At 60.8% G+C, this 48,807-nt stretch carries 42 protein-coding genes and 1 tRNA gene; 23 read left to right on the plus strand and 20 right to left on the minus strand.

Features of this window, described 5'->3' with window-relative positions:
• The first annotated feature begins 141 nt into the window (after positions 1–141).
• The 3 genes from YA0848_RS26950 to YA0848_RS26960 all read left to right on the plus strand — a co-directional run bounded on the left by YA0848_RS26950 (position 142) and on the right by YA0848_RS26960 (position 4,723).
• Positions 142–1,908, plus strand: coding sequence for a sensor histidine kinase (locus tag YA0848_RS26950; protein ID WP_034100241.1), 1,767 nt, complete (start codon positions 142–144; stop codon positions 1,906–1,908).
• On the plus strand, positions 1,902–3,236 hold the full coding sequence (locus tag YA0848_RS26955; protein WP_169903337.1) for a sigma-54-dependent transcriptional regulator: 1,335 nt from the start codon (positions 1,902–1,904) through the stop codon (positions 3,234–3,236). The genes YA0848_RS26950 and YA0848_RS26955 overlap by 7 nt, the downstream gene beginning before the upstream one ends.
• Before the next feature lie 167 nt (positions 3,237–3,403).
• Positions 3,404–4,723 (plus strand): MFS transporter, encoded by a 1,320-nt coding sequence (locus YA0848_RS26960; protein ID WP_034100245.1) that lies wholly within the window; start codon positions 3,404–3,406, stop codon positions 4,721–4,723.
• 96 nt (positions 4,724–4,819) lie between these two features.
• Here YA0848_RS26960 and YA0848_RS26965 read toward each other — a convergent pair whose 3' ends face one another.
• Entirely contained in the window at positions 4,820–5,575 is a 756-nt protein-coding gene (locus tag YA0848_RS26965) for a COG4705 family protein (RefSeq protein WP_047881973.1), read from the minus strand.
• Between the two features lie 176 nt (positions 5,576–5,751).
• Here YA0848_RS26965 and YA0848_RS26970 point away from each other — a divergent pair, with 176 nt between their 5' ends.
• Positions 5,752–6,384 (plus strand): flavin reductase family protein, encoded by a 633-nt coding sequence (locus tag YA0848_RS26970; RefSeq protein WP_034114995.1) that lies wholly within the window; start codon positions 5,752–5,754, stop codon positions 6,382–6,384.
• Positions 6,385–6,414: 30 nt separating this feature from the next.
• Here the strand turns inward: YA0848_RS26970 and YA0848_RS26975 are convergent, their stop codons facing one another.
• On the minus strand, positions 6,415–6,660 hold the full coding sequence (locus YA0848_RS26975; RefSeq protein ID WP_034100250.1) for a hypothetical protein: 246 nt from the start codon (positions 6,658–6,660) through the stop codon (positions 6,415–6,417).
• Positions 6,661–6,704: 44 nt separating this feature from the next.
• Positions 6,705–7,046, minus strand: a complete 342-nt coding sequence (locus YA0848_RS26980; RefSeq protein ID WP_034100252.1) for an antibiotic biosynthesis monooxygenase family protein — start codon at positions 7,044–7,046, stop codon at positions 6,705–6,707.
• A gap of 330 nt (positions 7,047–7,376) precedes the next feature.
• Between YA0848_RS26980 and YA0848_RS26985 the strand changes: the two genes are divergently transcribed.
• Positions 7,377–8,306 (plus strand): AraC family transcriptional regulator, encoded by a 930-nt coding sequence (locus tag YA0848_RS26985; RefSeq protein ID WP_169868208.1) that lies wholly within the window; start codon positions 7,377–7,379, stop codon positions 8,304–8,306.
• 137 nt (positions 8,307–8,443) lie between these two features.
• Here the strand turns inward: YA0848_RS26985 and YA0848_RS26990 are convergent, their stop codons facing one another.
• From YA0848_RS26990 to edd, 4 genes are all read right to left on the minus strand, one after another.
• On the minus strand, positions 8,444–9,913 hold the full coding sequence (locus tag YA0848_RS26990) for an ATP-binding protein (protein ID WP_034100255.1): 1,470 nt from the start codon (positions 9,911–9,913) through the stop codon (positions 8,444–8,446).
• Entirely contained in the window at positions 9,903–10,637 is a 735-nt protein-coding gene (locus YA0848_RS26995; protein ID WP_034100258.1) for a response regulator, read from the minus strand. Before YA0848_RS26995 ends, YA0848_RS26990 begins: the two co-directional genes overlap by 11 nt.
• Before the next feature lie 88 nt (positions 10,638–10,725).
• Positions 10,726–11,682, minus strand: coding sequence for a glucokinase (locus tag YA0848_RS27000; RefSeq protein WP_198712257.1), 957 nt, complete (start codon positions 11,680–11,682; stop codon positions 10,726–10,728).
• Positions 11,679–13,505 carry a phosphogluconate dehydratase gene (gene edd / locus YA0848_RS27005; protein WP_034100262.1) on the minus strand — a complete coding sequence of 609 codons (1,827 nt, stop codon included), beginning with the start codon at positions 13,503–13,505 and terminating at the stop codon, positions 11,679–11,681. Before edd ends, YA0848_RS27000 begins: the two co-directional genes overlap by 4 nt.
• 221 nt (positions 13,506–13,726) lie before the next feature.
• Here edd and gap point away from each other — a divergent pair, with 221 nt between their 5' ends.
• The 7 genes from gap (at position 13,727) to YA0848_RS27040 (ending at position 22,668) form a co-directional block, all read left to right on the plus strand.
• Entirely contained in the window at positions 13,727–14,728 is a 1,002-nt protein-coding gene (gap, locus tag YA0848_RS27010) for a type I glyceraldehyde-3-phosphate dehydrogenase (protein ID WP_034114997.1), read from the plus strand.
• 129 nt (positions 14,729–14,857) lie between these two features.
• The gene (locus YA0848_RS27015) at positions 14,858–15,376 is read left to right on the plus strand and encodes an RNA polymerase sigma factor (RefSeq protein WP_034114998.1); all 519 of its coding nucleotides are present in this window, start codon (positions 14,858–14,860) and stop codon (positions 15,374–15,376) included.
• 75 nt (positions 15,377–15,451) lie between these two features.
• The gene (locus YA0848_RS27020; protein ID WP_169903335.1) at positions 15,452–16,420 is read left to right on the plus strand and encodes a FecR family protein; all 969 of its coding nucleotides are present in this window, start codon (positions 15,452–15,454) and stop codon (positions 16,418–16,420) included.
• A 115-nt stretch (positions 16,421–16,535) separates the two neighbouring features.
• Positions 16,536–19,100, plus strand: a complete 2,565-nt coding sequence (locus YA0848_RS27025) for a TonB-dependent receptor (RefSeq protein ID WP_034115000.1) — start codon at positions 16,536–16,538, stop codon at positions 19,098–19,100.
• Between the two features lie 135 nt (positions 19,101–19,235).
• The gene (locus YA0848_RS27030) at positions 19,236–19,844 is read left to right on the plus strand and encodes a biliverdin-producing heme oxygenase (RefSeq protein WP_034100272.1); all 609 of its coding nucleotides are present in this window, start codon (positions 19,236–19,238) and stop codon (positions 19,842–19,844) included.
• Between the two features lie 147 nt (positions 19,845–19,991).
• Entirely contained in the window at positions 19,992–20,393 is a 402-nt protein-coding gene (locus YA0848_RS27035) for a YbaN family protein (RefSeq protein ID WP_034100274.1), read from the plus strand.
• Positions 20,394–20,529: 136 nt separating this feature from the next.
• A complete protein-coding gene (locus tag YA0848_RS27040; protein WP_198731452.1) occupies positions 20,530–22,668 on the plus strand; it encodes a methyl-accepting chemotaxis protein in 2,139 nt (712 codons plus the stop codon).
• A 110-nt stretch (positions 22,669–22,778) separates the two neighbouring features.
• On the opposite strand, the gene YA0848_RS27045 is transcribed toward YA0848_RS27040, so the two are convergent.
• On the minus strand, positions 22,779–23,342 hold the full coding sequence (locus tag YA0848_RS27045) for a nitroreductase family protein (protein WP_094065463.1): 564 nt from the start codon (positions 23,340–23,342) through the stop codon (positions 22,779–22,781).
• Between the two features lie 140 nt (positions 23,343–23,482).
• On the opposite strand from YA0848_RS27045, the gene YA0848_RS27050 reads away from it, so the two are divergent.
• Genes YA0848_RS27050 through YA0848_RS27060 form a run of 3 tightly spaced genes read left to right on the plus strand, consistent with a single transcriptional unit; the run spans position 23,483 to position 27,106 of the window.
• Positions 23,483–24,910 carry a di-heme oxidoreductase family protein gene (locus tag YA0848_RS27050; RefSeq protein ID WP_169903333.1) on the plus strand — a complete coding sequence of 476 codons (1,428 nt, stop codon included), beginning with the start codon at positions 23,483–23,485 and terminating at the stop codon, positions 24,908–24,910.
• A gap of 31 nt (positions 24,911–24,941) precedes the next feature.
• Positions 24,942–26,006 (plus strand): imelysin family protein, encoded by a 1,065-nt coding sequence (locus YA0848_RS27055; protein ID WP_034100282.1) that lies wholly within the window; start codon positions 24,942–24,944, stop codon positions 26,004–26,006.
• Positions 26,007–26,008: 2 nt separating this feature from the next.
• On the plus strand, positions 26,009–27,106 hold the full coding sequence (locus YA0848_RS27060) for a DUF1513 domain-containing protein (protein ID WP_034100615.1): 1,098 nt from the start codon (positions 26,009–26,011) through the stop codon (positions 27,104–27,106).
• A gap of 78 nt (positions 27,107–27,184) precedes the next feature.
• Here YA0848_RS27060 and YA0848_RS27065 read toward each other — a convergent pair whose 3' ends face one another.
• The 5 genes from YA0848_RS27065 to colR all read right to left on the minus strand — a co-directional run bounded on the left by YA0848_RS27065 (position 27,185) and on the right by colR (position 30,954).
• The gene (locus YA0848_RS27065) at positions 27,185–27,412 is read right to left on the minus strand and encodes a hypothetical protein (protein WP_034100283.1); all 228 of its coding nucleotides are present in this window, start codon (positions 27,410–27,412) and stop codon (positions 27,185–27,187) included.
• Complete coding sequence (locus YA0848_RS27070) at positions 27,409–28,128, minus strand: lipopolysaccharide kinase InaA family protein (protein WP_034100285.1); 720 nt, start codon at positions 28,126–28,128, stop codon at positions 27,409–27,411. Before YA0848_RS27070 ends, YA0848_RS27065 begins: the two co-directional genes overlap by 4 nt.
• Positions 28,129–28,132: 4 nt before the next feature.
• On the minus strand, positions 28,133–28,813 hold the full coding sequence (locus YA0848_RS27075; protein WP_034100287.1) for a class I SAM-dependent methyltransferase: 681 nt from the start codon (positions 28,811–28,813) through the stop codon (positions 28,133–28,135).
• A gap of 187 nt (positions 28,814–29,000) precedes the next feature.
• On the minus strand, positions 29,001–30,281 hold the full coding sequence (locus YA0848_RS27080; protein ID WP_034100289.1) for a sensor histidine kinase: 1,281 nt from the start codon (positions 30,279–30,281) through the stop codon (positions 29,001–29,003).
• The gene (gene colR, locus YA0848_RS27085; protein WP_047881963.1) at positions 30,271–30,954 is read right to left on the minus strand and encodes a two-component system response regulator ColR; all 684 of its coding nucleotides are present in this window, start codon (positions 30,952–30,954) and stop codon (positions 30,271–30,273) included. The genes YA0848_RS27080 and colR overlap by 11 nt, the downstream gene beginning before the upstream one ends.
• Positions 30,955–31,155: 201 nt before the next feature.
• Between colR and YA0848_RS27090 the strand changes: the two genes are divergently transcribed.
• Positions 31,156–33,105, plus strand: a complete 1,950-nt coding sequence (locus YA0848_RS27090; RefSeq protein ID WP_169903332.1) for an LTA synthase family protein — start codon at positions 31,156–31,158, stop codon at positions 33,103–33,105.
• A gap of 83 nt (positions 33,106–33,188) precedes the next feature.
• On the opposite strand, the gene groL is transcribed toward YA0848_RS27090, so the two are convergent.
• From groL to YA0848_RS27115, 5 genes are all read right to left on the minus strand, one after another.
• Positions 33,189–34,835 (minus strand): chaperonin GroEL, encoded by a 1,647-nt coding sequence (gene groL, locus YA0848_RS27095; protein ID WP_034100295.1) that lies wholly within the window; start codon positions 34,833–34,835, stop codon positions 33,189–33,191.
• 49 nt (positions 34,836–34,884) lie between these two features.
• Positions 34,885–35,181, minus strand: a complete 297-nt coding sequence (locus YA0848_RS27100) for a co-chaperone GroES (protein WP_017846112.1) — start codon at positions 35,179–35,181, stop codon at positions 34,885–34,887.
• A 247-nt stretch (positions 35,182–35,428) separates the two neighbouring features.
• Positions 35,429–35,905: an FxsA family protein gene (locus tag YA0848_RS27105; protein ID WP_169903331.1), complete on the minus strand. Its 477-nt coding sequence runs from the start codon at positions 35,903–35,905 to the stop codon at positions 35,429–35,431.
• Between the two features lie 66 nt (positions 35,906–35,971).
• Positions 35,972–36,703, minus strand: a complete 732-nt coding sequence (locus tag YA0848_RS27110; protein ID WP_034100300.1) for a HugZ family pyridoxamine 5'-phosphate oxidase — start codon at positions 36,701–36,703, stop codon at positions 35,972–35,974.
• A 94-nt stretch (positions 36,704–36,797) separates the two neighbouring features.
• Complete coding sequence (locus tag YA0848_RS27115) at positions 36,798–37,805, minus strand: DUF481 domain-containing protein (protein ID WP_169903330.1); 1,008 nt, start codon at positions 37,803–37,805, stop codon at positions 36,798–36,800.
• A gap of 133 nt (positions 37,806–37,938) precedes the next feature.
• Here YA0848_RS27115 and YA0848_RS27120 point away from each other — a divergent pair, with 133 nt between their 5' ends.
• From YA0848_RS27120 to YA0848_RS27135, 4 genes are all read left to right on the plus strand, one after another.
• Positions 37,939–38,322 carry an MGMT family protein gene (locus YA0848_RS27120; RefSeq protein WP_052198998.1) on the plus strand — a complete coding sequence of 128 codons (384 nt, stop codon included), beginning with the start codon at positions 37,939–37,941 and terminating at the stop codon, positions 38,320–38,322.
• A 43-nt stretch (positions 38,323–38,365) separates the two neighbouring features.
• Positions 38,366–39,898 (plus strand): AmpG family muropeptide MFS transporter, encoded by a 1,533-nt coding sequence (locus YA0848_RS27125; RefSeq protein WP_034115007.1) that lies wholly within the window; start codon positions 38,366–38,368, stop codon positions 39,896–39,898.
• A gap of 192 nt (positions 39,899–40,090) precedes the next feature.
• Complete coding sequence (locus YA0848_RS27130; protein WP_034100308.1) at positions 40,091–41,806, plus strand: proline--tRNA ligase; 1,716 nt, start codon at positions 40,091–40,093, stop codon at positions 41,804–41,806.
• A 20-nt stretch (positions 41,807–41,826) separates the two neighbouring features.
• On the plus strand, positions 41,827–42,780 hold the full coding sequence (locus YA0848_RS27135) for a hypothetical protein (RefSeq protein ID WP_034115008.1): 954 nt from the start codon (positions 41,827–41,829) through the stop codon (positions 42,778–42,780).
• Positions 42,781–42,843: 63 nt separating this feature from the next.
• On the opposite strand, the gene dinB is transcribed toward YA0848_RS27135, so the two are convergent.
• Positions 42,844–43,902, minus strand: coding sequence for a DNA polymerase IV (gene dinB / locus YA0848_RS27140; RefSeq protein WP_034100312.1), 1,059 nt, complete (start codon positions 43,900–43,902; stop codon positions 42,844–42,846).
• Positions 43,903–44,181: 279 nt separating this feature from the next.
• Here dinB and YA0848_RS27145 point away from each other — a divergent pair.
• The 3 genes from YA0848_RS27145 to YA0848_RS27155 all read left to right on the plus strand — a co-directional run bounded on the left by YA0848_RS27145 (position 44,182) and on the right by YA0848_RS27155 (position 48,447).
• Positions 44,182–44,258 (plus strand) — tRNA-Met (locus YA0848_RS27145).
• Between the two features lie 266 nt (positions 44,259–44,524).
• Positions 44,525–47,167, plus strand: coding sequence for a bifunctional lysylphosphatidylglycerol flippase/synthetase MprF (mprF, locus tag YA0848_RS27150; protein WP_034100314.1), 2,643 nt, complete (start codon positions 44,525–44,527; stop codon positions 47,165–47,167).
• A complete protein-coding gene (locus YA0848_RS27155; protein ID WP_169903328.1) occupies positions 47,167–48,447 on the plus strand; it encodes a virulence factor family protein in 1,281 nt (426 codons plus the stop codon). Before mprF ends, YA0848_RS27155 begins: the two co-directional genes overlap by 1 nt.
• A gap of 74 nt (positions 48,448–48,521) precedes the next feature.
• Here the strand turns inward: YA0848_RS27155 and YA0848_RS27160 are convergent.
• On the minus strand, positions 48,522–48,807 hold a 286-nt coding region (locus YA0848_RS27160; RefSeq protein WP_198731453.1), incomplete at its 5' end, for an integrase core domain-containing protein.

Genomic DNA, 48,807 nt, shown 5'->3' on the forward strand with positions numbered 1-48,807 from the left:
TTTTATTGCCTGCCGATTTCTCAATGACGGGCTTGCCGCAAAACCTGCGCAACCTGCCCATTTACAATGACCTGGCGCACCCCAAGACCGCTGCTGCTCATGCTATGGTGCACTCCCCTTACCGTGCCTGTTCATCACCGTATGATCGTGATCCCTCGCCCCCTGCGTTTGACCTTCTACTCCCTGCTGATCATCGCCGGTGCGGTACTGGCCGCCGCCCTGGCCACGCGGCATGCCGAACGCCAAGCCCTGGTGGACGATGCCGCCCGTGCCAATCAGCAATTGGCGCTGTATGCCAACTCCCTGCACACCCTGATCGAACGCTACCGCGCCCTGCCTGCGGTGCTGGCGCTGGATTCGGAAATGATCAACGCCTTGAAAGGTCCGCTGGACGGCGCCACCCAGGACTTGCTCAACCGCAAGCTGGAACGCATCAACGGCGCCGCGCAGTCGTCCACCCTGGAATTGATGGATCGCACCGGTCTGGCCGTCGCGGCCAGTAACTGGAACTTGCCGAGCAGTTATGTTGGCCACAACTACGCATTCCGGCCTTATTTTAGCCAGACCCGCAGCCAGGGCACCGGGCGTTTTTATGCGGTGGGGGTGACCACGGGCATTCCCGGCTATTTCCTGTCCAGCGCGGTACTGGACGAGCACGAGCAGTTCCTCGGCGCCATGGTGGTCAAGTTGGAGTTTCCCGAGCTTGAGCGCGAATGGGCCCAGGGCAATGATCTGCTGCTGGTCAGCGATGCGCGTGGCATCGTATTTATCGCCAACCAGCCGGGCTGGCGCTACCGCAACCTGCGACCGCTGTCGGACAGCGACCTCGCCGAACTCAAGGCCACCCGCCAATACGATAAGAAACAGCTGCAGCCGCTGGACACTCAGCCCCTGCAACGCTTCGACGAAAACAGTCACCTGATGCGCGTCAACGGCCCAGACGGCAGTGCCAATTACATCTGGGAATCCCTGCCGCTGAAGGCCGAAGGGTGGACCTTGCACCTGTTGCGCAAACCCCAGTTCGCTTTCGAAGACCAACGCAATGCCGGTCTGGCTGCTGCCGGTTCGTGGCTGGCGCTGGTGTTTCTGGTGCTGTTCCTGACCCAGCGTTGGCGCCTGGCACGCCTGCGCCAGCGCAGTCGCGAAGAGCTGGAGCGCCTGGTGGAAGAGCGCACCCAAGCCCTGCGCACTGCTCAGGATGGCCTGGTGCAGTCCGCCAAGCTGGCGGCCCTGGGGCAGATGTCGGCGGCCCTGGCCCATGAAATCAACCAGCCGCTGACAGCCCAGCGCATGCAACTGGCCACCCTGCGCCTGCTGCTCGACCATGGCCGCGTGGACGACGCCTACAAGGCTCTTGCGCCGCTGGACGATATGCTCACGCGCATGGCCGCGCTCACTGGCCATCTCAAGACCTTTGCGCGTAAAAGCCCCAGCGGCCTGCGCGAACGCCTGGACCTGGCCACCGTGGTCGACCAATCCCTGCACTTGCTCGACGCGCGCCTGCGCGACGAGAACATCGGCACTGTGCTGGACCTGACCCGCCCTGCCTGGGTACGCGGCGACGCGATCCGCCTGGAACAGGTGCTGATCAACCTGCTGCGCAACGCTCTGGATGCCATGGCCGACAAACCGCGCAAGCGCCTGGAAATCCGCCTGCACGCCGACCAGCAGCTGTGGCAGTTGACCGTCAGCGACAGCGGCGGCGGCATTGCCGAAGAACACTTGAACAGTGTGTTCGACCCGTTTTTCACCACCAAACCGGTGGGCGACGGGCTCGGCCTGGGGCTGGCGGTGTCTTACGCCATCGTGCACGAACTCGGCGGACGCCTGATCGCCGCTAACCGAGGCGACGGCGCGGTGTTCACCCTGACCCTGCCCATCGCGCTGGAGACGCCGGACCTATGCTGAACGCTGTGATGGTGGTCGATGACGAAGCCAGTATCCGCACGGCCGTCGAACAATGGTTGAGCCTGTCCGGTTTTGAGGTGCAACTGTTCAGTCGCGCCGAGGAATGCCTGGCACAACTGCCCAGGGACTTTGCCGGAGTCATCCTCAGTGACGTGCGCATGCCCGGGCTCAGCGGCTTGGAACTGCTGGCCGAAGTGCAGCGGCGCGATGCGGACCTGCCGGTGATTCTGCTCACCGGCCATGGCGATGTGCCGATGGCCGTGGAAGCCATGCGCGACGGCGCCTACGACTTCCTGGAAAAACCCTTCAGCCCCGACGCCTTGCTCAACAGCCTGCGCCGCGCCCTGGACAAGCGCGGGCTGGTCCTGGAAAACCGCCGCCTGCACCAGCAGGCCGGGCAGCGCGCGCAGTTGGAATCGAGCTTGCTCGGCATGTCCCGCGCGCTGCAGAACCTGCGCCGCCAAGTGCTGGATCTGGCGGCGCTGCCGGTCAATGTGCTGATCCGTGGCGAGACCGGCAGCGGCAAGGAACTGGTCGCGCGCTGCCTGCATGATTTCGGTCCACGGGCGAAAAAGCCGTTCGTGGCGCTCAACTGCGCGGCGATCCCCGAGCAGCTGTTTGAGGCCGAGCTCTTCGGACACGAAAGCGGCGCCTTTACCGGGGCCCAGGGCAAACGCATCGGCAAACTGGAATACGCCCACGGCGGTACGCTGTTTCTCGACGAAATCGAAAGCATGCCCCTGGCCCAACAAGTCAAACTGCTGCGGGTACTGCAAGAGCAGAAGCTGGAGCGCCTGGGTTCCAACCAGAGCATCCCTGTGGACCTGCGCATCATCGCCGCGACCAAACCCGATTTGCTGGAAGAGGCCCGCGCCGGACGCTTTCGCGAAGACCTGGCGTATCGCCTGAACGTCGCACAGTTGCGCCTGCCGCCGCTGCGCGAGCGGCGCGAAGACATTCCCCTGCTCTACGAGCACTTCGCCCAGAGCGCCGCCGAGCGCCTTGGGCGCCATGTTGAGCCCTTGAGCGGCGCGCAGTTGGGGCGTCTGCTCAGCCATGACTGGCCGGGTAATGTGCGAGAGTTGGCCAACGTTGCCGAACGCCAGGTGCTGGGCCTGGGCGAGCCGGAACCGGACACTGTCGAAACCGGGCAATCCCTGGCGGCGCAGCAGGAAGCCTTTGAAGCGCAGTGCCTGAAAGCTGCGTTGACCCGACACAAGGGCGATATCAAAGCGGTGCTCGCGGAACTGCAACTGCCGCGGCGCACCTTCAATGAAAAAATGCAGCGCCACGGCCTGACCCGAGAAATGTTTCTGCCGGACGAATGAGCGGATTTCCGCTCATCACCACCAAAATCATCAGCGACTTTTCGCTCAAAATTCTCCTCAAACCCTTCTAAACCGGGCCTTCATCCCCTTGGCACAGCTCCTGCTACAGCCCCAGCCAGGCAACGCTCGCGCTGCTCCATAAAAACAACTAGATGAAGGATCCTTCGATGGATAACTCCAACACCCTGCCTGCGGGGTCGGCGGCTTCGCCGGCCAAAGAACGCACCACCACCAGCCGGATCAAATCGATCTTCAGCGGCTCGGTGGGCAACATGGTCGAGTGGTATGACTGGTACGTCTATGCCGCCTTCTCGCTGTATTTCGCCAAAGCCTTCTTCCCCAAAGGCGACACCACCGCCCAATTGCTCAACACCGCCGCGATCTTCGCCGTGGGCTTCCTGATGCGCCCGATCGGCGGCTGGCTGATGGGCTTGTATGCGGACTACAAAGGGCGCAAGGCCGCGCTGATGGCCTCGGTGCTGCTGATGTGCTTCGGCTCGCTGATCATCGCCCTCAGCCCCGGCTATGAAACCATCGGCGTCGGCGCGCCGATCCTGCTGGTGTTTGCCCGCTTGCTGCAAGGTTTGTCGGTGGGTGGCGAATACGGCACCTCGGCCACCTACCTCAGCGAGATGGCAACCAAGGAACGCCGTGGTTTCTTCTCAAGCTTCCAATACGTAACCCTGATCTCCGGCCAGCTCATCGCGCTGGCGGTGTTGATCGTGCTGCAACAAGTGCTGACCACCGAACAACTTTACGCCTGGGGCTGGCGTATTCCGTTCGCCATCGGCGCCCTGTGTGCCGTGGTTGCGTTGTACCTGCGTCGTGGCATGGAAGAAACCGAGTCGTTTACCAAGAAGGAAAAAGCCAAGGAAAGCGCCATGCGCACCTTGCTGCGTCACCCCAAGGAATTGATGACCGTGGTCGGCCTGACCATGGGCGGCACCCTGGCCTTCTACACCTACACCACTTACATGCAGAAGTACCTGGTGAATACCGTCGGCATGAGCATTTCCGACTCCACCACCATCTCGGCGGCAACGCTGTTTCTGTTCATGTGCCTGCAACCTATCATCGGCGGGCTGTCGGACAAGATCGGTCGCCGCCCCATCCTGATCGCCTTCGGCATCCTCGGTACGCTGTTCACCGTGCCGATCCTCACCACCTTGCACACCATCCAGACCTGGTGGGGAGCGTTCTTCCTGATCATGGCGGCGCTGATCATCGTCAGCGGCTACACCTCGATCAACGCGGTGGTCAAAGCCGAACTGTTCCCCACCGAAATCCGCGCCCTGGGCGTGGGCCTGCCGTATGCACTGACCGTATCGATCTTCGGCGGGACTGCGGAATACATCGCGCTGTGGTTCAAGAGCATCGGCATGGAAACCGGTTACTACTGGTACGTGACTGCCTGCATCGCGGTGTCGCTGATGGTCTACGTGACCATGAAAGACACTCGCAAACATTCGCGGATTACTACGAACTAACGGTTGCGTGCAGTAACAAATGTGGGAGCGGGCTTGTCCCCTCCCACATCTAGGGTTCCCGCCTTTTCTGCAAGGTGACCATCTCATTATTTTGAGTCAGGACACCTCTGCTATTGGGCTCCGGCCATACCGCCGCTGTGCATACGACGCCCCAGCAATCATCACCACCAGCACCGCAGCCAATACCGCCGAGGACCCAATGGTGCCGAAATCCAAGCCGCCTTTTTCATAGGGCTTGGTCAAGAAGTCGCCCAAGGTCGCACCAAACGGCCGGGTCAACACAAATGCCACCCAGAACAACAGCACCGACGAGATTTGGGTGAAGTACTTGAGCGCTACCACCGCTGCGATGGTCGAGCCAATCAGCAATGCTCCGCCAGCGAAGCCCAACCCCGAATCATCCGCCAGGAAGTCGCCCAGGGCCGTGCCCAGGGTGTTGGAAAACAGGATGGCCATCCAATAGAACAACTCGCCTCGGAACGTCTGCACCTTGTTCACGTTCAGTGAGTCGCCACTGAGGTGCCACAGGGCGAAGATGATCATCAGTATCACGATCAGAATCATCGAACCGGTGGCGTACCCCAGGCCCAGGGTGCGATCCATGAAGTCGGACATGGTAGTGCCTGCAGTGCTGGTGGATAAAATCACGATCCAATACAGCACCGGGTTGTAGGTTTTCGACCAAAGTTGTGTCACCAGAGTGACCAGGAACACGCTGATCAAAATCATCGAGCTAAGGGCGTAACCGACGTTGAGGGTCATCGATAGCAAGTCACCGGCGGTTTCGCCCAGGGTGGTTGCGCAGATTTTCATGACCCAGAACGCCAGGGTGATCTGAGGAAGTTTATTCATGCGGTAGAAGGCTCCGAGGCTCAGTCTTATAAGGGGTGTCGACCTTGGCGCAGACTGAACGGGCCGCTGTGAAAAAGAGGTGGACGCTGAATGAAAATTCTATGGGCGGATGGAAATTCGTCGCTATGGATTGCACTATGGCTGCCTTCCAGAACCCCCGCAGCAGGAACCCGGCCATGCCTGACGATATCCACTTCTACGAACCCGCCAACGGCCACGGCCTGCCTCATGATCCGTTCAATGCCATCGTCGGTCCCCGGCCGATTGGCTGGATTTCGTCCCACGACCAAGCAGGCCGCCTGAACCTGGCGCCCTACAGTTTCTTCAATGCGTTCAATTACGTTCCGCCGATCATTGGGTTCTCCAGCGTTGGGCGCAAAGACAGCCTGAACAATATCGAACAGACCGGCGAGTTCGTCTGGAACCTGGCGACTCGCCCGCTGGCCGAGCAGATGAATCAGAGCTGCGCGGCGGTGGCGCCCGAGGTGGATGAATTTGCGTTATCCGGCCTGACACCGGTGGCGTCGAAGATCGTCAGCGTGCCACGGGTGGGTGAAAGCCCGGTGTCGTTCGAATGCAAAGTCACCCAGATCATCCAGCTGCAACGCGCCGATCAAACCCTGGTACCGAGCTGGTTGGTGCTGGGCGAAGTGGTTGCGGTGCACATCGCCAAATGGCTGCTCAAGGACGGCATCTATGACACCGCCGCGGCCGAGCCGATTCTGCGCGGCGGAGGCCCGGCGGACTACTTCCAGCTAGGGCCGGAGGCGCTGTTCAAGATGTACCGCCCAGGCGCCAGCAAACCCTGACTGAAATAACCGAAGGCCCCTGCCGCAGTTTCAGCTGGCGGCATTCGCCCAGGTCAGTTGACCCTCTTCATCGACATCGACCAACTGCTCAAGCTGCACGACGGCCGCATCATCGGCATCCGAAGCCGTCTTGAACGTCTGCCCGTCGAGGATCTTGTGAAACCGTGGGGCGCCCATGCCGTCCAGCGCCTTCACGGCGACGGCGGCGCTGTAGCCCCCTTCCCCCGGTACAACAGCGGAAACGGCTTCGTGATGGGCAAATTGTTTACGTGCCATATTGCAGGTCCTGGCCAATGAAAAGTCGGCCATTCTAAACCGCTTCAACCGGCGAGTTGCAGGTACTCGCCATAGGCGTGGGCGGCGGACGCATCGGTGAAGGTCTGGAAGTCCATGCTGCGCACGACCATGTCGTTCAACAGCTCGGTAAAGATCATCAGGGCCGGCGAGTTGAAGTAAGCGCTCATCGCCTGCTCACTGCTCCAAAAACCTGAGACCAGCCACACATCGGGGTCGACCTGGGAATGCTGCAAGGAGAATTGCAGACAACCCTGCGCCTGACGGCCCGGTTCAATCAAACTGCTCAAGCGTGCACCCAGTTCGGTGCTGCACCCGCTGCGGGCGCGGATAAAGGCCATATGGCTTGCGGGAATGGGGGTGGACATATTCGACTCTCCCGTTGAGAAGTGATGCTCGGCAAGCACAGTGAGGGGCGTGTTGCCACAGGATCAACAATAGCGGCGCGGGCGCGCAGTCGGTTAGTCGATTCCTGCCGGCTTATTGCACAATCCTGCGAGAAGCCTGAAACCGCTGTGCAGACCCGCGGTTTCAGGCAAAGCAAGAACGCCGTATTACAGGCCCGTGACCGGTAACGGGCTTGCCTGATTCACGACGGGCCGCAGGATCAGGCAAGGATTGTGCAGAATCGACCTAACACTTTTTCAATAGCCGCCACTAAGCTGAGCTCCATCCAAGCACCGCCCAGAGGACATCCCATGCCGTCGCTCGACCACCTCTCCCCGCCCCTCGATGCCGAGATGGAAAAACAGCGTGCCGAACTCGCCAGCATCGTGCATCGGCATACCTGGGAAGACGGCTCTTACGGCACGGCAATTACTTCGCTGTTCATGAACCGCCACAACACGCCGCGGGATTTCGCGCCGGTGCTGGTGGAGCCCGCGCTGTGCATCCTCGCCAGTGGCAGCAAGGAAGTGCGCCTGGCCGACGAGGTCTTCGCCTACGACCCCCTCAATTACCTGGTGTTCTCGGTGGCGATGCCGGTGGCCGGGCGGATCATCGACGCCACACCCGAGGACCCGAACCTGTCGGTGCGTATCAATATCGACCCGGCCCTGTTGACCGCCCTGATCGCCGAAGCCGGCCCCATGGGCGTGCCCACGCGCCCGACCTCCCGCGGGATGTACGTGGACCGCATCGACACCCAGCTGCTCGACGCCGTGCTGCGCCTGGCGCGTTTGCTGGACACGCCCAAAGATATCGCCATGCTCGCGCCGTTGATCAATCGGGAGATCCTCTACCGCTTGCTGCGTGGGCCGCAGGGCTATCGGCTGTATGAAATTGCCGTGGCCAACAGCCAGAGCCATCGAGTCAGCCAGGCGATCAAATGGCTCAACGGCAACTATGAGCAACCCCTGCGCATCGATGACCTGGCCAAGGAAGTGAACCTGAGCGTGTCGACCTTGCACCATCGCTTCAAGGCGATCACGGCAATGAGCCCGCTGCAGTACCAGAAGCAGCTGCGTTTACAGGAAGCGCGACGCCTGATGATCGCCGAAGGGTTGGAAGCGTCGGCGGCAGGCTATCGGGTGGGGTATGAAAGCCCATCGCAGTTCAGCCGCGAGTACAGCCGCTTGTTCGGCGCACCACCGCTGCGGGATCTGGCGCGGCTGCGCCAAAGCATCTGATACACCAGAGAAAACCATTGCAGCCGAGGGTGTGCTCGATAGCAGTGCGTCGGCGGCAAATGGGCTGACTGAGCCACTGCTATCGGGGGCCAGTCGAATCGTCGCACCGCCCCTCCCATATTTGTCCGATAGTCTTATCAGTCCAGGGTTCGGGGCAGTTGCAGGGTGACGCGCAAGCCGCCCTCGCGCAGGTTCTGCAAACTCACTTCGCCGCCATGGCTGTGGGCGATGTTGCGTGCGATACCCAACCCCAGGCCGTAGCCCTGTTGTTGGCCGGCGAGCCGAAAGTGCGGTTCGAAGACTTGCTCCAGACGCTGCTCCGGCACCCCGGGGCCTTCGTCGTCCACATGCAGGATGAACTGCACGCCATCGTCCTCGATATGCAGATGAGCGTTTTGCCCGTACTTCAACGCGTTGTCGATCAGGTTGCCGATGCAGCGCTTGAGGGCCAGCGGCTTGCCCGGGTACGTCGCCAGCGCCATGCCGTCCAGGGTTACGCGGCCGTTGCCGCTGGGCGCCACGTAGGGCTCCACCAGGCATTCGAGCACATGGTTGAGGTCCACCGGCTGGATGTTCTCGTGGATATCGGTGTCTTTCACGCATTGCAGCGCACCCTTGACCAGCAGTTCCAGCTCATCCAGGTCGCGACCGAACTTGGCTTGCAGGTTCTCATCTTCAAGCAGCTCCACGCGCAGGCGCAGACGTGTGATCGGCGTGCGCAGGTCGTGGGAAATTGCACTGAACAACTGGCTGCGCTCGGTCAGGTAGCGGCTGATGCGTTCGCGCATGGCATTGAATGCACGCCCCACTTCTACCACCTCGCTGCCGCCGCCTTCGGCTACCGGTTCGACGTCGGCGCCCAGGGACATGTCCCGCGCCGCCCGCGCCAAGCGTTTGAGGGGCCGGCTCTGCCAGTGCACCAACAAACCGATAAACAGCAGTAGAAGGCCGCTGGTCAACACGATGAACCACACCTGCTGAGACGGCAGGCCCTGTTCTTCGAGGCTGGTGTAGGGTTCGGGCAGCAGCGAAGCGATATACAGCCATTCGCCAGGCGCCAGTTGGATCTGGGTCACCAGCACTGGCGGGTTCACCGGCTCCAGGGTCAGCGCGTAATGGGCCCAGGACCGTGGCAATTCATCGAGCTTGAGGCCCGCGTTGAAAATCCGCAGGTCTTCGGCGCTGACGAATTCCACTGAGATGTGCACATCAGCGCCCAGGGTCTGGCGCAACACTTCATCCACCGCTACCAGCACCGCTTGTTTGCGCGGAGTTTCAGGCAGCACTTGCATGTCGAGGGGGCGATCGTTGAGGGTCACCACAAAGCGAGTGCCGCCCATGCTGCGCAGTTGGTCGAGCACCAATGGGCGATAGGCCACCGGCAGGGAACGGAAGTAACTCACGCTGGCGGTCATCGAATGCGCCAGGCTGCGCGCGCTGGTGACCAGACCTTCGAGCTGGGTGGCGCGCAATTGCGAGACCCAGATCACGCTGGACAGCGCCTGGGCGAACAGCACCACCAGCAGCGTGAGCAACAACATGCGCCCCAATAGCGAGCGTGGCACCGGAAAGCGGCGGCGACGTTCGGCTACTGGTTCAGTGGGCATTGCCGGCAACCACGTTGGCTGCCAGTTGATAGCCGCTGCCGCGCACGGTGCGGATCAGCCGTGGAGGCTTTTCGGTATCGCGCAGGCGTTGGCGCAGACGGCTGACCGCCATGTCGACGATACGGTCCAGCGGCATCAGGTCGCGGCCACGGGTGGCGTTGCCGATGGTGTCGCGGTCGAGAATTTCCTGGGGATGATCGAGAAACAATTTGAGCAGGGCAAAGTCGGCGCCGGACAAAATCACTTCTTCGCCATCGACGTGAAACAGGCGGTGGCTGATCATGTCCAGGCGCCACTCGTCGAACACCACCACGTCGCCACCGGTGTTGCGCTCCTGGCCGAACTGACAACGGCGCAACAGCGCTTTGATCCGCGCTTGCAGCTCACGTGGGCTGAACGGCTTACCGATGTAGTCATCGGCGCCCAGCTCCAGGCCGATCACGCGGTCGGCTTCGTCGGAGCTGGCGGTGAGCATGATGATCGGCACCTGCGCCTGGCGCGGGTGCTGGCGAACCCAGCGACACAGGCTGAAACCGTCTTCGTCCGGCAACATCACATCAAGGATCACCAGATCGCACGGCGCGTCGTTCATCGCCTGACGGAACCCCGCGCCATCGGCCACGCCCCGCACCTGGAAGCCGGCGCGACTGAGGTAGGTTTGCAGCAATTCGCGGATTTCCTGGTCGTCGTCGACCAGGAGAATGGATTTACTGATAACGCTCACGAGAGGCCTCCTTGTTGTTATGGGGTGTTGTTGCTGGCCCCATCGGGGGCAAGCTCCCTCCCACACGGCTGTGGGTGGCTATCACTGCCTAAGCAAATGCCTGTTCTAACGCCACCCCCGCCCCGGTCAAGCCGGAATACGGCGCCGTCACCAGCCACACCGGAATACCGTTGAAGTACTCGCTCATGCAGCCTTTGTCACGAAAGCTCTTGGCAAAGCCGCTGTGGATAAAGAAGTCGGCAAATCTCGGAATCACCCCGCCCACGATATACACGCCACCGCGCGCGCCGGTGGTGAGCACGTTGTTACCGGCCACACGACCCAGCCAGATGCTGAACTGATCCAATACTTCCATGGCGATCGGATCGCCGGCCAGGCCCGCCGCCGTGATGGCTTCGGGCGTGTCCAGCACCGGAACATGGCCGTCCACCGCACAAATCGCCCGATACAGACGCGGCAAGCCGCCGCCGCTCAAGGCAGTTTCGGCGCTGACATGGCCGATCTCGGTGTAGATGTGCTGCCACAGCTGGGTTTCCCGCGGGCTGCTCAGGGGCAGGTCGACATGGCCGCCCTCCCCTGGCAACGCCGCGAACCGGCCGGCGCCAAGGTCCAGCAAGGTGCCGACCCCCAGCCCGGTGCCTGGGCCGATCACCACCGCTGGGCGCAACGGCTCGGGCGTGCCTTCGCAAACCACGCGGAATTCGTCGGGTTGCAGGCGCGTCATGCCCAGAGCCATGGCCGAGAAATCGTTGACCAGCAGCAGTTCATCCACCTGCAACGTTTTGCAGAATGCGGTCTTGCTCAAGCGCCAGTGATTGTTGGTGAACTTGAACTCATCGCCACTCACCGGCCCCGCCACCGACAGGCACACCGCGCCGATGTCGCCGACGCTCAGGCCCTCTTTCTTGAGGTAGACCTGGATGGCCGCCTCAGGGCTGTCGTGATCCGCCGTGGCGTGCACGCGGATCGAATGCAGGGCTTGATCCCGCCACAACGCGAAACGGGCGTTGGTACCACCGATGTCACCGACCAGCGCTAACTTCACTTAAGCGTCTCCAGGGCAGAGGTAAAGGCGCTGGCGCCCTGCTCTGCGGAGCTTGCGGCCAAGCGCATAAATGCAAACAGCTCGCGACCGGCCCCCACGTTATTACCCAACAGGCCCGTGGCAGGCGCTCGCGCTGCAAATTCTTCGGCGTCCACCTTAAGCTCCAGGGTGCCTTTGACGCCATCCACGCGAATGATATCGCCATCGCGCACGCGCGCCAGCGGCCCGCCGCTTTGGGCTTCGGGGTTCACATGGATCGCGGCGGGAATCTTACCCGACGCGCCGGACATACGCCCGTCTGTTACCAAGGCCACTTTGAAACCACGGTCCTGCAACACGCCAAGGAACGGCGTCATTTTGTGCAGTTCCGGCATGCCATTGGAGCGCGGGCCCTGGAAGCGCATCACCGCCACGAAATCTTTTTCCAACTCGCCGGCCTTGAACGCGTCGGCCAGGTCCTGCTGGTCCTGGAACACCACCGCCGGCGCTTCGACGATCTGGTGCTCAAGGGCCACGGCGGAGACTTTCATCACACCACGACCGAGGTTGCCTTCCATCACCCGCAGCCCGCCTTCGGGCGAGAACGCACGGGCCACCGGGCGCAGGATGGCTTCGTCGAGGCTTTCGATGGGGCCGTCGCGCCAGATCAGCTCGCCGTCGACCAGGAACGGTTCCTGGGTGTAGCGGCTCAGGCCTTTGCCAGCCACGGTGTTGACGTCTTCATGCAACAGCCCGGCTTCCAGCAGTTCACGGATCAGGAACGACATACCGCCCGCTGCCTGGAAGTGGTTGATATCGGCTTTGCCGTTTGGATAAACGTGGGACAGGGTCGGCACCACCTCGGAGAGGTCGGCCATGTCCTGCCAGGTCAGGATGATGCCCGCCGACATGGCGATGGCCGGCATGTGCAGGGTGTGGTTGGTGGAGCCGCCGGTGGCATTCAGGGCCACGATGGAGTTGACGATGGATTTTTCGTCGACGATCTCGCCGATCGGTGTGAAGTTGCCGTTGGCCTTGGTCAGACGCGTGACCTGGTGCGCGGCTTCGCGGGTCAACGCATCGCGCAGCGGTGTATACGGGTTGACGAACGACGCGCCCGGCAGGTGCAGCCCCATCACTTCCATCAGCAGTTGGTTGGTGTTGGCGGTGCCGTAGAAGGTGCAGGTGCCGGGGCTGTGGTAGGACTGCATCTCCGATTCCAGCAGCTCCTCGCGGCTGGCCTTGCCTTCGGCGTAGCGCTGGCGCACATCGGCTTTCTGTTTGTTGGAGATGCCCGACGGCATCGGCCCGCCCGGCACGAAGATCATCGGCAAATGCCCGTAGCGCAGCGCGCCCATCATCAGGCCGGGCACGATCTTGTCGCAGATGCCCAGCATCAGCGCCGCATCGAACATGTTGTGGGACAGCGCCACCGCCGTGGACATGGCGATGACTTCACGACTGAGCAGGCTCAGCTCCATGCCCGGTTCGCCCTGGGTCACACCATCGCACATCGCCGGAGTGCCGCCAGCGAATTGGCCGACCGAGCCCACTTCGCGTAGGGCTTTCTTTATTTGTTCAGGGAAATGTTCGTAGGGCTGATGCGCCGAGAGCATGTCGTTATATGAAGAAACAATTGCCACGTTGGCGGCATTCATCATGCGCAGGCTCTGTTTGTCTTCGGTGCCGCAACCGGCCACGCCATGGGCGAAGTTGGCGCATTGCAGCTTACCGCGCATCGGACCGTCGCTGGCTGCGCCGCGGATGAGCGCAAGGTAAGCCTCGCGGGTGGCGCGGCTGCGGGCGATAAGCCGTTCGGTGACCTCAAGGACGCGGGGATGCATGTGTAGAACTCCAGGCTAACGGATGTGGCGACCTGAGTGTCTATGCTGATCAAACGCCCACAGCGCATGGGATGGCAGGGTGTCGTTTGGATCATCGGACCAGTTGATTCAGGTCACTCGTTGTAGATTGAACAAAATATTGCCACTAAAAAGGCTTGTTTTCTATTTTTATGCGAATAATCTTGTAATTCTTACAACAAATCGACGACAGGCACTTTCCAATGACTCTTCGTATCGCAATCAATGGTTTTGGCCGTATCGGCCGCAATGTCCTGCGCGCACTGTATACCCAAGGCTACCGCCAGGATTTGCAGATCGTCGCCATCAATGATCTGGGCGACAGTTCGATCAATGCCCACTTGCTCAAATTCGATACCGTACACGGTACTTTCGATGCAGAGGTCGCCCACGATCAGGAAAGCCTGACCGTCAACGGTGACCGGATCGCCGTCAGTGCCATTCGCAACCCGGCCGAGCTGCCGTGGGCCGCGCTGAATATCGACGTGGTGTTCGAATGCACCGGTCTGTTCACCGACCGCGCCAAAGCCGCCGCCCATATCAGCGCCGGCGCGCGCAAGGTGATCATCTCCGCCCCGGCCAAGGGCGCGGACGCCACCGTGGTCTACGGCGTGAACCATGACATTCTGCGCCAATCCCACCAGATCATCTCCAACGCTTCGTGCACCACCAACTGCCTGGCGCCGGTGGCCCAGGTGCTGCACCGTGAGCTGGGCATCGAAAGCGGCCTGATGACCACGATCCACGCCTACACCAACGACCAGAACCTGACCGACGTTTACCACACCGACCCATACCGCGCGCGTTCGGCCACCCAGAACATGATCCCAAGCAAGACCGGCGCTGCCGAAGCGGTCGGCCTGGTGCTGCCGGAACTGGCGGGCAAACTGACCGGCATGGCCGTGCGCGTGCCGGTGATCAACGTGTCCCTGGTGGACCTCACCGTGCAACTGAAGCAAGAAGCCACGGCAGAGCAAGTCAACGCGCTGCTCAAGGACGCCAGCCAGCACTCCAAGATCCTCGGCTACAACACCCTGCCGCTGGTTTCCAGTGACTTCAACCACAACCCGCTGTCGTCGATCTTTGACGCCAATCACACCAAGGTCAGCGGTAAATTGCTGAAAGTGCTCGCCTGGTATGACAACGAGTGGGGCTTCTCCAACCGTATGCTGGATAACTGCCTGGCACTCTGCAACGCCGAGTAATGGGGGTTGTGCGGGAGGGGGCAAGCCTCCTCCCGCATTGGCTTTGTATTGAGCAACAGAGGAATAGCCACTTGCCATTTGCGTTGATGATAAGCATTATCATTAACTGCCTATCGGTCTGGTGTCACTGTGAGCCAATCTCGCTTCAACCACGTCTTCCTCACTCAACGGGCGATTCTGCTGCGCACCCTGCAACGCATGGTGCATAACCACAGCACCGCCGAAGACTTGCTGCAGGAAACCTACCTGCGCGTGACCCGGGCCCTGAACGAGCGGCCGATCGATCACCTCGAACCTTTCGTCTATCAAACAGCGCGCAATCTGGCGCTGGATCATCTACGCGCGCGCAAAATCCAGGCCCGCACCCTACAAGAAGACGTACCGCTGCAGATTCTGCAAAGCGTCGTCGCCCCCACCACCACCCCCGAGGACGCGACCCAGGCCGAGCAACTGCTGGAGCACCTGAGCGTCAGCCTGGGCCAATTGAGCGCGCGTCAGCAGCAGATTTTCATCCTCAGTCGCCTGCACGGTTGCAGCTATCAGGAGATTGCCGACCAGTTGGGTGTGTCCTTGAGCACGGTGCAGAAGGAACTGAAATTGATCATGGCCATCTGCGTAGGTGTGGCCGAACGGCTGGATCAGTCTTAAGCTGCATCCCACAGAAGTGTCGACGCAGGCCGTAGGAAAATTGAATAAAAACGTGGCGAAGACCCGAGGAACCCCGTGACCGACCCGAATAACCCGCGCCCCGAAGCGCTGGCGCATGAGGTGCTGCAAGACCCGGCGATGGACCAGGCCCTCGATTGGCTGATCGCCCTGCAGTGCCCGCAGCACGGCCAGCAGGCTGAGTTCCAAGCCTGGCTGGCCCGCGATCCGGCCCATGCTCACGCCTTCGATAAAGCCCAAGCCGCCTGGGGCGGCGCGCCGGTACACAGCGCCGCCGTGGCCCTGGCCGCGCCGCGCAAACCGAGCGCCTGGCGCCGTATCCAACCGCACTGGAAACCCCTGGCTACCGCCGCCGTGCTGGTGATCGGGCTGTTCAGCTTCAGCAGTCTGCCGATGCGCCTGCAAGCCGACCACCTCACCGTGGTCGGTGAACGGCAGCGCCTGCAACTGGACGAAGGCGCCAACGTGTTGCTCAACACCAACTCGGCGTTTTCCAGCCGCGTTCAGAACCACCAGCGCATCGCCCGCCTCTATCAGGGCGAAGCGTTTTTCGACGTGGCGGCCACCCATGGCCTGCCCCTGGAAATCGATGCCGGCCCGGTGCGCGCCAGCGTAAGTGACACCGCGTTCGCCGTGCGCTACCTCAATGGCGAGGCACAAGTGCAGGTGCAACGCGGCGATGTGGACCTGAGCAACACCTTCGACGACGCCCGGGTGCGCCTGAGCGCCGGGGAAAGTATCCGCATCGGCCCCAAGGGCTTCGGCCAGCCGGCCAAGCTGGATGCCAACAAAGACCTGGCCTGGGTGCGGGGCCGGCTGATTTTCGAAAACTGCCCATTGAGCGAGGTGCTTGCTGAACTAAGTCGCTACTACCCCGGCTGGATCGTCAACACCAACGAGCAACTCGCCAGTGTGGCCGTCACCGGTAATTACCGCCTCGACCAACCTCTGGATGTAGTGCGCTCACTGGCCCACATCACTTCAGCCACGCTCTCGGAATACCCCGCCTTGGTGATATTGAACTAAATGAGAATTATTTTTACTCGATAGCCGGCGGTGGTACGTCTCGTCTTAGCCAATGCAACTAATTCCTATTTGGAAAGGTTCGCAACTATAAGATTCGTACCCCGGAGCGCTCTCGATGTCCTCTCGTTTCAACCGCCGGTCTTCTTCGCCCGTTCTGTCCTTGCTCACCGCCGCCATCCTGTTGGCCGGCATACCCGCCGTCAGCGCCACGGCCGCCGAACCGGCGCCGCGCAGCCACGGCAATTATCAATTCAGCATCGAACAACAGCCGCTGGTCTCGGCCCTCAATGCCTTTACCGCGGTGACTGGCTGGCAAGTGGGCCTGCCGGCGGAACTCGGCCAGGGCGTGTCCTCACCTGGCGTACGCGGCCCTTTGCCGCCGGAAAAAGCCTTGGATCGGCTGTTGGTGGGGACCAACCTGAGCTATCGCAAACTGGGCAATAACAACATTGTTCTAGAGAGACGCGCCGCCGGCAGCACCCTCAACCTGCAACAGGTGACCATCAGCGCCACCCGCAACGCCCAGGACGTCGACAGCGTACCGAGCACCGTCAGCGTGCACGAGCGCGAGGAACTCGACCGCCAGAACGTCAACACCATTCGCGACCTGGCCCGCTATGAACCAGGGGTTTCGGTGGGCGGCGCCGGCACCCGTTCGGGCAATGCCGGTTTCAACATCCGCGGCATCGACGGCGACCGCATCCTCACCCAGGTGGACGGCGTGGAAGTGCCGGACAACTTCTTCAACGGCCCCTACGCCAAGACGCGCCGCAACTACGTCGATCCGGAAATCGTCAAGCGCGTGGAAATCCTGCGCGGCCCGGCCTCCGCCCTGTACGGCAGCAGCGCCATCGGCGGTGCCGTGAGTTACTTCACCCTCGACCCGGACGACATCATCAAGCCCGGCCAGGATGTCGGTGCGCGCCTGAAGACCGGCTACAGCTCCGCCGACGAGAGCTGGCTGACCTCCGGCACCTTCGCCGGCCGCGTGGGCGACGTCGACGGTTTGCTGCACCTGAGCCAGCGCAACGGCCATGAAACCGAATCCTACAACGGCAACAACGCCACCGGCCTGGCCCGCACCGGCGCCAACCCGGAAGACGCACGCACCACCAACGTACTGGCCAAGCTCGGTTGGAACTACGGCGAGGATAACCGCCTGGGCCTGACCTACGAAAAGTACAAGGATGACCGCGACGTCAACTTGAAGAACGCCGTGGGTGGTCCGTTTATCGGTGGCCGAGGGTTCAACCTCTACCGTGATCGTCGAGGCAACGACACCATCACCCGCGAGCGTTTCGGCCTGGAAAACAGCTTCGCGCTTGAGTCGCCGATTGCCGATCGCATCAAGACCAGCCTCAATTACCAGATCGCCAAGACCGACCAGACCACCGCCGAGATCTATCAGTCAGGCCGTCGCGTCCTGCGCACGCGCGACACCCTGTACCAGGAAAAACAGTGGGTTTTCGATGCGCAGTTGGACAAAGCATTCAGCCTGGGTGCCACCGATCACCAAGTGACCTACGGCACCACCCTCAAGCAGCAGAAGGTCACCGGCTCGCGGGAGGGCAGCGCGACGTGCCTGGCCGTCGGCAGCGGTTGCACCGCCATCGGCGCGCCCAGTCCGATGGCCAGTGACAGCGTGAAGAAGTCCAGCGACTTTCCCGACCCGACCATCAACACCTACTCGCTGTTCGCCCAGGACCAGATCGCCTGGGACAAATGGACCTTCCTGCCGGCCGTGCGCTACGACTACACCCGGCTCAAGCCCAAGTTGACCCAAGAGTTCCTCAACACCGTCAACCCGACCGGCGCGGACCCGGTGAGTGACAAGGAAAAAACCTGGCACCGTATAACGCCCAAGTTTGGCCTGACGTACGCACTGACCGATCAATACACCTGGTTCGGCCAATACGCCGAAGGTTTCCGTACACCGTCAGCCAAGGCCCTGTACGGGCGCTTTGAAAACCTCAACCTGGGCTACACGGTCGAACCGAACCCCGACCTCAAGCCAGAAACCAGCAAAGGCGTCGAAACCGGGATTCGTGGCAAGTTCAACGAGGGCTCTTTTGAAATCGCGTTGTTTTACAACAAATACCGCGACTTTATCGACGAAGACAATGCCGTCGTCGGGGGCACGGTTGAACAGTTCCAGGCGGTCAATATCAAGCGCGCCACCATCAAGGGTGCGGAAGCCAAAGGTCGCCTGAACCTGGATGCCTTCGGCGCCCCGCAAGGCCTCTATACCCAGGGTGCGGTTTCCTATGCCTACGGCCGCAACGACGATAACGGCGAGCCGCTGAACAGCGTCAACCCGCTTAAGGGCGTATTGGGCCTGGGCTATGACCAGGACAACTACGGTGGCCTGTTGAGCTGGACCCTGGTGAAAAAACAGAACCGCGTTGACAGCAGTACCTTCCACGCGCCGGACGGCGATACCAGCGGCCCGTTCAAAACCCCAGGATTCGGCGTGGTCGACCTGACGGCCTTCTACAAAGTGACTGACGACGTGACCATCAACGGCGGCGTCTACAACCTCACCGACAAGAAATACTGGAACTGGGATGACGTGCGCAGCTACGACAGCGTCGGCGAAGCGGCTGTAACCGGTCCGGCCAACCTCGACCGTCTGACCCAGCCCGGCCGCAACTTTGCCGTCAATGTGATCTGGGATATCTGACCGCATCGACCTCACTTCGCCGAAATGTCAGCGGCGAGGTGAGGATTTTTTACTGTGCTGCGTCTTCTTGTTCGTCTAGTTGATAACCACTCTCTTTAAGAACAACCCGGCGCCCCCCCTTTCAAGGACTTTCTCATGACCGCTTCCCCTACCGCAGAACGCCCAAGCCTGCGCTCCCAGCGTCTGAACCAGATCACCCACGCCCCGCACGCCAAGCTCGACGCGCTGGTCAAGGCCCATGCCCCATTCGAGACCCAGGCCAACTTCGCGCGGTTCGTGGTGGCGCAGTACCTGTTCCAATCGGAACTGGTGGCGCTGTACACCGATCCCGAGCTGATCAAGCTGGTGCCGGACCTGGCCGAACGCTGCCGCGCCGAAGCCGCCAGGCTGGACCTGGCCGACCTGGAGACCGACGTGCCAGCCCCGGTCCCGGGCGCACTGAAAAACCCAAGCAAGGCCGAAGCCCTGGGCTGGTTGTTTGTGTCCGAAGGTTCCAAGCTGGGCGCCGCGTTCCTGATCAAGCGCGCCGTGGGCCTGGGCCTGAGCGACACCTTTGGCGCACGCCATTTGGGTGAGCCGGCCGGCGGACGCGCCGAAGGCTGGAAAAGCTTCACCCGCACTCTGGATGCACTGCAATTGAGCGCCGAAGAAGAAGCGGCAGCGGAAAAAGGCGCGATTGACGCGTTTGTACGCTTCACCGTTTTGCTGGAACAGGCGTACGCTAGCGCCCCAGAACTGGCCTGATCCCCCTTTTGAAATGCAATCGACTGTGGGAGGGGGCTTGCCCCCGATGACGGCGGGTCAGTTTCCTATTTGTTGGCTGATGCACTGCAATCGGGGCCAAGCCCCCTCCCACCTTTGTCTTTGTTTTTTCCCGAATCTGCATATCCCATGACCCGCCAGACCCAATCCACCTCGAAAATCGCCCAGCTCCTCTTCGGCCTGCTGGCTTATGTGAGCCTGGGCATCGGCTTGATTGCGATTGTGGTGCCGGGGTTGCCCACCACCGAATTCATCCTGCTGGCCGCCTGGGCCGCGACCAAAAGCTCACCGCGCCTGAGCGCGTGGCTGGAGAACCACCGCCTGTTCGGACCTATCCTGTTCAACTGGCGCAACGGCAAGATCATCGCCCGTCGCGCCAAAATCAGCGCCACCGTGAGCATGTTGCTGTGCGCGATCCTGATGCTGGTGATGCTCGACCATGGCTGGCCGGTGTACCTGGCAATCGTCGGCATGAGCCTGGGCAACCTGTGGATCTGGTCGCGCCCCGAAAGGCTGCCAGCCCCCGCGTAACAAAGGCTGTAGTTGTTTTCCTACCGCTTATCGCCTTCTGCTCATGAATCGATCCGTTGCGCCGATGTTGCAGACATAGCGCTGAATGGACTTGGCCGTGCCTTGCCCACCACTACGTCCATTCGTGAGTGAACCTATGTTCGACACCCTCTCTATCCGCTTGAAAATCGTGCTGCTGTCCGGGCTTTGCCTGTTAGGGGTGATTGCGCTGGTGGTCAGCATCAACATTTACAACACCAACCAGAATGATCAACTGGTCAGTGACTCAAGCTCACGCATGCTCACTGACGGCGTGGAACAATTACTGCAGGCCAAGGCGGCCGAACAGGCGGTGCAGTTGCAGGAAACTTTCGGCGACAGCCTGCTGGCACTGACCGCACTGGCCGACCAGATCAAGGACCTGCGCATCATGGCCAACAAACGTGGCCTGGAAGCCGGTGCGCTGCGCGAAGACCTCAATCAGAGCATGAAAACCACGTTCGATCGCAACAGCAAAGTATTGGGTTTCTGGCTGTCGTTCGAACCCAACGCTCTGGACGGCAAGGACAGCGAATTCCTTGATGACAAGGCCCGCGCTTCCAATGAGAAAGGGCGCTTCTCCAGTTATTGGAGCCGTGCCGGCGGCGAAAGCTTGAACACCATCATGGTTGAAGAGGACCTGAACAAGACCACTCTGACCCTCAACGGTACGCCCTACAACATCTGGTACACGTGCCCACGCGACACCCGCAATACCTGCCTGCTGGAACCCTATGAAGATACGGTAGGTGGCAAAAAGGTACTGATGACCACCATCGCATCGCCGTTGATTGTTGAGGGCAAGCTTATCGGCGTCGTCGGCGTGGACATTGCGCTGACCGCCTTGCAGGAAACCACCGACGTCGCACAAAAAGACCTGTTCAACGGGGCTGCGCACCTGGAGATTCTCTCCAGCAGCGGTCTGATTGCGGCCTACAGCGGCGAACCGGCCAGGGTCGGCAAGAATTTGATCGACACCCTGGGTGAAGAAGGCAAGGAGATCGTGCAGTTGCTGGCAAGTGACAGCCGCATGATCCGTGAACAGGGCGACACCATCCGCGCGGTGTACCCGGTCAAACCACTCGCCGATGCCAAGCCTTGGGGCGTGGTGATCAAACTGCCCAAAAGCGTGATGCTGGCCGATAACGTCAAGCTCCAAGCGGTACTCGACGAAGCCCAGGCCAGCGGCACAGTCAAGGCGCTGCTGGTAGGGGCTGCTGCCGGCCTGCTGGGCCTGCTGCTGATCTGGCTCACCGCCACCGGCGTGACCCGTCCGATCAACAGCGTGGCGGCCATGCTCAAGAACATCGCCAGCGGTGAAGGCGACCTTACGCAGCGTCTGGCCTACGCCAAGAAGGACGAACTAGGCGAGTTGGTGAACTGGTTCAACCGCTTCCTCGACAAGCTGCAGCCGACCATTGCACAGATCAAGCAAAGCATCACCGAAGCCCGGGGCACAGCGGATCAATCGTCGGCCATTGCTCGCCAGACCAGTGAAGGCATGCAGGTGCAGTTCCGCGAAATCGACCAGGTGGCCACCGCCTCCAACGAGATGAGTGCCACGGCCCACGACGTCGCCAACAGCGCCTCCAACGCCGCCAGTGCGGCGCGCGGCGCCGACCAGTCGGCCCGTGAAGGCATGCAGATTATCGAGAAGAGCACCCGCGACATCACCACCTTGGCCGACGAAGTCAGCAAGGCGGTGGGTGAAGTCGAAGCGCTGGCGGTCAACAGCGAGCAGATCGGCTCAGTGCTGGAGGTGATCCGAGGCATCGCCGAGCAGACCAACCTGCTGGCGCTCAACGCGGCGATCGAAGCAGCACGCGCCGGGGAAAGCGGACGCGGATTCGCGGTGGTGGCCGACGAAGTGCGCAACCTGGCCAAGCGCACCCAGGATTCGGTGGAGGAAATCCGCCAGGTAATCGAACGCATCCAGAGCGGCACCCGTGGCGTGGTGGCGACCATGCATTCCAGCCAAAGCCAGGCCCAGAGCAATGCCGGACAGATTCATCAGGCCGTGCAGGCCCTGGGCAAGATCAGCGACGCAGTTACGGTGATCAGCGATATGAACCTGCAAATCGCCAGCGCCGCCGAGCAGCAGAGCGCCGTGGCCGAAGAGGTCAACCGCAATGTCTCGGCGATCCGCACCGTGACCGAAACCCTTACCGGCCAGGCCACCGAATCGGCGGCCATCAGCAGCCAGCTCAATGCGTTGGCCAGCCAGCAGATGAAGCTCATGGATCAGTTCAAGGTTTAACAAACACCACGGGACCAATGTGGAAGGGGGCAAGCCCCCGATTGCAGTGTGTCAGTCAACTCATCTGTAGCTGACACATCGCTGTCGGGGGCAAGCCCCCTCCCACCTTGTCAAAGACCGGGCCAAGCCTGCACAAACGCCGCCACATCTTCCTTCGGTGCCGTACGCGGCGGGTTCTGCGGTGTGCCCAAATAGAGGAAGCCAATCACTTCCTCATTCGCCGCCAGCCCCAAGCCCCTGGCGACGTGGGCCGAGTAGGACAATTCGCCAGTGCGCCACACCGCACCGATTCCCTGGGCATAAGCCGCCAGCAGAATGCCGTGGGCGGCGCAGGCGGCTGCCAGCAGTTGTTCGGATTTTGGCACCTTGAAATGCTCCTGCAGACGCGCGATCACCACCACCACCAGCGGCGCCCGCAACGGACCATTCTGGGCCTTGTCGATGGCGGCCTGCGGGGCTTGGGGGTCTTGCAGGCGCGCGGCTTCGGCCAGCAGCGTGCCCATTTGCTCACGCGCCGCGCCTTCAACGGTGAGGAAGCGCCACGGACGCAGTTGACCGTGGTCCGGCGCGCGCATGGCGGCGGCGAAGAGCACCTCGCGCTGCGCCGGGGTCGGTGCCGGCTCCAGCAAACGCGGCACGGAAACACGGTTGAGCAAAGCGTCGAGAGCCTGCATTGGCCACCTCCAGAAAAAAATGTGCCGTCATTCTAGCGGGAATGAACCGTGAGTCCATCAAACGATAATTGCTCTTATTCAATCCGCCCCGCCCTGTTAGACTTTGCGCCCACCTTTTTCGCATTCGTTCAGGAAACTCGATGTTCCGTTCGCTTTTTCGTCTGTCTGTCGCATGTATGGCCCTGGGCCTGACTGCGTGCGACAACGCCCCGCGCTTTACCCAGGCCGAGCCCGGTGAAGCGCGCGCCGGCGGTGCGACGACTGTAAACAAAGGCGACCAGAACGCGTTTTCCCTGCCCTCGGCCAACCTGTCACCCACGCGCCGCCTGGACTTCAGCGTCGGCAACAGTTTTTTCCGCAGCCCCTGGGTGATTGCACCGTCCACCACCACCGCCCGTGATGGCCTGGGCCCGCTGTTCAACACCAATGCCTGCCAGAACTGCCATATCAAGGACGGTCGCGGGCACCCGCCGCTGGCCGATGCGCCCAACGCAGTGTCCATGCTGGTGCGCCTGTCGATACCGGATGCACAGCCCTACGCCAAGCTGATCGAACAACTCGGCGTGGTGCCGGAGCCGGTGTACGGCGGGCAATTGCAGGACATGGCCGTACCGGGCGTGGTGCCGGAAGGCAAGGTGCGGGTCGACTACACCCCGGTCAAGGTGACATTCAAAGACGGCACCGTGGTCGAGCTGCGTAAGCCGGACCTGCAAATCACCCAACTGGGCTACGGCCCGATGCACCCCGACACGCGTTTCTCCGCCCGCATTGCGCCACCGATGATCGGCCTGGGCCTGCTCGAAGCCATCAGCGACGCGGATATCCTGCGCAACACCGACCCGAAAACCGCCGACAAAGACGCCATTGTCGGTCGGCCGAATTGGGTCTGGGACGACGCCCAGCAGAAAACCGTGCTGGGCCGGTTTGGCTGGAAAGCCGGGCAACCCACGCTCAATCAACAAAATGTTCACGCGTTCTCTGGTGATATGGGCCTCACCACCACCCTGAGACCTTTCGATGACTGCACCGACGCCCAAGTCGCCTGCAAACAGGCGCCCAACGGGAATGGCCCCGACGGCGAGCCGGAAGTCAGCGATAACATTCTGCGCCTGGTGCTGTTCTACACTCGCAACCTGGCCGTGCCGGTGCGCCGCGATGTCGACGCACCGCAGGTGCTGGCCGGGAAAAACCTGTTCTATCAGGCCGGTTGCCAGGGTTGTCACAAGCCGACGTTCACCACCGCCGCCGACGCCGCCGAGCCTGAATTGGCCAATCAAACCATCCGTCCATACAGCGATTTGTTGTTGCACGACATGGGCGAAGGCCTTGCCGACAACCGCAGCGAATTCAAGGCCGGTGGCCGTGACTGGCGCACGCCGCCGTTGTGGGGCATCGGTTTGACGCAAACCGTGAGTGGTCATACCCAGTTTCTGCATGACGGCCGCGCCCGCAACCTGCTCGAAGCCGTGCTCTGGCATGGCGGCGAGGCCCAGGCGGCGCAGCAGCATGTGCTGTCTTTCAATGCCGAGCAGCGCGCTGCGTTGCTGGCGTTTCTGAACTCTTTATAAGCTTCGCCCCAATTACAGAAGGGAGCTCGACATGTTCCGTCCCAAGTTGTTGTTCACCAGCCTGGCCGCCCTCGCCCTTGGCGCCTGTTCGCCCCAGGACCCGCAAGCCGTGACCTCGGCGGCCATCGCCAAGCAAGTGATCCTGCCTACCTACAGCCGCTGGGTCGACGCCGATCGCCAATTGGCGGTCAGCGCGCTGGCCTACTGCCAAGGCAAGGAAAGCCTGGACACCGCCCGCGCCGATTTCCTGCACGCACAAAAAGCCTGGGCCGAGCTGCAACCGCTGCTGATCGGCCCGTTGGCCGAAGGCAACCGCGCGTGGCAAGTGCAGTTCTGGCCGGACAAAAAGAACTTGGTGGGTCGCCAGGTCGAGCAACTGGTGGAAGCCCAGCCGCAGATCGACGGCGCCGCCCTGGCCAAGGCCAGCGTGGTTGTGCAAGGCCTGTCGGCCTACGAATACATCCTCTACGACGCCAAGACCGACCTCGCCGACAGCGCCCAGAAAGCCCGCTATTGCCCGCTGCTAATGGCCATCGGTGAGCGCCAGAAAGCCCTGGCTGAAGAGATCCTGGCCAGTTGGAACAGCACCGACGGTATGCTCGCGCAGATGAGCAAATTTCCGAACCAGCGTTATGCCGATTCCCACGAAGCGATCGCCGATCTGCTGCGTGTGCAAGTGACCGCGCTGGACACCCTGAAGAAAAAACTCGGCACGCCCATGGGCCGCCAGACCAAAGGCATCCCGCAACCGTTCCAGGCCGATGCCTGGCGTAGCCAGTCGTCGCTGCAAAGCCTGGAGGCCAGCCTCGCCGCCGCCCAGACCGTGTGGGTCGGCGTCGACAATAAAGGCTTGCGTGGCTTGCTGCCGTCGGATCAGAAAGCCTTGGCCGACAAGATCGACGCCGCCTATGCAGCGTCCCTGAAACTGTTCGCCAGCAACCAGCGCAGCCTCAACGAACTGTTGAACGACGACGCCGGGCGTCAGCAACTCAACGACCTCTACGACAGCCTCAACGTGGTGCATCGCCTGCATGAAGGTGAGCTGGCCAAGGCGCTGGGGATCCAACTGGGCTTTAACGCCAACGACGGTGACTGATGATGCTCAGGCGACAGGCTTTGGCGATTGGCAGCGTGCTGCTCAGCGCGCTCACTCTGGGCGGCTGGACGCTGTTCAAGCACAAGGACAACGGACCGTTGCTGCTGTCGGCGCGGGATGATGGGGACGGCAAGCACTACGCCGTGGGCTATCGCCTGGACGGCACGCGGGTGTTCGCCACCCAGGTCGGCCAGCGCTGCCACGACATCATCAACCACCCGACGCTGCCGATTGCGCTGTTTGTGGCCCGTCGTCCGGGCACCGAGAGCTACCTGATCGACCTGCGCGATGGCGCGCTGCTGCAAACCATCTCCTCAAACGCCAATCGCCACTTCTATGGCCACGCGGTCATCCACAAGAGTGGCGAGTGGCTATACGCCACCGAAAACGATACCTCCGACCCCGGCCGCGGCCTGCTCGGTGTGTACAAGTTCGAGGGTGAGCGCCTGGTGCATAGCGGCGAGCTGTCCACCCATGGCATCGGCCCGCACCAAGTGTCGTGGATGCCCGACGGCGAAACCCTGGTGGTGGCCAATGGCGGCATCCGCACCGAAGCGGAAAGCCGCGTGGAGATGAACCTCAACGCCATGGAGCCGAGCCTGGTGCTGATGCGTCGCGACGGCGCGCTGATCAGCAAGGAAACCCTGAGCCAGCAGATGAACAGCGTACGTCACATGGGTATTGCCAGCGATGGCACGATCCTTACCGGCCAACAGTTTATGGGCCCTTCCCAGGAGCGCTCCGAACTGTTGGCCATCAAGCGTCCCGGCCAACCGTTCGTGGCATTTCCGGTGGCCGATGCGCAGTTGCAAGCCATGGGGCATTACACCGCCAGCGTAGCCGTGCACAGCGAACTGCGCTTGGTCGCCTTGACGGCCCCGCGCGGCAATCGCTTCTTTATCTGGGACATGGACAGCGGTGAGCTGCGCCTGGACGGCCCACTGCCCGACTGCGCGGGCGTGGGAGCGGTGGCGGATGGGTTTGTGGTCACCTCGGGCCAGGGCCGTTGCCGCTTCTACGATTGCCGACAGAAACAGTTGGTCGCTAAACCGTTGGAATTGCCGGCCGGGCTTTGGGATAACCATCTGCATCTGGCATAAACGCCCGCTGACAGACTGAAAAATCCGCAAAAAAAAGGGCCTCGCATCGCAAGGCCCTGTTCGGGAGGTTTAAAGATTTCAACTTTGCGGCCTCATCCCTTGAGACATTCCGAACATGAACAGCAAAAGTTCATGATCGGGCTTGGCCGCGGTGCTCGCCTTGGCGACACGCGGCAACAGGCATTGCGCGCCGCCCTGCGACGCGCTGAGTACCTGGGTACGAGGCTGCTCCCAGGCGGCCAGCGCTAAGGCTGCTACGCCTAACGCTCCCACCAAAAAAAAACCTCGTGCTATTTCTAGCTTCATCTGGTTAAACCCTTGATAGCGCTGCCAAACGCCGTCTCGTAAAAGTAGCTGAGTTTTTCCCAGTCAGCGCTGCTCCACGACGAATGGCGCCGCAGTTGCAGCATGTCGTGGGAAGCCGCCCGATAAGCGGTCAGGCGCTGCCGACATTTTTCAAAATCCAGCAACGCCACTTCGACGGTGGCCGAGTCACCCTCGCCCGTCACGCGCGCAAAAATATGCTTGATGTACAGACAGCCGTGCTGCCAGCGCCCCTTGTGCATACGTGCCAGGGTGGTCGCCACTTCCTTGAGCAGACGCTCATGCACCTGTTCACCGTACTGCTCACGGCCGCCGGCGGCGTACCATTTTTCGATCTCGTCGAAACCATCCAAAGAAGCCGTCACCAATATGGCTTTCCACTGGTGTTCAGGATCACGACGCGCTTCGCAGAACACCATTTCCGGCACTCGCACATCCAGCAGGCGAAGCCCCTTGAGCGCATCACGCTCGCGCAGCACCGTAGGACGCCCGAACGGGTGCAGCCAACTGCGGTAAATATGCCCGGTCTGCCGCTTGCAATAGAGCAAACGCCCGCTGGCGCTCATGACCCGCTGTACACCGCTTTCGCCGCCGCGCCGACGATTGGGCTCTTCCACCCATTCGCCCTGCTGACGCCAGAAATAGTCGAATCGTTCTTCTGGAGCTACGTGACTGCCTGCTACGCACTCAACTGCCATCCTGTTACCTCTTGCGTAATACATATACTCGCCACATGGCGTAGAGCGGTATGAAGTCCAGAGCGTCCTGAACACGAAAACCCGCCTGCTCGAATTCTGCTTCTACAGTAGCAGCCGGTAACACAAACCTGTTTTGGTAACCGTCCTGCTCACCTTTCCTACGACGTCGATCTTCGGTGCGCTTGCGCTTCCACGCTTTGAAATTGCCATCGACCCACAGAGAAATAATCACACTGTCACGGGTAACTCGCTGAAACTCGCGCAATATCGCCAGACGATGGGCCGGATCACCAATATGGTGCAGCAGGCGCATACAGAAAATGCTGTCGACCGCGTTATCTGGCAAATCAATATCAAAGGCAGAGGTGTGCAAAGGACGTACCCGTTTCACCACCTCTGCCGGCTGCGCCTGGGTGGCCACCTTCAGCATCGACGCGGAATTATCGGCACCGATAATCACGCGGTTGGGCTTTTCCGCCAGCAGCGGCCAGAAACGACCGGCACCACACGGCAGGTCCAACACCAGCCCAGGCTCACCGGCCATGGCCAGCGCGCCACGGGCCAATTGCTCGTCGCGTTTGTGGGACAACCGGCGAGCCAGATTGTCCTGATGCTTGAGCAAATATTTCTCTGCGTGCTGATCGTCGTACTTTTCGGAAAATTCGAGCTTGATCGGGGTAGGCATCAACAGGTCTCCAATGACTGATGCCTACAAACTATTCAGCGCCGCGTGATCAATAGGTCAACTCGTTGTGAAAAACTTGTCCTGTCCAATCTCATACATTTCAAGACTTTACAAAGACAAATAGTATCAACGGGCCATATTCGCCGAATTACGGCGACCATTGGCAGGATAACGGCAGGGGGTGGAGTCAGGGTTTGACCTGACTCAACTCGACATGAAAGCGGCAACCATTAGGCTCCATGGTGCTGAGGCTAACGCTCCAGCCCTGGTTCTCGCAGATGCGCTGTACCAGCGACAGGCCCAGCCCCAGGCCCTCGCCGCGTTTCTCACTACCGCGTACGAACGGCTCGAACATGGCTTCGCGTTTTTCTTCGGGAATGCCGACGCCGCTGTCTTCCACGACAAAACCGGTCGGTTCCAGAGTCAGGCGAATAAAGCCCTGCTCGGTGTAGTGCAACGCATTGCGCAGCAGGTTGCCCATTACCGCGTGCAGGAAGGTGGTGTTATAGCGCGTGTCCAGAGGGTTGCCCTGTTGATAGATCAGTTGCAGGCCCTTCTGCTCGATAGGCTCACGCCAGATTCCCAACAGGTCCTCCGCCACTTGAGTGAGGCTGACCTGGGGCGACATCACCGCATCGTTGTGCTGGGCCCGCGCCAGCATCAGGAAGGTTTGCACCAGCTCGCGCATTTCTTCGCAAGCCCTGGCAATACGTAGCACCTGGTTACGCCCGCGCTGGTCGATGGCCGGGTTTTCCAGCAGCAGTTCGCAAGAACTGGCCAGCACCATCAACGGCGTGCGCAGTTCGTGACTCACATCGCTGGTAAACAATTGCTCGCGGGACAATGCCTGGCGCAGACGGCCCAATGTGGCATCGAACGCCACCGCCAATTCGCCCACTTCATCGGCCGCGTAGTCCGGCGCCAAAGGCGGCGCCAGGCCCAGCAACTGGTCACGATGGCGCACCTGGCGGGCCAGACGCACCACTGGGGCCATCACTTTGCGCGCCAGCACCCAACCGAGGAACACGGCCAGGGCCAGACTGAGCACGAAGCCCACCAGCACCACGGCGAACAGCACGCGCTCACGCTCTTCGAAGTCACTCTGATCCTGCAGCAGCACGTAGCGCCGCCCGTCTATGACCTCGACCATGGCGTGGTATGACAGCGACTCACGGAATACCTCGTGAAAGCCAGGCTCCAGGTGACGCAGATCCTTGGGTAATTCGAAATCGCCACGGCCGCCGCTGAAATAGAACAGCTGATCCGGCTCGGGTCGATGGCTCCAGTCTTCGACGCTGTCCATCAGCAGCAAGCGTTGCAAATCGCCGCCGAGGCCCGCTGAAATCAGCTTCTCTTCCACCAGATGCACCGTTGCCACGATGCCCATGGCGAAAGCCCCCGCCACCAGCGCGCTCATCAAGGCAAAGGCAATGATGATCCGCTGGGCAAGGCTCTGCTTAAATTCCATCTCGGCCCTCGGCCAGGCGATACCCCACACCGTGCACCGTGTGCAGCAGCGGTTTGGCAAAAGGTTTGTCGATCACTTGGCGCAATTGGTGGACATGGCTGCGCAGGCTGTCGCTGTCCGGGCAGTCATCGCCCCACAATGCCTCTTCGAGAATTTCCCGGCGCAGCACATGGGGGCTTTTTTGCATCAGCACCGCCAGCAGCTTCAGGCCGACCGGGTTGAGTTTGAGCAGGCGCCCTTCACGGGTCACTTCCAACGTGTCGAGGTCGTAGCTCAGATCGCCCACTTGCAACGCCCGGCGCCCGCCGCCCTGGGCACGACGCAGCACCGCTTCGATGCGCGCGGCGAGTTCCGACAGGGCGAAGGGTTTGAGCAGGTAATCATCGGCGCCGGACTTGAAGCCTTGCAGCCGATCGTCCAACTGGTCGCGCGCGGTGAGCATGATCACCGGCGTATCGCGCCGCGCATCTTCGCGCAGGCGTTTGCACAGGGTGTAGCCATCTATGCCAGGCAGCATGATGTCGAGCACGATCAGATCGTAGTGTTCGGTTGCGGCCAGATGCAGGCCCGACAGACCGTCCTGCGCACAGTCGACGGTGTAGCCCTTCAGCCCCAAGTAATCGGCCAGGTTGGCCAGAATATCGCGGTTGTCTTCAACCAATAGAATTCGCATGGGCAGTGTCTCCGTACGCGGTAACGGCCGTGTTGGCTCGCGCAGCTTAAGGCCAAGTGGGGCTCAGGGATAGACCTGAAAGGCCCGTGGATCAAGGTTTTCAATCAAATAGCCAGGGCAACGAGTTTTTCACTATAGCTTCACAAACTGACTACAGTGTCAGGACGAATATCGCCCCCCATTTATATAAGGAACATAGACATGGGTTTCGTCAAAACAGCGCCAATGCGCTATCTGCTGTTGATAACCGGTGCCTGGTTATTGATATTCCTGCTGACGCGCGCCGTGCTGCTGCTCACCCACCTAGACGAAGTCGGCGGCAATCTGCTGCCGGTGTTCGGGGTGGGCCTGGTTTACGACCTGGGTTTCCTGGCCTACGCAGCGTTACCGCTGGGCCTGTATGTGCTGCTTTGCCCGCCCGGTCTGTGGCGGCGTCGCGGCCATCGCTGGTTTTTGCAGGCGGTACTCACCGTCAGCATCTTCGCGATGCTGTTTACCTCGGTGGCCGAATGGCTGTTCTGGGACGAGTTCGGTGTGCGCTTCAACTTTATCGCCGTCGACTATCTGGTGTACTCCGATGAAGTGTTGAACAACCTGCTGGAGTCTTACCCGATCGGCAAACTGCTCAGTTTGCTGGCGATGCTGGCCGTTGTGTTGAGCCTGGTGTTGCGCAAATCGTTCAACGCCGCCATGGACGCCCCGTTGCCGCCGTTGCGTGGCCGTTTGCTCAATGCACTGGTGCTGGTGCTGGCCGTCGGCCTCAGCCTGCAGTTGATTAGTCAGGACAGCCCCCGCACCCAAGGCGGTAACGCCTACAAAAACGAACTGGCCAGCAACGGCCCTTATCAGTTTTTCGCAGCCTTCCGTAACAACGAGTTGGATTACGCACAATTCTATAAAAGCCTGCCGACCGAAGTTGTCGCCAGGCAACTGCGCGCCGAACTCAGCGAGCCCAACGCGCGCTTCATCGGCCAGGACCCACTGGATATCCGTCGCGCCATCAGCCACCCGGGCCCGCTGCGCACGCCCAATATCGTGCTGGTGACCATCGAAAGCTTCAGCGCCAAATACATGGGCAGCAACGGCGACGGGCGTAACCTCACACCCAATCTGGACGCGCTGCGCCAACAAAGCCTGTACTTCAATAACTTTTACGCCACCGGTACCCGAACCGACCGCGGCCTGGAAGCGATCACCCTGGCGATTCCCCCTACACCCGGGCGCTCAATCGTCAAACGCATCGGTCGTGAAAGCGGTTTTGCCAGCCTCGGGCAACAGCTTTCCGCGGTCGGCTATGAGAGCGTGTTCGTGTACGGTGGACGCGGTTACTTCGATAACATGAACGCGTTTTTCAGCGGCAACGGCTATCGCGTGGTCGATCAGAGCAGCGTGCCCGAGACCGAAATCTCGTTTAAAAACGCCTGGGGCATGGCCGACGAGGATCTATACAAACAAACTCTGAAACTGGCCGATGCCGATTACGCTAAGCAGCAGCCATTCCTGCTACAACTGATGACCACCTCCAACCATCGCCCTTATACCTACCCGGATGGGCGTATCGATATCAAATCCGGCAATGGCCGCGACGGTGCGGTGAAATACACCGACCATGCCATCGGCGAATTCCTCGACGCGGCACGCCAGAAGCCTTGGTTCGATAACACGATCTTTGTGTTCGTCGCCGACCACACGGCCGGCAGCGCGGGGAAAGAGGACCTGCCCATCACCAACTACCAGATTCCATTGTTCATTTATGCCCCCAAGCTGATCGCCCCTCGGGAATCCGCGCAACTGGCGAGTCAGATCGACCTGGCGCCGACCCTGCTGGGCCTGATCAACCTGAGCTACGAATCGACGTTCTTCGGCCGCGACCTGCTTCAGGACAATCCGCTACCGCCGCGCGTGGTAGTCGGCAACTACCAGCACCTGGGGCTGTTCGACGGCAAGGACTTGGCCATTCTCAGTCCGCGCCTGGGCTTGCGTCGCCACGATCAGGCGTTGGCGGAGAGTCAGGAATCGCGAGTGGGCGGCGATGATCCGTTGATTCAGCGGGCGATCACCTACTACCAGGCCGCCAGCTATGATTTCAAACAGCAGTTATTGAGTTGGAAAGCGCCCAAGGAGGCAAGCCCACGGCTGACCGAGCGCTAGGTACGTTCTTTATCGAACGCGCAATAAAAAGCCCCGCCTGCATCACTGCAGGCGGGGCTTTTCAGTACGGGGGTAAGGCTGGCTTACATCATGCCGCCCATGCCACCCATGCCGCCCATGTCTGGCATACCGCCGCCAGCCGCGCCTTCAGCCTTCGGCTTGTCAGCAATGGCCGCTTCGGTGGTCAGGATCAGACCGCCGATGGAGGATGCTGCCTGCAGAGCGGAACGGGTAACCTTGGTTGGATCCAGGATGCCCATTTCGATCATGTCGCCGTAGACGCCAGTGGCGGCGTTGTAACCGTAGTTACCTTTGCCGTTCTTGACTTCGTTGACCACAACGCTTGGCTCGTCGCCGGAGTTGGCAGCGATCTGGCGCAGTGGTGCTTCTACAGCGCGACGCAGTACAGCAATACCGACGTTCTGGTCGGCGTTGTCGCCAGTCAGGCCAGTCAGGGCTTCCAGAGCACGGATCAGCGCAACGCCACCGCCAGGTACCACGCCTTCTTCAACGGCTGCACGGGTTGCGTGCAGGGCGTCTTCAACGCGGGCTTTCTTCTCTTTCATTTCAACTTCGGAACCGGCGCCAACCTTGATCACTGCAACGCCGCCGGACAGCTTGGCCAGACGCTCTTGCAGTTTTTCACGGTCGTAGTCCGAGGAAGTCTCGGCAACCTGGGCGCGGATCTGAGCGATGCGCGACTCGATGTCACCTTCAACGCCAGCACCGTCAACGATGATGGTGTTTTCCTTGGACAGGGTCACGCGCTTGGCGCTACCCAGGTTTTCCAGAGTGGCGCTTTCCAGGCTCAGACCGATCTCTTCGGAGATAACGGTACCGCCAGTCAGAACGGCGATGTCCTGCAGCATGGCCTTGCGACGGTCACCAAAGCCTGGCGCCTTGACGGCAGCGACTTTGACGATGCCACGCATGTTGTTCACAACCAGAGTCGCCAGGGCTTCGCCTTCGACGTCTTCGGCCACGATCAGCAGTGGGCGACCGGCTTTGGCAACCGCTTCCAGCACCGGCAGCATTTCGCGGATGTTGGAGATTTTCTTGTCGACCAGCAGGATCAGCGGGCTGTCCAGCTCGGCAACCATGGTGTCTGGCTTGTTGACGAAGTACGGGGACAGGTAGCCACGGTCAAACTGCATGCCTTCAACAACCGACAGTTCGTTTTCCAGGCCCGAGCCTTCTTCAACGGTGATCACGCCTTCTTTACCGACTTTTTCCATGGCTTCGGCAATGATGTCGCCGATGGAGTTGTCGGAGTTGGCCGAGATGGTACCCACCTGAGCGATGGCCTTGGTGTCGGCACATGGCTTGGACAGGTTCTTCAGCTCTTTAACGATGGCGATGGTCGCCTTGTCGATACCGCGCTTGAGGTCCATCGGGTTCATGCCGGCAGCGACGGCCTTGAGGCCTTCGTTGACGATCGACTGAGCCAGAACGGTGGCGGTGGTGGTGCCGTCGCCTGCGTCATCGTTGGCACGGGAGGCAACGTCTTTGACCAGCTGCGCGCCCATGTTTTCGAAACGGTCTTCCAGTTCGATTTCTTTGGCTACGGAAACGCCGTCCTTGGTGATGGTCGGAGCGCCGAAGCTCTTCTCGATGATCACGTTACGGCCTTTCGGGCCCAGGGTCGCTTTTACTGCATCAGCCAGGATGTTGACACCGGTGAGCATTTTCTTGCGGGCGGAATCGCCGAATTTAACTTCTTTAGCAGCCATGATCGATATTCCTTAAATACTTTGAAGTAACGGGAAAATGAGCGGGAAATCAGCCTTCCAGTACAGCGAGAATTTCGTTCTCAGCCATTACCAGCAGGTCTTCGCCGTCGACTTTCACAGTGTTGCTACCGGAGTAAGGGCCGAAAACAACCTTGTCACCCACTTTCACGGCCAGCGCGCGTACTTCACCGTTTTCCAGGGTTTTGCCTGGGCCAGCAGCGACGATCACACCGTGGTTGGCTTTTTCAGCAGCCGAACCTGGCAGCACGATGCCGCCGGCGGTTTTCTTTTCTTCTTCGCTGCGACGGATGACGACGCGGTCGTGCAGAGGACGAAGCTTGCTCATTGTCGATCTCTCCTAATTGTGTTTTTCATCGGCCGGTATCAATTCCGGCGGGTTAAATTCCGGCGGTGCCGGTCGCGGTTCGCTGAGCGAAACGCGGAAGTCTGTCTAGTGTCACCACCAGAAACCTTGCGGTGACCGTTACATAAGGGCGTCTGGGCTTATTACAAGGGGCGGCAAATGAAATTTTTTATGTCCGGGAGCGGGTAAACGCAGCACGGCACCCGAAGGTGCCGTGCCAATGGAGCGGTTATTTGCTGTCGCGGTGCTCGAACTCGCCTTCGATCACATCGCCTTCACGGCCCAGGGGCTGGCGCGGAGCCGGGCCGCCACGGGGTTGCAGGTCTTCGGCAAACGCGCGCTGACGAATAGCTGCCTCCTCGGCACGCTGGCGCATCTTACCGGCCAGCAGCCTGCGGGTGACCGGCAGCAGCATCACCAGGCCCACCACGTCGCTGATGAAACCAGGCACAATCAACAGGCCACCGGCCAGGGCCATCATCAGACCTTCGAGCATGGTCTGAGCGGGCAATTCGCCGCGATTCAGGCTTTCACGGGCACGCAGCGCCGTGGCCAGGCCCGCGACGCGCAGCACCAGAACGCCGAGCATCGAGCCCAGAATAATCAACAGCAATGCTGGGAAGAACCCGATCGCACCGCTGACTTGAACGAAGACGAACAGCTCCAACACCGGGAACAGCAGAAAGAGCAATAAAAAAGGGCGCATCAAATGTTTCCTCAACGCAAGAATGCCTTGCCAGTCCACCTTAGATGACGTCGCCGTTTCGTGAATTCAAGCGTCAGCCGCCGCTTTTTTCGGCCAGGCTGCGGCGTGAGCCAGTGAAACCAAGGCTTCGCGCACTTGTGTCGGCGTGTTGCAAGGCGCGGCAAATGGCAACCAATGTAGCGACTGGCCAATCCGCAGGTGCATGCCTTCACTGTCGATGCCGGCCAATTGCGCAGGCTCGTTGACGGGTAAACCGGCCAGGTCGACGTAATGGGCAATCGCCTTGGCATGGTCGCTGTTCATGTGTTCGACCATGCTGCGCTCTGCCGCGCCGGCGAAGGGGTTGGCCAGGGTCATTTGATCGAGCCAGTGGATCGCGCCGAATCCGCCTATGTAGCGGTGGCGAACCGGCTTGAGCACCCAGAAATCGAAATCGTGGGCCTTGTGGTAATTGGCCGATTCGGGGAAGTAGCGGTAATAGCGCTCGGCTGCGGCCTCGATGGCGGCATCGTCATGCAATTGCTCGGCTTCGGCCAGGTAGGTGAGACGCCCTACCGCCTGCACATCGTCCGCCCCACGCTCACCGACCAGCAGCGAGCATTTGGGCTCTTTTTGCAGGTTATGGGTGTGCTGGGCGATGCGGCTGATCAGGATCAGCGGGCGGCCCTGCTCGTCCAGGCAGTACGGCACCACCGATCCAAATGGAAAGCCAGGCATGGCTTTGGACAATGTGGAGAGAGCCCCACGGTACTCCTTGAGCAACAGCTCTCGGGCGTTCTTGGCAACCTGTGCGCTCAACGTATGACTCCTCGGGTATTCAGCCGCCCATAACGTATGGGAATGGATCTCAACACAAGGTAATCAATATAAGCAGCGGTTGCCAGGGACGCGACTACCAAGCCACCCCGAAACCGGCGGTATAACGGGTCTTGCTCAGGCTGCTCTCCGAATCGCCGCTGATCACGTCACGCTCGGCCTTGAGGTTGAGCGATGCCCACTCGGTGACTTTGTAGCGCAGACCCATTTCCGCATCCAGGGAGTACTCGGCTGGCGCATCGATAGGCTTGCCGAGTTCGCCATTGGTGAAGAACTCAACGGTCTTGCCCACCAGATAGCGGTTGTAGTTCCACTTCATGGCCAGGGAATAGAAGTTGTCCTTGCCGCCGTCGGCATATTCATAGTCGGTGCGGTTGACCAGCGAGCCGAGGGAGAAAGCGCCCAGCTCGTCATCCCAGAACTGGTAGCCAGGGCCAGTACCCACGGTGCGCTGACGCGCCAGGTCTTCGACTTTGTCGCGCTTGTAGGTCAGGCGCCCCTGCCAGAACCAGTGCTCGGTAATAAAGCGGTCCAGGTCGTACTCCAGGGCCCAGTTGTCGGTGGTGGTCACGTCATCCTGGAATTCGCGGTTGTATTCGCCCTGCCCGGTATGGCGCCATTGGCCATGGCGGGCGGTGGTCTTGAAGTCGATGTCGTAGTCGTTGGTGTCTTTTTCGGCGCGCTTGTAGTCCAGTGCCAGATCGACATTGCCCTTCCACACCAGGTCCTCGATCACCGGTTTAGGCTTGATTATCTGTTGGATGCTTGCCAGTTCAACGGTCTTGGGCGCTTCGCCATTGGCCAGCACCACTTTGCCGTCTTCTGCCGCTTGGAGGGACTTGGCTTTCTCGCCACTGTAGGCATCCTGCTTAACCAGCAGCTCCTGGTCGCTTTCCAGGGTTTTGACTTGCTTCCAGTCCACTGGAATCGCACCGGCATACGCGGTCTGGATCAGCAATTTGCCGCCGTCGAAGACCTTGATTTTGCCGGTCAGGCGGTCACCGTTCTTCAACCAGACGGTGTCCGCAAGCAAGGGTGTGGAAGCGCTTAAAACAGCAAGGCACAGCAAGGTTCTGGACAACATAAGCGGATTCGAGGCTCGGGCTTGGCGAAAAAGAGGGCATTATCGTGTTAGATAACGTCTTAGCAAGGACTGACTCAGGGATCGCAGATGAGTTCAATTCTCACCGCCATGTTTACAGCCGTTTCTTGCAAAAATGCCGACATATTCAACGGATAGTCCCACAGTGAAATTGCCTGTCGATACACCACAAACCGCTGCCGATATGCGCCGCACCGCGCTGTACCTGACCTTGGCGCAAGTGCCCGAGGGCTGCGTGGTGAGCTACGGCGAGCTGGCGCACTTGGCCGGTCTCGGGCGGGCGGCGCGCTGGGTGGGGCGGACCTTGAGCCAGCTCCCAGAGGACACGCGGCTGCCCTGGCATCGCGTGCTGGGTGCCGGCGGTCGGATAAGTCTGCCGGCGGGCAGTGCATCGGGTGACGAACAACGTGCGCGTTTGCGCGGCGAAGGTGTCAGTATCCTGAACAATCGCGTTGATATTCAGCGTCATGGCTGGCGCCCGGTAGAGCACAGCGGTTAGAGTGCGCGCTTTGTTTCCGTGAATCTGAGGCAGACTCCAGCCCATGCCCCGTAAAACCTGGCGCGCCGCGCTCGCTGCCTATGCCAGCCCCTCGACGTTAGTGCTGTTGTTGCTCGGCTTCGCCGCCGGCATGCCTTACATGTTGGTGTTCTCGACGCTTTCGGTGTGGTTGCGCGAAGCCGGTGTGGCCCGCGAAACCATCGGCTATGCCAGCCTGATCGGGCTGGCCTACGCCTTCAAGTGGGTCTGGTCGCCGCTGCTCGACCAATGGCGCCTGCCGCTGCTGGGCAGGCTCGGGCGCCGCCGTTCATGGCTGGTGCTCGCGCAGTCGCTGGTCATCCTGGGCTTGATCGGCATGGGGTTCTGCGATCCGCAGAAGCATTTGTCCTGGCTGATCGCCATTGCTGTGATCGTTGCCTTTGCCTCCGCCACCCAGGACATCGCGGTCGACGCCTATCGCCTGGAAATCGCCGACGACAGCCGCCAGGCGGCCTTGGCCGCCAGCTATATGTCCGGCTACCGGATCGCCGCGCTGCTGGCCACCGCAGGCGCGCTGTTCTTTGCCGAAGGTTTCGGCTCCACCGGTTTCAACTATAAACACTCGGCATGGACCGGCACTTACGTGCTGTTCGGCGTGCTGATGATCCCTGCCCTGCTGACCACGCTGTTCATGCGTGAGCCCAATGTGCCGCTGCGTACCCAATTGCAGGCGGGCCGCTACAGCTTCGTGCATCAACTGGCCTCGGTGTTCGTGCTGATCGTACTGCTGGTGTCAGTGCCGGCGATGTTCACTCAGCTGTACAACACCGATTTCGCCAGCGTGCTCTTCCAGGGCGTCAGCCTGTGGGATTTGCTGATGGAAGACCGCGCCTTCCTGCGCGCAATCCTCTATATCACGCTGACCTGCCTGTGCCTGTCGACCATGGGCCGCCGTGGCCTGGCGCCGGTGCTGACGCCAGTCAACGACTTTATCCTGCGCTACCGTTGGCAGGCCCTGCTGCTGCTCGGGTTGATCGCCACCTATCGCATGTCCGACACGGTGATGGGCGTGATGGCCAACGTGTTCTACATCGACCAGGGCTTTACCAAGGACCAGATTGCGGGCGTCAGCAAGATTTTCGGCCTGATCATGACCCTGCTCGGCGCCGGTATGGGCGGCTTGCTGATCGTGCGCTTTGGTATCCTGCCGATCCTGTTTATCGGCGGCGTCATGTCGGCCGGCACTAACCTGCTGTTCGTGATGCTCGCCGATATGGGCCCGGACCTGCAGATGCTGATTTTCACCATCTCCCTGGATAACTTCAGCTCGGGCATGGCCACGTCGGCCTTCGTGGCCTATCTGTCGAGCCTGACCAACCTCAAGTTCTCCGCCACCCAATATGCGTTGCTCAGCTCGATCATGCTGCTGCTGCCCCGCTTGATTGGCGGCTACTCGGGCGTGATGGTGGAGAAATTCGGTTACCACAACTTCTTCCTGATCACCTGCATGCTGGGTGTGCCGACGCTGCTGCTGATTGCGTTGCACTGGTTCCAGGAAAATCGGCGGATTCGATTGAGTCCGCCGGCTGAAGACTGACAATGTGGGAGGGGCATTGCGACGATTGGACTTGCCCCCGGTAGCTCAGTAACACATTAGCGCCTGACACCCTGCTATCGGGGGCAAGCCCCATCCCACATGCCCCTCTGCATTCTGATGCCTGTACTCCTGCAGCCCGCGCCCGTACAATCCCAAGTCATTTCAAGTCCAAGCAACCGACAACGGCCTACCATGCGTACCAGTCAATATTTGCTCGCCACACAGAAAGAAACGCCTTCCGATGCGGTCGTGATCAGCCACCAGCTGATGCTGCGCGCCGGCATGATTCGCAAGCTGGCCTCCGGCCTTTACACCTGGCTGCCCATGGGCTTGAAGGTGATGCGCAAGGTCGAAGCCATCGTTCGTGAAGAAATGAACGCCGCCGGCTCCCTGGAAGTGTTGATGCCGAGCACCCAACCGGCTGAACTGTGGCAGGAATCCGGGCGCTGGGAAGAGTACGGCCCTGAGTTGCTGCGCTTCAAGGATCGTCATGGCCGCGACTTCTGCGCTGGCCCGACCCATGAAGAAGTTATCACCGACCTGATGCGCAACGAGCTGAGCAGCTATAAACAGTTGCCGCTGAACCTGTATCAGATCCAGACCAAATTCCGTGATGAAATCCGCCCACGTTTCGGCTTGATGCGCGGCCGCGAATTCATCATGAAGGATGCCTATTCGTTCCACACCGACCAGGCGTCCCTGCAGGTCACCTACGACCGCATGCACCAGGCCTACTGCAATGTGTTCACGCGCCTGGGCCTGAAATTCCGCCCGGTTGAAGCGGATAACGGTTCCATCGGCGGCGCCGGCTCCCACGAATTCCACGTACTGGCCGAGTCCGGCGAAGACGATATCGTGTTCAGCAACGGTTCCGACTACGCGGCGAACATCGAGAAAGCCGAGGCCGTGCCACGGGAAACCTCGCGCCCTGCCCCGACCGAAGAACTGCGCCTGGTGGACACGCCGGACACCAAGACCATCGCGGCCCTGGTGGAGAAATTCAATCTGCCGATTGAAAAGACCATCAAGACCCTGATCGTGCACGCTGAGGAAGCAGGCAAGCTGATCGCCCTGGTTATCCGTGGCGACCACGAACTCAACGAAATCAAGGCAGCCCAGCAGCCAGGCGTGGCCAGCCCACTGGTCATGGCCAGCGATGCCGAACTGCGCGACGCCATTGGCGCCGGCGCCGGTTCCCTGGGCCCGCTGAACCTGCCGCTGCCGATCATCATCGACCGCTCGGTCGAGCTGATGAGCGACTTCGGTATCGGCGCGAACATCGACGACAAGCACTACTTCGGCGTGAACTGGGAGCGTGACCTGCCGGTTCCGACCGTGGCCGACCTGCGCAATGTGGTGGCCGGCGACCCAAGCCCGGATGGCAAGGGCACCCTGGAAATCAAGCGCGGCATCGAGGTCGGGCACATCTTCCAGCTGGGCAACAAGTACAGCAAGGCGATGAAGTGCGAAGTGCTGGGCGAGAACGGCAAGCCGATCACCCTGGAAATGGGTTGCTACGGTATTGGCGTATCCCGCGTAGTGGCGGCTGCCATCGAGCAGAACAACGACGAGAAAGGCATCATCTGGAGCGACGCCCTGGCGCCATTCCAAGTGGCGCTGGTACCGCTGCGCTACGAAACCGAGCAAGTACGCGAAGCCACCGACAAACTGTATGCCGAATTGACGGCCGCCGGTTTTGAAGTGCTGCTGGATGACCGGGACAAGAAAACCAGCCCTGGCATCAAGTTCGCCGACATGGAACTGATTGGCATCCCACACCGGATCGTGGTCAGCGACCGCGGCCTGGCAGATGGCAATCTGGAATACAAGAGCCGGACCGAAGCCGAAGCCCAACCGTTGCCGGTGGCTGACGTGCTGTCTTTCCTTCAGGCGCGTATTCGTCGCTGAAAACCAGATCAAGAGAAGTCATGTTCAAGCGAAACACCAGAGCCCTGGGGGGCGCCGCCTTGTGCGGCGCCCTGCTGGTCAGCGGCTGCGCCAATCATATGTCGCAACGCAGCGAGCACGAGGAGCGGGTCGAGCGCAAATTGCTCGATCACAGCCTGCAGATTGATGTAGGCGAACCCAAAGTGCTGGAACTGCCGCAACGCCGGGTTCGCATTCACGAGCAGAAGACCTTCGAGGTCACCGAGTTCGAAGTCACCCGGCGTTACGACCGCTACACCCCCTATCAGCCCTGGCGCAAAGTCTATGAGATGCCTCTGGGCGCAGTGGCTTTGGTGGCGGGTGCGGGCGCCAATGTGGCGAACATCTTCGCCCTCGGCAACCTGCCTTCAAGCATGACCCACGACTGGCTGATCTACGGCATAGACGGGCTTAACCCGTTCATGAACGTGCAGTCCCATGGACGCGCGCAACAGAACCTGGCGGGTATCGATGAAGTTCAGCGCGACAAGCGCCTGGAGTATTCAAGCCTGCCGTGGAGCGAGCGTCCCGTGCAAGTCACCGCCGGCAAACACACCCACGAGCTGACTACCGACCGTAACGGCGTGCTGCGCCTGAACCTATTGGACAGCCCGTTCGCCGAGCAGGACCTTAACCATGTCACCACCTTGAAGATCAGCGTGGAGGATGGCCAGGACGACGTGCACTCGGACTCGACCCTGGCCATCAGCAACACCCTGCGCGGTAAGTTGCTCGAAGCCCATGGCCTGATCTACGACGATCTGGAAGATGACGAAGTCAGCCAGTGGGTACACCGGGTCAAGCGCCTGTCGGAGCTGGGTCTGGAAGAAGAAGCCAGCGAGCTGGAACAAAGCCTGATCGAACTGACCCGCAATGATCCGGAGTTGCAGCAGGAATTCCTGCAAGCGCTAACCAAGGATGCGGGGCGACTCGTAGCGGATCCAGGCGCACGCTGAGACGCTCACAGGGCTGGAGATCGAATGTGGGAGGAGCCCCTTCCACATTTTGATTGGCGGTTTCTACCAGGCGAACTCTAGCTGTTCGTTACCGCCACTGAGGTCCAACAACCGTACCCCGATCCCCAGCAGACGCACGGGCTTGCCGCCGCGATTGAACGCTTGGGTCATCAATTGTTGATAACTCTCCAGATCCCGCCCTGCCCCGGCCTGCTCCAAGGTGGTCTGGGTAAAGTCATGAAACTTCACCTTCACGAACGGCTTGCCCGCGCGATAACTGCTGTCGATGCGTGCCATACGCCCGGCCAGGGTTTCCATCAGTTCGGGCAATTTAGCCAGGCAGCTTGAGAGATCCGGCAGATCCACATCGTAGGTATTTTCCACACTGATGGATTGCCGACGGCTATCGTTCTGTACCAAGCGATCATCGATGCCACGGGCCAGACTCCAGAGTCGCTCGCCAAAACTGCCGAATTCCCGCACCAGCGCCAGCTTGTTCCATTCGCGCAGTTGCAGGCAGTCTTCAATGCCCAAGCGCGCCAGTTTGTCAGCGGTAACTTTGCCCACGCCGTGGAGCTTGCTGACGCGCAACTGCGAGACAAACGCTTCGACCTGATCCGGCGTGATCACAAACAGGCCATTGGGCTTCTTCCAATCGCTGGCGATCTTGGCCAGGAACTTGTTCGGTGCCACGCCAGCGGACACGGTGATGTGCAATTGGTTTGAGACGCGACGACGGATGTCCTGGGCAATGCGTGTGGCGCTACCGCCAAAATGCGGGCTGTCGGAAACGTCCAGATAGGCTTCATCCAGCGACAACGGTTCGATCAGGTCGGTGTAGTCGCGAAAGATGGTCTGGATTTCCTTCGACGCCTCTTTATAAGCATCCATGCGCGGCTTGACGATGGTCAGGTCCGGGCACAGCTTCAAGGCATGCCGTGACGACATCGCCGATCGCACCCCGTAGGCCCGCGCTTCATAGTTACAGGTGGCAATCACCCCTCGACGCTCGGCCGAACCACCGACCGCCAGAGGCTTCTGCGCCAGACTCGGGTCATCGCGCATCTCGATGGCGGCGTAGAAGCAATCACAGTCAACGTGGATGATTTTGCGCTGCGTCATAAATAGAAGGGGCAATTCAACGGGCGATCAGTATCGCATTCACCCCTGTATATAGCACCAGTAGTTTGAATCTTCCGTCTGAACGGTAGGAATTCTCCTCTATGGATTTATTTTCTTAATCGAATTTACCACCTCGATAGAGCTGAAAGCCTCGGCCTGACTGGGCCCGCGGTGTTTGCGGCGCACCTCACAGAACGCTAACCAATTGAACCCAAAGCGCTTTTCTTGGATTTACGGGTTGACACACTCGCGTTCCTCTGTAGAATGCCGCCACACAGACGCGGGATGGAGCAGTCTGGTAGCTCGTCGGGCTCATAACCCGAAGGTCGTCGGTTCAAATCCGGCTCCCGCAACCAAACATCAAAAAAGGCTACTCGAAAGAGTGGCCTTTTTTGTATCTGGCGAAAAAGTTCTTCTGAAACAATGACATGGCATCTTTCATGAAACCGTACAGGGTTTGTGGAGTCCATCTCAGCACACGCTATGCTTACTCCTCTACGACCCATGGTCGCAGTCGCCGCCCCCGGTGATACGCGTTAATATTTGTAATTATTTTGTCCATAGGGATTGGTAACTTGGCTGGATACCCCCATCCTGTCGCGCACAATCCTAGAGGTGATTGATGCGCGCCAACTCGTCTGAACCACAAGACTCCGTGACTGCAACCCAACCGATCGCCCCCACCCGTTTGCGTTGGCTCGATCTATTGAGCAAATACCGACAGCCGATCGGCCTGGCCGTTACGTTGTTGCTGTTTGCAATCGCCCTGATCGCCTGTCGACACCTGTTGCTGGAGCTGGATCTCTACGCTCTCCACGACTCCATCCTGGAAGTGCCCAAGCCAGCTTTGCTGGGAGCCTTCGCCGCGGCCGTCGCCGGCTTTGTGATCCTGCTGGGCTATGAATTTTCCGGCGCCCGCTACGCAGGGGTGAACCTGCCCGCCAAGACTCTGGCCCTCGGCGGCTTCACCGCATTCGCCATCGGCAACGCCATTGGCCTGTCGATGCTCTCGGGCGGGTCGGTGCGTTACCGTCTCTATGCCCGCCACGGCATCGGGGCTTCGGAGGTGGCGCGCATGACGGTGTTTGCCAGCCTGGCCCTGGGCACTGCCCTGCCACCGTTGGCCGCTCTGGCGACCTTGAGCAACCTGCCGGCCGCCGCCACCTACCTGCATCTGCCGCAGATACTGCTCGGCGGCATAGCCGGCGCCGTGCTGTTGCTGTCGACGGTGCTGTGCATCGGCATTTATCGCCGTCGCCTGCCGGAACAACCGTTTGCTGACAACCTGCTGGTCAAAGTCGGCCGCCGCACGCTGCGGCTTCCCGGGCGTCGCCTGACCTTCCTGCAACTGATCATCACCGCGCTGGACGTCGCCGCTGCAGCCACCGTCCTTTATATGTTGCTACCGGAAGCGCCGCCTTTCGGGCCGTTCCTGCTGGTGTACCTGTTGGCCCTGGCCGCGGGCGTGCTCAGCCATGTACCGGGCGGTGTGGGGGTGTTCGAGGCGATCCTGCTCGCCGCCTTCGCTGATAAGCTCGGCGCCGCGCCATTGGCGGCCGCGCTGCTGCTGTATCGCATGATCTATGTGGTACTGCCGCTGTTGATTGCCTGTGTGTTCCTGCTGGTCAACGAGGCCCAGCGCCTGTTCCAGACCCAGCAGAGCCTGCGGGTTGCCTCGGGTCTGGCGGCACCGGTGTTGGCCGTACTGGTTTTTTTGTCCGGCGTGGTCCTGCTGTTTTCCGGCGCCACGCCGGAAATCGATTCACGCCTGGAAAACATCGGCTTCCTGATTCCCCACCGCCTGATTGACGCGTCCCACTTCGGCGCCAGCCTGATCGGCGTGCTGTGCCTGCTGCTCGCTCAAGGGTTGCGTCGACGTTTGTCGGCCGCCTGGATGCTGACCATGGTGCTGCTGCTGGTGGGCGCCCTGCTCTCGCTGCTTAAAGGCTTCGACTGGGAAGAAGCCACCTTGATGACCATGACTGCGGTGCTGCTGGCGATCTTCCGGCGCTCGTTCTACCGCGCCAGCCGACTGACCGAGCTACCGTTTTCGCCGCTATACCTGGTGGCCAGCGTCTGCGTGCTGGGGGCTTCAATCTGGCTGCTGCTGTTTGCCTATCAAGATGTCCCCTACAGCCATCAACTGTGGTGGCAGTTCACCCTCGACGCCAACGCGCCGCGTGGCCTGCGCTCGTTGCTGGGCGCAGCGGTGTTGCTGGTGATTGTGTCGCTGACTTGGCTACTGCGCACCGCGCGCCCGGTGATCCATTTACCGACGCCGGAAGAGCTGGAGCGCGCCACCAAGATTTTAATGGCTTCGTCCCAACCCGACGGCGGCCTGGCGTTGACCGGCGACAAAGCCCTGCTGTTTCACCCAAACGATGAAGCGTTCCTGATGTACGCCCGTCGTGGACGCAGCCTGGTGGCCTTGTACGATCCGATCGGCCCGACCCAACAACGGGCCGAGATGATCTGGCAGTTCCGCGACCTGTGTGACATCCACCACGCGCGCCCAGTGTTCTACCAAGTGCGCGCGGAAAACCTGCCGTACTACATGGATATCGGCCTGACCGCGATCAAGTTGGGCGAAGAAGCCCGCGTCGACCTCAAGCGCTTTGACCTGGAAGCCAAGGGCAAAGAGATGAAGGATCTGCGCTACACCTGGAACCGCGGCACCCGGGACGGTTTGTCCCTGGAGATCTGCGAACCGGGCACGGCGCCGATGGACGAGCTTAAGGTCATTTCCGATGCCTGGCTGACCGGTAAGAACGTGCGGGAAAAAGGCTTTTCCCTGGGGCGCTTCAGCGACGATTACCTTAAGCACTTTCGCATTGCGATTATTCGCTTCGAAGGGCGCCCGGTGGCCTTTGCCAACCTGCTCGAAACGTACAGCCACGACCTGGCCAGCCTGGACCTGATGCGCGCGCACCCGGACGCGCCCAAATTGACCATGGAATTTATGATGGTCGGCCTGATTCAACACTACAAAACCCACGGCTACGCCCGCTTCAGCCTCGGCATGGTGCCGCTGTCGGGCCTGCAACCGCGACGCGGCGCTCCGCTGACCCAGCGCTTGGGCTCGATGGTGTTCCGCCGTGGCGAGCAACTGTATAACTTCCAAGGTTTGCGCCGCTTCAAAGACAAGTTCCAGCCCGACTGGGAACCTCGTTACATGGCCGTGCCCGCAGGACTCGATCCGCTGGTGGCATTGGCCGATACCGCCGCCCTGATTGCGGGCGGCTTGACTGGATTGGTGAAACGCTGATGATTCGACGCTCCTGGCGGTATGTATTGGCCTTTGTAGTGCTGCTCGCCCTGATCCTGGGTGGCGGCTTTTGGTACTGGAACCGCCCTGCCCCGCAGCCCACCCTGGAGCAGTTGCCCCAGGCCGATGGCGCGGCGATGACCCGCGTGACCCCGAACGGCAATGCCAAAGCCCGTGTGATCGTGGCGGTGACGGCCGACGACGTGTTGGCCGACAGTCAATTGCTTGCCCTGAGCCAGGGCGGTAAAGCGCAGATCGTGCAGGTGGTGCTGCCCAAGGACGACTGCAAGCTACAAGAACAAGCCTTGCAAGGCGCTCTGGCGCAGCTCAAAGGCCCAGCGACCCTAGTCAGCGGCATCGGCCCTGGCGCAGCCCTCGCGTGGCGCTGGCTGGCCACACAGAACGACGATAAGGCCAATGCCATCTCCGTTGGCTTTGCCCTGGTGCAGGAAGGTTGCAAGGATCCGCTGCCGAAGACCGCCGCCCACGGCAACTGGCTGGTGGCCTGGAACGACAACCCTGACGACGAAAGCGCCAGTTTCGTACGCGATACGCCGCGCGCCACCACCAGCATCAGCGACTACGACATTCATTACCCGCAAGTGCTGAACAACGAACTGCGCAAGCAATTGGTGGGGTCGGACAACGGCGGCCTGGCGATCCCGGTGGTTGAAGTGCCGGCCGGGCAAGCCAAGGATACCGTCACGCTGTTTCTCTCCGGTGACGGCGGCTGGCGCGACCTGGACCGCGATGTGGCCAGCGAGATGGCTAAGATCGGTTACCCGGTGGTCGGCATCGACACCCTGCGCTACTACTGGCAACACAAGACCCCGGAACAAAGCGCCAAGGACCTCACCGAGCTGATGCAGCACTACCGGCAGAAGTGGGGCACCAAACGCTTCGTGCTGACTGGCTACTCGTTCGGCGCCGACGTCCTGCCCGCCATTTACAACCGCCTGCCGGAAAACGAGCAACAGCGGGTCGATGCGATCATCCTGCTGGCCTTCGCCCGCACCGGCAGCTTTGAAATCGAAGTGGAAGGCTGGCTGGGTAACGCCGGCAAAGAAGCCGCCACCGGGCCGGAAATGGCCAAGTTGCCAGCGGATAAAGTGGTGTGCATCTACGGTGCCGAAGAAGTCGACGAGAGCGGCTGCACCGATAAGACTGCCGTGGGCGAAGCCTTGAAGTTGCCCGGCGGCCATCACTTCGACGAGAACTACCCGGCACTTGCCAAACGCCTGGTGGATATCATCGTCAAGCACCAGGCCAAGTCCGAGTAATTGCGGGCTGTACGCCAAACAAACTGTGGGAGGGGGGCTGAACTGGTCAAGTATTCTTGGACACCATTTAAGGTTCATGCCGCCAGTCTCTCCCTGACGACCGGCGACCGGTAATCGTTGTAACTGTGGGGCCTGGTGATGTTGTAGCGCGAGACATAACGCTGCACGTCTGCTCGGGCCTCATGTTCTGATGCGTAACCCGTCTCGGGCACCCACTCTGATTTCAAACTTCCAAAGAAGCGCTCCATCGGAGCGTTATCCCAGCATTCGCCTTTACGGCTCATGCTTTGCCGCAGGCCATGCGCCAGCAGCTCATTCCTGAACTTATGACTGGTGTACTGGGCGGATTCAACCGGTCGT

The sequence above is a fragment of the Pseudomonas sp. S4_EA_1b genome (assembly GCF_016307435.1).
Taxonomy (GTDB): Bacteria; Pseudomonadota; Gammaproteobacteria; order Pseudomonadales; family Pseudomonadaceae; genus Aquipseudomonas; species Aquipseudomonas rhodesiae.

Bases quoted from the DNA above. Each gene is read 5' to 3' on its own strand.
- YA0848_RS26950 (WP_034100241.1), top strand. From the start codon at position 142: ATGATCGTGATCCCTCGCCCCCTGCGTTTGACCTTCTACTCCCTGCTG.
- YA0848_RS26955 (WP_169903337.1), top strand. From the start codon at position 1,902: ATGCTGAACGCTGTGATGGTGGTCGATGACGAAGCCAGTATCCGCACG.
- YA0848_RS26960 (WP_034100245.1), top strand. From the start codon at position 3,404: ATGGATAACTCCAACACCCTGCCTGCGGGGTCGGCGGCTTCGCCGGCC.
- YA0848_RS26965 (WP_047881973.1), bottom strand. From the start codon at position 5,575: ATGAATAAACTTCCTCAGATCACCCTGGCGTTCTGGGTCATGAAAATC.
- YA0848_RS26970 (WP_034114995.1), top strand. From the start codon at position 5,752: ATGCCTGACGATATCCACTTCTACGAACCCGCCAACGGCCACGGCCTG.
- YA0848_RS26975 (WP_034100250.1), bottom strand. From the start codon at position 6,660: ATGGCACGTAAACAATTTGCCCATCACGAAGCCGTTTCCGCTGTTGTA.
- YA0848_RS26980 (WP_034100252.1), bottom strand. From the start codon at position 7,046: ATGTCCACCCCCATTCCCGCAAGCCATATGGCCTTTATCCGCGCCCGC.
- YA0848_RS26985 (WP_169868208.1), top strand. From the start codon at position 7,377: ATGCCGTCGCTCGACCACCTCTCCCCGCCCCTCGATGCCGAGATGGAA.
- YA0848_RS26990 (WP_034100255.1), bottom strand. From the start codon at position 9,913: ATGCCCACTGAACCAGTAGCCGAACGTCGCCGCCGCTTTCCGGTGCCA.
- edd (WP_034100262.1), bottom strand. From the start codon at position 13,505: ATGCATCCCCGCGTCCTTGAGGTCACCGAACGGCTTATCGCCCGCAGC.
- gap (WP_034114997.1), top strand. From the start codon at position 13,727: ATGACTCTTCGTATCGCAATCAATGGTTTTGGCCGTATCGGCCGCAAT.
- YA0848_RS27025 (WP_034115000.1), top strand. From the start codon at position 16,536: ATGTCCTCTCGTTTCAACCGCCGGTCTTCTTCGCCCGTTCTGTCCTTG.
- YA0848_RS27030 (WP_034100272.1), top strand. From the start codon at position 19,236: ATGACCGCTTCCCCTACCGCAGAACGCCCAAGCCTGCGCTCCCAGCGT.
- YA0848_RS27035 (WP_034100274.1), top strand. From the start codon at position 19,992: ATGACCCGCCAGACCCAATCCACCTCGAAAATCGCCCAGCTCCTCTTC.
- YA0848_RS27040 (WP_198731452.1), top strand. From the start codon at position 20,530: ATGTTCGACACCCTCTCTATCCGCTTGAAAATCGTGCTGCTGTCCGGG.
- YA0848_RS27045 (WP_094065463.1), bottom strand. From the start codon at position 23,342: ATGCAGGCTCTCGACGCTTTGCTCAACCGTGTTTCCGTGCCGCGTTTG.
- YA0848_RS27050 (WP_169903333.1), top strand. From the start codon at position 23,483: ATGTTCCGTTCGCTTTTTCGTCTGTCTGTCGCATGTATGGCCCTGGGC.
- YA0848_RS27055 (WP_034100282.1), top strand. From the start codon at position 24,942: ATGTTCCGTCCCAAGTTGTTGTTCACCAGCCTGGCCGCCCTCGCCCTT.
- YA0848_RS27060 (WP_034100615.1), top strand. From the start codon at position 26,009: ATGCTCAGGCGACAGGCTTTGGCGATTGGCAGCGTGCTGCTCAGCGCG.
- YA0848_RS27065 (WP_034100283.1), bottom strand. From the start codon at position 27,412: ATGAAGCTAGAAATAGCACGAGGTTTTTTTTTGGTGGGAGCGTTAGGC.
- YA0848_RS27070 (WP_034100285.1), bottom strand. From the start codon at position 28,128: ATGGCAGTTGAGTGCGTAGCAGGCAGTCACGTAGCTCCAGAAGAACGA.
- YA0848_RS27075 (WP_034100287.1), bottom strand. From the start codon at position 28,813: ATGCCTACCCCGATCAAGCTCGAATTTTCCGAAAAGTACGACGATCAG.
- YA0848_RS27080 (WP_034100289.1), bottom strand. From the start codon at position 30,281: ATGGAATTTAAGCAGAGCCTTGCCCAGCGGATCATCATTGCCTTTGCC.
- colR (WP_047881963.1), bottom strand. From the start codon at position 30,954: ATGCGAATTCTATTGGTTGAAGACAACCGCGATATTCTGGCCAACCTG.
- YA0848_RS27090 (WP_169903332.1), top strand. From the start codon at position 31,156: ATGGGTTTCGTCAAAACAGCGCCAATGCGCTATCTGCTGTTGATAACC.
- groL (WP_034100295.1), bottom strand. From the start codon at position 34,835: ATGGCTGCTAAAGAAGTTAAATTCGGCGATTCCGCCCGCAAGAAAATG.
- YA0848_RS27100 (WP_017846112.1), bottom strand. From the start codon at position 35,181: ATGAGCAAGCTTCGTCCTCTGCACGACCGCGTCGTCATCCGTCGCAGC.
- YA0848_RS27105 (WP_169903331.1), bottom strand. From the start codon at position 35,905: ATGCGCCCTTTTTTATTGCTCTTTCTGCTGTTCCCGGTGTTGGAGCTG.
- YA0848_RS27115 (WP_169903330.1), bottom strand. From the start codon at position 37,805: ATGTTGTCCAGAACCTTGCTGTGCCTTGCTGTTTTAAGCGCTTCCACA.
- YA0848_RS27120 (WP_052198998.1), top strand. From the start codon at position 37,939: ATGCCGACATATTCAACGGATAGTCCCACAGTGAAATTGCCTGTCGAT.
- YA0848_RS27125 (WP_034115007.1), top strand. From the start codon at position 38,366: ATGCCCCGTAAAACCTGGCGCGCCGCGCTCGCTGCCTATGCCAGCCCC.
- YA0848_RS27130 (WP_034100308.1), top strand. From the start codon at position 40,091: ATGCGTACCAGTCAATATTTGCTCGCCACACAGAAAGAAACGCCTTCC.
- YA0848_RS27135 (WP_034115008.1), top strand. From the start codon at position 41,827: ATGTTCAAGCGAAACACCAGAGCCCTGGGGGGCGCCGCCTTGTGCGGC.
- dinB (WP_034100312.1), bottom strand. From the start codon at position 43,902: ATGACGCAGCGCAAAATCATCCACGTTGACTGTGATTGCTTCTACGCC.
- mprF (WP_034100314.1), top strand. From the start codon at position 44,525: ATGCGCGCCAACTCGTCTGAACCACAAGACTCCGTGACTGCAACCCAA.
- YA0848_RS27155 (WP_169903328.1), top strand. From the start codon at position 47,167: ATGATTCGACGCTCCTGGCGGTATGTATTGGCCTTTGTAGTGCTGCTC.